This is a genomic window from Actinomadura oligospora ATCC 43269, from assembly GCF_000518265.1.
GTDB lineage: Bacteria > Actinomycetota > Actinomycetes > Streptosporangiales > Streptosporangiaceae > Spirillospora > Spirillospora oligospora.
Map to the genome: position 1 here is coordinate 668,601 of NZ_KI912411.1, position 41,944 is coordinate 710,544.

40 protein-coding genes (1 of these 40 running past the window's edge) are annotated in these 41,944 nt (G+C 72.9%); 24 read left to right on the top strand and 16 right to left on the bottom strand.

Annotated elements, in window-relative coordinates; translation table 11 throughout:
* Positions 1 to 386 carry the 5' portion of a cytochrome P450 gene (locus P696_RS0139935; protein ID WP_026416703.1) on the bottom strand. The gene continues 844 nt to the left of window position 1, outside the view, so the window shows 386 of its 1,230 coding nt (coding positions 1-386); it begins with the start codon at positions 384 to 386; the stop codon falls past the left edge of the window.
* Positions 387 to 535: 149 nt separating this feature from the next.
* On the opposite strand from P696_RS0139935, the gene P696_RS0139940 reads away from it, so the two are divergent.
* Positions 536 to 1,765 carry a cytochrome P450 family protein gene (locus P696_RS0139940; protein WP_026416704.1) on the top strand — a complete coding sequence of 410 codons (1,230 nt, stop codon included), beginning with the start codon at positions 536 to 538 and terminating at the stop codon, positions 1,763 to 1,765.
* A gap of 192 nt (positions 1,766 to 1,957) precedes the next feature.
* Here the strand turns inward: P696_RS0139940 and P696_RS0139945 are convergent, their stop codons facing one another.
* The 3 genes from P696_RS0139945 to P696_RS0139955 all read right to left on the bottom strand — a co-directional run bounded on the left by P696_RS0139945 (position 1,958) and on the right by P696_RS0139955 (position 4,508).
* Positions 1,958 to 3,532, bottom strand: coding sequence for a multicopper oxidase family protein (locus P696_RS0139945; RefSeq protein WP_026416705.1), 1,575 nt, complete (start codon positions 3,530 to 3,532; stop codon positions 1,958 to 1,960).
* A 97-nt stretch (positions 3,533 to 3,629) separates the two neighbouring features.
* Positions 3,630 to 4,106 carry a DUF6153 family protein gene (locus tag P696_RS0139950; protein WP_026416706.1) on the bottom strand — a complete coding sequence of 159 codons (477 nt, stop codon included), beginning with the start codon at positions 4,104 to 4,106 and terminating at the stop codon, positions 3,630 to 3,632.
* Positions 4,107 to 4,217: 111 nt separating this feature from the next.
* Complete coding sequence (locus P696_RS0139955) at positions 4,218 to 4,508, bottom strand: hypothetical protein (protein ID WP_026416707.1); 291 nt, start codon at positions 4,506 to 4,508, stop codon at positions 4,218 to 4,220.
* 212 nt (positions 4,509 to 4,720) lie between these two features.
* Here P696_RS0139955 and P696_RS0139960 point away from each other — a divergent pair, with 212 nt between their 5' ends.
* The 5 genes from P696_RS0139960 (at position 4,721) to P696_RS0139980 (ending at position 9,093) form a co-directional block, all read left to right on the top strand.
* Positions 4,721 to 5,062 carry a cupin domain-containing protein gene (locus P696_RS0139960; protein WP_425394180.1) on the top strand — a complete coding sequence of 114 codons (342 nt, stop codon included), beginning with the start codon at positions 4,721 to 4,723 and terminating at the stop codon, positions 5,060 to 5,062.
* Between the two features lie 276 nt (positions 5,063 to 5,338).
* Entirely contained in the window at positions 5,339 to 6,664 is a 1,326-nt protein-coding gene (locus P696_RS0139965; protein ID WP_026416709.1) for an MFS transporter, read from the top strand.
* Positions 6,665 to 6,758: 94 nt separating this feature from the next.
* On the top strand, positions 6,759 to 7,049 hold the full coding sequence (locus P696_RS0139970) for a hypothetical protein (protein ID WP_026416710.1): 291 nt from the start codon (positions 6,759 to 6,761) through the stop codon (positions 7,047 to 7,049).
* Between the two features lie 5 nt (positions 7,050 to 7,054).
* Positions 7,055 to 7,711, top strand: coding sequence for a response regulator transcription factor (locus P696_RS0139975; protein WP_026416711.1), 657 nt, complete (start codon positions 7,055 to 7,057; stop codon positions 7,709 to 7,711).
* Positions 7,708 to 9,093: a sensor histidine kinase gene (locus tag P696_RS0139980; RefSeq protein ID WP_026416712.1), complete on the top strand. Its 1,386-nt coding sequence runs from the start codon at positions 7,708 to 7,710 to the stop codon at positions 9,091 to 9,093. Before P696_RS0139975 ends, P696_RS0139980 begins: the two co-directional genes overlap by 4 nt.
* Here the strand turns inward: P696_RS0139980 and P696_RS0139985 are convergent.
* A complete protein-coding gene (locus P696_RS0139985; protein ID WP_026416713.1) occupies positions 9,072 to 10,007 on the bottom strand; it encodes a TAXI family TRAP transporter solute-binding subunit in 936 nt (311 codons plus the stop codon). The two genes, P696_RS0139980 and P696_RS0139985, sit on opposite strands and share 22 nt — an antisense overlap.
* 40 nt (positions 10,008 to 10,047) lie before the next feature.
* Positions 10,048 to 11,544 carry a class I adenylate-forming enzyme family protein gene (locus P696_RS51345; RefSeq protein ID WP_051468912.1) on the bottom strand — a complete coding sequence of 499 codons (1,497 nt, stop codon included), beginning with the start codon at positions 11,542 to 11,544 and terminating at the stop codon, positions 10,048 to 10,050.
* 195 nt (positions 11,545 to 11,739) lie between these two features.
* Between P696_RS51345 and P696_RS0139995 the strand changes: the two genes are divergently transcribed.
* Positions 11,740 to 12,204 (top strand): SRPBCC family protein, encoded by a 465-nt coding sequence (locus P696_RS0139995; RefSeq protein WP_245627989.1) that lies wholly within the window; start codon positions 11,740 to 11,742, stop codon positions 12,202 to 12,204.
* 58 nt (positions 12,205 to 12,262) lie between these two features.
* Here P696_RS0139995 and P696_RS0140000 read toward each other — a convergent pair whose 3' ends face one another.
* The 3 genes from P696_RS0140000 to P696_RS0140010 form a co-directional block, all read right to left on the bottom strand.
* A complete protein-coding gene (locus tag P696_RS0140000) occupies positions 12,263 to 13,078 on the bottom strand; it encodes an enoyl-CoA hydratase/isomerase family protein (protein ID WP_026416715.1) in 816 nt (271 codons plus the stop codon).
* Positions 13,075 to 14,244 (bottom strand): alpha/beta hydrolase, encoded by a 1,170-nt coding sequence (locus P696_RS51350; protein ID WP_170026722.1) that lies wholly within the window; start codon positions 14,242 to 14,244, stop codon positions 13,075 to 13,077. The genes P696_RS0140000 and P696_RS51350 overlap by 4 nt, the downstream gene beginning before the upstream one ends.
* A gap of 229 nt (positions 14,245 to 14,473) precedes the next feature.
* Positions 14,474 to 15,166: a gamma-glutamyl-gamma-aminobutyrate hydrolase family protein gene (locus P696_RS0140010; protein ID WP_026416716.1), complete on the bottom strand. Its 693-nt coding sequence runs from the start codon at positions 15,164 to 15,166 to the stop codon at positions 14,474 to 14,476.
* 813 nt (positions 15,167 to 15,979) lie between these two features.
* Here P696_RS0140010 and P696_RS51355 point away from each other — a divergent pair.
* Positions 15,980 to 17,368, top strand: a complete 1,389-nt coding sequence (locus P696_RS51355) for a globin domain-containing protein (protein ID WP_064744292.1) — start codon at positions 15,980 to 15,982, stop codon at positions 17,366 to 17,368.
* Here the strand turns inward: P696_RS51355 and P696_RS0140020 are convergent.
* Positions 17,314 to 18,156 carry an MmyB family transcriptional regulator gene (locus P696_RS0140020; RefSeq protein WP_051468914.1) on the bottom strand — a complete coding sequence of 281 codons (843 nt, stop codon included), beginning with the start codon at positions 18,154 to 18,156 and terminating at the stop codon, positions 17,314 to 17,316. The genes P696_RS51355 and P696_RS0140020 overlap by 55 nt on opposite strands.
* A 167-nt stretch (positions 18,157 to 18,323) precedes the next feature.
* On the opposite strand from P696_RS0140020, the gene P696_RS0140025 reads away from it, so the two are divergent.
* Both P696_RS0140025 and P696_RS0140030 read left to right on the top strand, forming a co-directional pair.
* Positions 18,324 to 19,415: a WD40/YVTN/BNR-like repeat-containing protein gene (locus P696_RS0140025; RefSeq protein ID WP_026416718.1), complete on the top strand. Its 1,092-nt coding sequence runs from the start codon at positions 18,324 to 18,326 to the stop codon at positions 19,413 to 19,415.
* Positions 19,412 to 19,696, top strand: a complete 285-nt coding sequence (locus P696_RS0140030) for a MoaD/ThiS family protein (RefSeq protein WP_026416719.1) — start codon at positions 19,412 to 19,414, stop codon at positions 19,694 to 19,696. Before P696_RS0140025 ends, P696_RS0140030 begins: the two co-directional genes overlap by 4 nt.
* A 25-nt stretch (positions 19,697 to 19,721) precedes the next feature.
* Here P696_RS0140030 and P696_RS0140035 read toward each other — a convergent pair whose 3' ends face one another.
* The gene (locus P696_RS0140035) at positions 19,722 to 20,441 is read right to left on the bottom strand and encodes a dienelactone hydrolase family protein (RefSeq protein ID WP_026416720.1); all 720 of its coding nucleotides are present in this window, start codon (positions 20,439 to 20,441) and stop codon (positions 19,722 to 19,724) included.
* A 193-nt stretch (positions 20,442 to 20,634) separates the two neighbouring features.
* On the opposite strand from P696_RS0140035, the gene P696_RS0140040 reads away from it, so the two are divergent.
* Together P696_RS0140040 and P696_RS55380 are read left to right on the top strand one after the other, a co-directional pair.
* Positions 20,635 to 22,698 carry a molybdopterin-containing oxidoreductase family protein gene (locus P696_RS0140040; protein ID WP_026416721.1) on the top strand — a complete coding sequence of 688 codons (2,064 nt, stop codon included), beginning with the start codon at positions 20,635 to 20,637 and terminating at the stop codon, positions 22,696 to 22,698.
* Between the two features lie 5 nt (positions 22,699 to 22,703).
* A complete protein-coding gene (locus tag P696_RS55380) occupies positions 22,704 to 23,942 on the top strand; it encodes a DUF1266 domain-containing protein (RefSeq protein WP_051468920.1) in 1,239 nt (412 codons plus the stop codon).
* A gap of 19 nt (positions 23,943 to 23,961) precedes the next feature.
* Here the strand turns inward: P696_RS55380 and add are convergent, their stop codons facing one another.
* The gene (gene add, locus P696_RS0140050) at positions 23,962 to 24,993 is read right to left on the bottom strand and encodes an adenosine deaminase (protein WP_026416723.1); all 1,032 of its coding nucleotides are present in this window, start codon (positions 24,991 to 24,993) and stop codon (positions 23,962 to 23,964) included.
* Positions 24,994 to 25,074: 81 nt separating this feature from the next.
* On the opposite strand from add, the gene P696_RS0140055 reads away from it, so the two are divergent.
* Positions 25,075 to 26,037, top strand: a complete 963-nt coding sequence (locus tag P696_RS0140055) for a helix-turn-helix transcriptional regulator (protein ID WP_026416724.1) — start codon at positions 25,075 to 25,077, stop codon at positions 26,035 to 26,037.
* Here P696_RS0140055 and P696_RS0140060 read toward each other — a convergent pair.
* Positions 26,028 to 26,951, bottom strand: coding sequence for an SDR family oxidoreductase (locus P696_RS0140060; protein ID WP_026416725.1), 924 nt, complete (start codon positions 26,949 to 26,951; stop codon positions 26,028 to 26,030). The genes P696_RS0140055 and P696_RS0140060 overlap by 10 nt on opposite strands.
* 36 nt (positions 26,952 to 26,987) lie before the next feature.
* A complete protein-coding gene (locus P696_RS0140065) occupies positions 26,988 to 29,177 on the bottom strand; it encodes an anthranilate synthase component I (protein ID WP_425394181.1) in 2,190 nt (729 codons plus the stop codon).
* A 309-nt stretch (positions 29,178 to 29,486) separates the two neighbouring features.
* Between P696_RS0140065 and P696_RS0140070 the strand changes: the two genes are divergently transcribed.
* The 4 genes from P696_RS0140070 to mctP all read left to right on the top strand — a co-directional run bounded on the left by P696_RS0140070 (position 29,487) and on the right by mctP (position 32,817).
* Positions 29,487 to 30,059 (top strand): VOC family protein, encoded by a 573-nt coding sequence (locus P696_RS0140070; RefSeq protein WP_026416727.1) that lies wholly within the window; start codon positions 29,487 to 29,489, stop codon positions 30,057 to 30,059.
* 44 nt (positions 30,060 to 30,103) lie between these two features.
* Positions 30,104 to 30,751, top strand: coding sequence for a carboxymuconolactone decarboxylase family protein (locus P696_RS0140075; protein ID WP_026416728.1), 648 nt, complete (start codon positions 30,104 to 30,106; stop codon positions 30,749 to 30,751).
* 195 nt (positions 30,752 to 30,946) lie between these two features.
* Entirely contained in the window at positions 30,947 to 31,213 is a 267-nt protein-coding gene (locus tag P696_RS0140080) for a DUF3311 domain-containing protein (RefSeq protein ID WP_245627990.1), read from the top strand.
* Positions 31,214 to 31,221: 8 nt separating this feature from the next.
* Complete coding sequence (gene mctP / locus P696_RS0140085; protein ID WP_034489533.1) at positions 31,222 to 32,817, top strand: monocarboxylate uptake permease MctP; 1,596 nt, start codon at positions 31,222 to 31,224, stop codon at positions 32,815 to 32,817.
* Positions 32,818 to 32,971: 154 nt separating this feature from the next.
* Here mctP and P696_RS0140090 read toward each other — a convergent pair whose 3' ends face one another.
* Positions 32,972 to 33,316: a DUF6285 domain-containing protein gene (locus tag P696_RS0140090; RefSeq protein ID WP_026416731.1), complete on the bottom strand. Its 345-nt coding sequence runs from the start codon at positions 33,314 to 33,316 to the stop codon at positions 32,972 to 32,974.
* A gap of 49 nt (positions 33,317 to 33,365) precedes the next feature.
* Between P696_RS0140090 and P696_RS0140095 the strand changes: the two genes are divergently transcribed.
* The 4 genes from P696_RS0140095 (at position 33,366) to P696_RS0140110 (ending at position 38,827) form a co-directional block, all read left to right on the top strand.
* Positions 33,366 to 34,556: an acyl-CoA dehydrogenase family protein gene (locus tag P696_RS0140095; RefSeq protein WP_026416732.1), complete on the top strand. Its 1,191-nt coding sequence runs from the start codon at positions 33,366 to 33,368 to the stop codon at positions 34,554 to 34,556.
* A 159-nt stretch (positions 34,557 to 34,715) separates the two neighbouring features.
* The gene (locus tag P696_RS51360; RefSeq protein ID WP_084338921.1) at positions 34,716 to 37,532 is read left to right on the top strand and encodes a family 20 glycosylhydrolase; all 2,817 of its coding nucleotides are present in this window, start codon (positions 34,716 to 34,718) and stop codon (positions 37,530 to 37,532) included.
* A gap of 160 nt (positions 37,533 to 37,692) precedes the next feature.
* Positions 37,693 to 38,202: a hypothetical protein gene (locus P696_RS0140105; protein WP_026416733.1), complete on the top strand. Its 510-nt coding sequence runs from the start codon at positions 37,693 to 37,695 to the stop codon at positions 38,200 to 38,202.
* Between the two features lie 4 nt (positions 38,203 to 38,206).
* The gene (locus tag P696_RS0140110; protein WP_026416734.1) at positions 38,207 to 38,827 is read left to right on the top strand and encodes a class F sortase; all 621 of its coding nucleotides are present in this window, start codon (positions 38,207 to 38,209) and stop codon (positions 38,825 to 38,827) included.
* Positions 38,828 to 38,932: 105 nt separating this feature from the next.
* Here P696_RS0140110 and P696_RS56690 read toward each other — a convergent pair whose 3' ends face one another.
* Positions 38,933 to 39,082, bottom strand: coding sequence for a hypothetical protein (locus tag P696_RS56690; protein WP_157430214.1), 150 nt, complete (start codon positions 39,080 to 39,082; stop codon positions 38,933 to 38,935).
* A 650-nt stretch (positions 39,083 to 39,732) separates the two neighbouring features.
* Here P696_RS56690 and P696_RS56695 point away from each other — a divergent pair.
* From P696_RS56695 to P696_RS55385, 3 genes are all read left to right on the top strand, one after another.
* The gene (locus P696_RS56695; protein ID WP_157430215.1) at positions 39,733 to 41,076 is read left to right on the top strand and encodes a hypothetical protein; all 1,344 of its coding nucleotides are present in this window, start codon (positions 39,733 to 39,735) and stop codon (positions 41,074 to 41,076) included.
* 131 nt (positions 41,077 to 41,207) lie between these two features.
* Positions 41,208 to 41,405, top strand: a complete 198-nt coding sequence (locus P696_RS56700) for a hypothetical protein (protein ID WP_157430216.1) — start codon at positions 41,208 to 41,210, stop codon at positions 41,403 to 41,405.
* Between the two features lie 255 nt (positions 41,406 to 41,660).
* Positions 41,661 to 41,944 (top strand): IS5 family transposase (locus tag P696_RS55385; RefSeq protein WP_425394182.1); only part of this gene is annotated, 284 nt, incomplete at its 3' end.

Sequence of the window (41,944 nt, forward strand, 5' to 3'; positions counted from 1 at the left end):
TGGCGGCGGGCGAGTTCGCGGACGCGCGCTTCCAGGGCGCGCATGGCCCTGGGCTTGAACCAGCTGGCGCCGATCGCCCGGACGGCGCGGTGCTCCGGGCCGTCCATGTGCGCGATCGTGCGGGCGCCGCCGCCTCCGGCGCGCATCGCGTCGTACTCGGCGGTCCCGAGCACCAGGCGCGGCGCGTTCCGGAAGACGGTGTCGCGGCGTTCGACCTCCAGGACGTCGGCGTGCCTGGTGACCGCCCAGAACGGCGCGTACCCGTCGGGTTCCACCCAGCGCACCGGGTCGTCGCGGCGGAGGATCCGGGCGGCGCTGTGAAATCGGGACTCGTCGGCGTGGGCGGCCGGGTCGGCGAGCGTCCGTCCTGCTTCGTCGGTGTCCATCGTCGTCTTCCCGTGGGGAGTCGCCGGGCGGTCGGCCGAAGCCTACGCTCCCCCTTGCGCACGGCCGGTCACGGACGGAGAGTGGGGACGGGCCGCGGCGCTGTGACGGCGGTCCGCCGCCGTCCTCCGGCCGATCTCTGGAGCGTCCGATGCGCACTCCCGAAGAGCAGGGTCCGTTCGTCCTCGATCCCACCGGCGCCGACGTGCTGGGCGACGCCGCGCGGATCCGCACGCGCGGTCCGGCGGCGCGGGTCCTCCTGCCGGACGGCGTCCCGGCGTGGGCGGTCAGCGACCCCGAGCTGCTGCGGCGGCTGCTGACCGACGCCCGCGTCTCGAAGGACGCCTACCGGCACTGGCCGCTCCTGACGAACGGGGAGATCCGGCCCGAGTGGCCGCTGATCGCCTGGGTCACGGTGCGCAACATGTTCACCGCGTACGGCCCGGACCACCGGCGGCTGCGGCGGCTGGTGTCGAGCGCGTTCACCGTCCGGCGGACGGCGGCGCTGCGTCCGCGGATCGAGGCGATCGTCGCCCGCCTGCTGGACGAGGTCGCGGACGCGGGGGCGGACGGGCCGGTGGACCTGCGCGACCGGTTCGCCTACCCGCTGCCGATCCAGGTGATCTGCGAGCTGTTCGGGATCGCGGAGCCGGAGACGCGCGAGGAGATCCGCCGGTGCGTCGACGTCTTCTTCCGCACGACCGCCACCCCCGAGGAGGCCGCCGCCGCGCTCCCGCGCCTGCAGGAGATCCTCGGCGAGGTCGTCGCGGAGAAGCGGGCCCGCCCGGCCGACGACCTGTCGTCCGCCCTCATCGCCGCCCGCGACGGCGGCTCGCAGCTGTCGGAGGACGAGCTCGTCGACACGCTCGGGCTGTTCCTGAGCGCGGGGCACGAGACGACGGTGAACCTGCTCGACAACGCCGTCCACGCGATGCTGACGCGTCCGGACCAGCTCGCCCTGGTGAGAGAGGGCCGCGCGAGCTGGGACGACGTGATCGAGGAGACCCTGCGCGCCGAGCCTCCGATCGTCAACCTGCCGCTGCGGTTCGCCGTCGAGGACATCGAGGTGGACGGCGGCGTCGTGCTCCGCAAGGGCGAGGCGATCATCAGCTGCCTCGGCGCGGCCGGACGCGACCCGGGCCTGCACGGCGACGACGCCGGCGTCCTCGACGTCACCCGCGCCGACAAGGAGCACCTGGCGTTCGGCCACGGCGTCCACCACTGCCTCGGCGCGCCGCTGGCCCGGCTCGAGGCGGCGGTCGCCCTGCCCGCCCTGTTCGCCCGCTTCCCGGACCTGAGGCTGGCCGTCGACCCGGCCGAGCTGCGGCCCCTCCCCTCGTTCATCTCCAACGGCCACCAGACCCTGCCCGTCCTCGTCTGAGGAGGCGGCCGGTCCGGTACCGGTCTCGTCAGGCGCGGGGACGCCAGGCCGAGACGACGGCGGCTACTCCGGCGACGGCGGGCGGGAAGTCCCGCGGCGTCCCGGCGCCCCGGTACCGGGGCGCCCGGCTCCCGGCCACCTCCTCGCTACTATCACGCCATAGTAGTGAGGAGGCGTGCGCGGATCGGGGCGTTACCGCCGGTAGCCGACGAGCGTCATCATGCCGGACTCGGAGTGGTAGATGTTGTGGCAGTGCAGCATCCACCGGCCCGGGTTGTCGGCGTCGAAGTCCGCCTCCACCGTCGTGCCGGGCCGGACGATCGCGGTGTCCTTGCGCAGGCCCGTCCCGGTGAGGGCGAAGGTGTGGCCGTGCAGGTGCATCGGGTGCCACATGGTCGTGCGGTTCACGAACGACAGCCGCACCCGCTCGCCGGACCGCACCCCGTACAGGTCGTCCGCGCGGTAGGGGCGGCCGTTGATCGCCCAGTCGTACTTCATCATGCCGCCGGTGAGCTCCAGGCGGATCGTCCGGTCGGGCCTGCGGTCCGGCAGGCGGACCTGGTCGGCCGGACGCAGGTCCGCGTAGCGGACGATCTTCCGCTGGAGTTCGGCGGGACGGACACCGGCGGACGGCACCGACGCGCCCGCGCTGGTGCGCAGCACCGCCAGCGCCGTGGCTTTCTTGCCCTCGGCCAGCGCGGTGAGCGGGAACGCCCCGTCCCCGGCGGTGACGAGGACGTCGTACCGCTCCCCCATGCCGATCAGCAGCGCGTCCGTCGGGGTGGGACGGACCGGGAAGCCGTCGGTGTGCGTGACGGTCATGCGGTGCCCGCCGAGCGCGACCCGGAAGGCGGTGTCGCCTCCGGCGTTGATGAACCGGATGCGGACGCGGTCGCCCGGCTTCGCGCGGAACGTGGTGGGCGCGGTGGCGACGCGTCCGTTGATGAGGAAGTGCGGGTAGCGGACGTCGCCCGCGTCGCCGCCGAGCAGGTCGCTGGTGGCGCCCATCAGTATGTGCCCGCCCGTCTTCGGGGACGGGACCGACCTCTGGCCGCCCATGTCCATGCCGGGCATGTCCATGCCGCCACCGTCGCCGCTGCCTCCGCCGCCGTGGCCGCCGTGCATGCCGCCCATGCCCTTGCGGAGTTCGGCGAGGACGTCGTCCGGTGTGCCGGTGACGCCGTCGAGCCAGTCGTCCAGGACGACCGTCCACTCGGCGTCGTAGCGGAGGGGTTCGTTCGGGTCCTCGACGATGAACGGCGCGTACAGGCCGCGGTCGAGTTGCAGGCCCAGGTGCGGGTGGAACCAGTACGTCCCGGGGTGGGCGACGGCGAACCGGTACTCGTAGTCGGCGCCCGGCTCGATCGGGGCCTGGGTGACGCCGGGGACGCCGTCGGCGTCGTTGCGCAGCGCCAGGCCGTGCCAGTGGACGCTGGTCTCTGCGGGAAGCCTGTTGGTGACGCGGGCGCGGACGACCTCGCCCACCTTCACGCGGATCTCGGCTCCGGGGAGGCGTCCGTCATAGGTCCAGGTGCGGACGGTCGGGCCGCCGAGGTCGACCGGCCCCTCGGACGGCACCAGGCGGACGTCACGCACCGTCCCCTTGCGGCGGGCCTGCTCGGCGGCCCTGACCTGCGGGCCGTCCGGCAGGACGAAGCCGGACGCCCGGCCCTCGGAGCCCTCAGCGCCGCCGCACGCGGCGAGCAGCGCGCCTCCGGCGCCGAGGGCTCCCAGGCGCAGCGCGGAACGTCGGTCGAGAGAAGTCATGGTTCACGAACCTCACGATGGTCGAACGGGTCATGGCCGACTGGGATCGGCCGGAGACACGGCGACCTCGCCGCGCTCCGGCATCGGAGAGCGGCCTCTAGATCCGCAGGACCACCGTTCGAGAGAGCGGCGACCCCAGGCTGGGCGGCCCCCGGACACCCCAACGCGCGCCCGGGGCGGGACGGGCGGCCGTCAGCGCGGCCAGGACCGTCCTGACCCACCTCAGCAGGGTGGGCGCCACCAGCGCGACCGCGGCGATCAGGATCGCCACGCACATCGCGAACGGGTCGTGGGTGACACCGCCGCAGCACCCGGTCATCAGCGAAGCCGACGCCGAACCGGCGGTCGCGTACGCGGCGGCGAGCGTGAGTTCACCGCCGGGCATGGCGTGACCGGCGGGCATGGCGGCGTGCTGCGCCGTCTGCCGCATGCTGGCGGACGCCGTGGACGGCGAGGATCCGCCGTCCTGGACGGAGTGGCCGATGGTGTGCATCGCGGTGACGCCGAACGCGAGGAGGAGCAGCAGAAGCCAGCGTGAGGCCACGCCCGCACCCGCGTCCTGCCGCCGTTCCATCAAACCTCCCGCTCAAGCAACACGATATCCGGGCACGCTCCAAGTCCGATTTCGGGTGCCCGAACCGACCGGCACGCTCCGGTGGGTCAGCCGCGAGGGCGGCGCGGACGGTCACTGCGGCTGGAGGACGTCCTCCTTCGCGAGCGGCGGCCGGTCCTCCACGTCGGAGTGGGAGTACATCCCGGGCTCGTAGCTGTAGAAGCCGCCGTGCTCGAGGGAGTCGGTGTGCGACTCGTCCACCCGGCGGACGGTGCGGCGGCGGCCGGCGGCGAGGGTCCCGATCAGGCCGCGGCCGGTGATGACCAGCATGGCCACCACGGCGAGGGCGCCCACCGCGGGGCCCAGCCAGATGCCGATGTTCCCGCCGAGGTGGGAACCGATCGCGAGAAGATGCGATTCCATGACCAATCCTCCCCAGTCCGGAATTCGGCTCATCCCAGAATATGCCGTGACGACCGAAGCGGACCGGGTTGAGAGCGAATGCGGGGGGTAATATCGCCATTCGTCCGCAGCTTTTCCCTGGGGATGACCGGAGCGTGGCACGGCCTCTGTTCCGGCGTGAACAGCCCGGGGAACAGGTGAGGAGAGGCAGGCCCGTCACCGTCATCAGGGGAATGATGAACAAGCGATCGCTCACCGCACTGGCCCGCGAGCACCTCGGCCGGGCTCGCGAGGCGTCCAGCGGACGGTCCGCCGAGACCGTCCACGGCGGCCACGAGCGCCAGCTGCGGCAGACGCTCATCGCGCTGCGCGCGGGGGCCCGGCTCGCCGACCACGAGAACCCGGGCGACGCGACCCTGCACGTCCTGTCCGGACGGGTCCGCCTCGTCGCCGGGAAGGACAGCTGGGACGGCGCCCCCGGCGACCTGCTCATCATCCCGGACGCGACGCACTCCCTGGACGCCGAGGAGGACTCGGCCGTCCTGCTCACGGTCGTGAAGAACCTCCACGCCTGACACCCCACGTCCGGCCGTCGCGCGACGTCCGTGGCGGCGCGCGCCCGGTAGCGCGGGCCCGGCCTCCCCCGCTCCTCCCGATCCGCCGGGGTCCGTTTCCCGTCATATCCGTCCAGAGCGCGCGGCCTTTCGTCCCCGCCGGGCGATGGACGATCTTTCCGGCGTGTTAACGGCGAATTAGGTCTGGCCGTCCAGACCTGGACCGGGTCGAGCGGGGCCGGAGACGCTCCCTGCAACGGCGCCAACCCCCGGCGCCGCGAGAAGCAGGAGGTCACGGTGTCCACTCCCACCCAGGCCCGCACACCCTGGCGGGCCGTCCTCGGCGGCTCGGTCGGCAACCTCGTCGAGTGGTACGACTGGTTCGTCTACGCCAGCTTCGCCACGTACTTCGCTTCCGCGTTCTTCCCCAAGGGCAACCCCACGGCGCAGCTGCTGAACACCGCGGGCATCTTCGCGGTCGGGTTCTTCATGCGGCCGGTCGGCGGCTGGCTGCTCGGCCGCTACGCCGACCGGCGCGGGCGCAAGGCGGCGCTCACCCTGACCGTCACGCTGATGTCCGGCAGCGCCCTGCTCATCGCGGTCGCCCCGACCTACGACTCGGTCGGGTACTTCGGCGCCGTGGTCCTGCTGATCGCGCGGCTCATGCAGGGGCTGTCGGTCGGCGGCGAGTACGCGGCGAGCTCGACCTACCTCACCGAGGCCACCCCGCCGGGACGGCGCGGTTTCGCCTCCAGTTTCCAGTACGTCTCGATGACGGCCGGGCAGCTGCTCGGGCTCGGGCTGCAGATCGTCCTGCAGCGGACGATGAGCGAGGAGGCGCTGAAGTCCTATGGCTGGCGCATCCCGTTCGTCGTCGGGGCGCTGAGCGCCGCCGTCATCTTCTACCTGCGGCGCAGGCTGCTGGAGACCCCGGTGTACGCGGAGGAGGCGAAGGGCAGCCCGGCGATCCGGCACGAGCGCGGCACCGTCCGCGAGCTGCTACGCCACCGGCGCGAGGCGTTCCTGGTGATCGCGCTGACCGCGGGCGGGACGCTCGCGTACTACACCTACACGACCTACCTGACCAAGTACCTGTCGAACACGGCGGGCCTGCCGAAGAGCACCGCCTCGCTGGTGAGCTTCTGGGCGCTGCTGGTGTTCGCGCTGCTCCAGCCCCTCGCCGGGGCGCTGTCCGACCGGATCGGGCGGCGCCCGCTGCTCATCGCGTTCGGCGTCGGCGGGACGGTCGCGACGGTCCCGCTGATGACCGCGCTCGGCCACGCGTCCGGCTTCTGGCCCGCGTTCGGGCTGATGCTGACCGGGCTGGTCGTCGTGACCGGCTACACGTCCATCAACGCGGTGGTGAAGGCCGAGCTGTTCCCGACGCACGTGCGGGCGCTCGGCGTCGCACTGCCGTACGCGATCTCCAACGCGCTGTTCGGCGGGACCGCCGAGTACGTGGCGCTCTGGTTCAAGAAGGGCGGTGTCGAGTCCGGCTACTTCTGGTACGTCGCCGCGTGCGCGGCGATGTCGCTGGTCGTCTACGTCCGCATGCGCGAGACGCGGGACACGGCGATGTCCCGCCGGGAGCTGGCCACCGAGGCCGCTCCCGCGCGCGTGTAGCCGGAGGCGCGCGGCCCGCCCCGTCCGGCCGGGCCCGCGTGCCTCCCGCCCCCGCCCGGACGGGCGGGGGCCTCGCCTACCGAGGTGATCGCATATGGAGCCCAACGACGAGCTCCCGGAGTTCCCACCGGCCCCACCGTTTCCGCCTCCGTCGTCGCCGCGCTTCGCGCCGGATCCGCCCCTGCCGCCGCCGCTCACCGACCTGAGCCCGGAGGAGCCGACCGGACGGGCCGACGTGCGCATCGTCCGCGCGCCTGAACCGGCCGCCGTGGACGCCCCCGCACCGGTCACCCCGGTCGCGTCCGGACCGGTCGCCGTGGACGCCTCCGGAGGGGACCGTGGCGGCCGGGACGCTGCGCGGGCCGCCCGCGGGCCTCTAGCCTGACCGCCATGCGGGTTCTGCTGGTCGAGGACGACCTCCGCCTCGCCGCCGCCCTGGTCACCCACCTGCGGCGCGGCGGCTACGAGGTGACGCACACCCGGACCGCCGCCGAGGGCGTCCGGCTGGCGGCCGAGGCCGACTTCGTCCTGCTCGACCTCGGCCTGCCCGACGCCGACGGGCTGAAGGCGCTGGAGCAGGTGCGGCGCAGCTCGGACGTCCCGCTGATCGTGGTGACGGCGCGTGCGGGCGACGTGCTGCGGGGCCTGCACCGCGGTGCGGACGACTACCTCGTCAAGCCCGTCCGCCCGGAGGAACTGCTGGCGCGGATGCAGGCGGTGGTGCGGCGCACCGCGCGTCCCGCGAAGGTGCAGCGGGTCGCGGCCGGGGACGTGGTGATCGACGTGCCGGCGCGGCGCGTCACGGTCGCGGGACGGGACGTCCCGGTGACCCGCCGCGAGTTCGACGTGCTGGCGGTGCTGGCGAGCCGTCCGGGCGAGGTGTGCGCGCGCGACGAGATCCTCCTCGCGCTGTGGGGCGACACGTCGCTGTCGGCCTCGCGGGCGCTGAACGTGCACGTGCGGAACATCCGGGGCAAGACCGAACGCGGCTGGCTGATCGTGACGCTGGTCGGGACCGGCTACCGGCTCGGGGACGGCCCGCCGTGAGGAACCGGCTCGTCGCCGTCCTCACCACCCTGGTCGTCCTGGTCATCGCGGGTCTGGCGGTGCCGCTGGGCGGCGCGTACGCCTCGCACCGGACGGGCCGCCTGCTGCTGGACCGGCGCGCCGACGCGACCCGGTTCGCCGAGCTCGCCGACCTGGCGGCGCGGACCGGCGACCGCGAGTCGCTGCAGCCGGAGATCAGCCGTTACGCCTCGCTGTACGGCGCGGCGGTGTGGATCCAGGACCGCGAGGGGACCCTGCTCGCCCAGGCGGGCACGGGGGCCGGGCCGGACGCCGAGGCGACCGTCCGGGCGCTGTCCGGACGGACCACCGACACGCTGCCGTCGCTCACCCCGTTCGGGCCGCGGCGGGTGCTGATCGCCGAACCGTCCGGGCGGGACGCGCAGATCTCGGGCGTGGTGCTGCTGCTCGCGCCGACCTCGAACGCCCGCCACGACATCACGCGGGTGTGGGGGGCGCTGCTGGTCGTCGGGCTGGCCGTCCTGGCGTTCTCGGTGTTGGTCGCGCGGGGGCTGGCGCGCTGGATCCTGCGTCCGGTGACCGAGCTGGACGAGGCGACCCGCCGGATCGCCGAGGGCGAGCTCGGGACGCGCACCACCGCGAACGTCGGGCCGCCGGAGCTGCGGCGGCTGGAGCAGCGGTTCAACGCCATGGTCGAGGCGGTCGGCGCGGCGATGCGTCGGCAGCGCGAGTTCGCCTCGAACGCCTCGCACGAGCTGCGCAACCCGCTCGCCGCGCTGATGTTCCGGCTGGAGAACCTGCGCCCGTACCTGGACCCGGCGGGCGAGCGGGAGTTCGAGGAGACCGGCGCCGAGCTGAACCGGCTCGCCAAGACCGTGACCGACCTGCTGGAACTCGCGCAGACCGAGGCGGGCGCGCAGGCGCGGGCGGGCGCGCCGATCGCCCGCGACCTCGACGTCGTCGCCGAGCTCGGCCCGAAGCTGGAGTCCTGGCGGGAGGTGTTCGACGCGCTGGGGATCGCGTTCTCGGTGCGGCTGCCGGACCGGCTGCTCGTCCGGGCCGTCCCGGACGCGGTGCCGCGCATCGCCGACATCGCGCTGGACAACGCGCACAAGTTCGTCCCGGCGGGAGGGACGGTCACGGTCACGCTCGACGCGCACGCCCGGCTGCTGCGGATCGCCGACGACGGGCCGGGGCTGAGCCGGCAGGAGCGCGCCCAGGCCCTCGACCGGCACTGGCGGGCCCCGGCGCACGCCGACCTGCCCGGCAGCGGCCTCGGCCTGCCCATCGCCGCCGCGCTCGCCGAGGCGTGCGGCGGACGCCTCCACCTGCGCGCGAACCGTCCGCACGGCCTGTCGGTCGAGGTCCACCTGCGGGACGCTCAGCCGAACACCGACTCGTAGTAGCGGGCCGCGCCGCTGTGCAGGGGCACCGCGCCGGTGCCGATCGCGAAGCGGCGGTCGAGGCGTCCGCCGGGGGCCTCGGGGGCGCGCAGGCGGTCGCGGCTGGTGAAGAGGCGCTTGGTGACCTGGAAGGCGACCTCGTCCGGGAGGCTCACCCGGCACATCAGGTAGCTGGCCGTGCTGACCGTCAGGACCGGCTGGGGGAAGCCGTAGGCGTTCGCGGGGACGGCCGCGGAGTCGTAGATCGGCCCGTAGGTCCGGCGCAGCCTCATGACGAGCTGGTCGTCCAGCGGGACGAGCCGGATCGGCACCTGCTGGGACAGGGTCGTCAGCGCGGGCGTCAGCACGCCGCCGGACCAGAACGCGGCGGCGATCTCGTCCGCCTTCAGCGCCTCGATCGAGCGGTCCAGGCCGTACCGGAAGATGCGCGCCGGACGGGCGAGGCGCGCGACCGACAGCACGCGCTCGGCCGTGACGGCGGTCCCGGAGCCGTCCGCGCCGAGCGAGACCGACCGTCCGGCGAGGTCGGCGATCCTCTCGATCGGGGTGTCCCGGCGCACCACCAGGTGGACGAAGTTCATGTACATGCGGGCGAGCGCGGCGGCGGGACGGTGCCTCACCCGGACGGTCTGGTCGGCGCTGTCGGCGAGCGCGAACGCGAGGTCGGCGGTCCCGTCCGCGAGCATCGACAGGTTCTGGACGCTGGCGTTGGTCGGCACCACCCACACCTTGAAGCCGCCGCGTCGCAGCTCGTCGGCGAAGCGGTCCCCGAGCGCCTGGTACGGGCCGCCCTTCTCGCCGGTCGCGAGCTTCAGCTCGGTCGGCCTGCCCGATCCGCCGCAGGCCGCCGCGAGGACGTCCGCGCCCCCGGCCGCGAGCGCGGCGGCGGTGACCAGGAGGGTTCGGCGTCTCATGGCGGCACGCTACCTCCGTCGCCGCGACCGCCGGACCGCTTCACCCGTCCTGCCCCGGATCCCGGGAGGACTGCTCCGGAAGCCGGACGGCCTTGGCGGGGTCGTGGGCGGTCCGCAGCTCACGCTTGAGGATCTTCCCGGAGTGGTTGCGCGGGATCGCCTCGACCAGCTCGTACCAGCGGGGCCGCTTGAACCGGCCGAGGCGGCCCCGGCAGTGCGCGTCCAGGTCGGCGGGCGCGACGTCGCCGCGCGCGACGACCAGCGCCTTCACGGCCTCGCCCCAGCGCCGGTCCGGGACACCGACGACCGCGGCGTCCAGCACGGCGGGATGGTCGAGCAGGACGCGTTCGACCTCGGCGCAGTAGACGTTCTCGCCGCCGGACTTGACCATGTCCTTCGCGCGGTCCACGAAGTACAGGTAGCCGTCGGCGTCGAGCCGCAGCAGGTCGCCGGTGTGCAGCCAGCCGTCGCGCAGCGCCTCGGCGGTCGCGTCGGGCCGCCCGGCGTAGCCGCTCATCAGCGTCGCGCCGCGCACGAGCAGCTCACCCGGCTCGCCGGGCCCGGCGTCCACGGCGACGTCGAAGGGCGGGAGCGGACGTCCGACGGTGCCGGGACGTTCCAGTTCGTCGGCGAGCGTGGACACCGACACGAAGTTGCCCGCCTCGGTCGAGCCGTAGATGCCGCGGTAGTCGACGCCGAGGTCGCGCAGCGCGGTCAGGGTGCGCGGGCGTTCGGTGGCCGCGATGCCGAACACCAGGCGCAGCGTCCCGGGGGCGGCGGCCTCGTGCCGCAGCGCCCGCCCGGTGCCGGTGGGGAAGATCGCGACGGTGACGCCGTGGGACGCGACGGCCGGCCAGACCGCTTCGGGCGTGGCTCCGGGCGGCACCACGACCGTCCCGCCGGACGCGAGCGTCGCCAGCGCCGTGCCGTACCCGGCGACGTGGAACAGCGGCAGCGCGCCGAGCAGCCGGTCGTCCCCGGTGAGCCCGAGCGCCTGCACGACGTTCGCGGACGCCACGACCCACGCCCGGTTCGACAGCAGGCACCCTTTCGGGCGTCCGGTCGTCCCCGAGGTGTACAGCTGCATCACCGGCGCCTCCGCGTCCGGACGCGGCAGGCCGGTCTCGGGCGCGTCGCGGAGCGCGTCGTCGGTCTCGGGACCGAGCCGCCAGGACGTCAGGTCGGACAGGCCGCTGGACCGGGCGAGCGGTTCCAGCGCCGGGTGGACGACCGCGTGCCGCGCGCCCGCGTCCTCGACCTGGAAGCGGATCTCGTCCGCGCTCAGGCGCACGTTCAGCGGGACGATCACCGCGCCGAGCAGGGACGCGCCGAACGCCGCCTCCAGCGCGTCGGGGACGTTCACGGTCAGCAGGGCGATCCGGTCGCCCTCCCGCACTCCCCCGGCGGCCAGCAGCCGCCGCCAGGCTCCGGCGCGTTCGTCCAGCTCACGATAGGTGCGCCGATGCCCGTCCCAGGTGAAGGCGGTGCGCGACGGCCACAGCGTCGCGCCCCGGTGGGCCAGATCCGCGAGCAGCATGACGTCCTCCCGGTCGACGACCTGTCCCTGTCGGTACCCGCTGGCGAGCCCGCCGTCACACCCGGGCCACGTCCGAAGCGCGCCCGGAGTGTTGCCTGGATCACAGGCCCGGTGGAGCATGGGGCGGGATCGTCCGCCCCACCCCGCCGGGTCCGTCCCCGCGTGACCCGCGCGCCGCGCCGCCGAGGAGCCGTCATGACCATGCCGTCCGCCGTGCCGTCCGCGCTGCCGCCCGCCTACGCCAGTGCGGTCCTGCCCGCGTCCGCCGACCGGGTGTGGGCCTACCTGCGCGACTTCGGCAACCTCGCCGAGTGGTTGCCGGGCGTCGACACCGGCGTCATCGAGGACGGCGGGCCGTCCGACCGGGTCGGCTGCGTCCGGCGCATCATCGGACCGGGCGACACGGTGTTCCGCGAGCGGCTGACGTCCCTGGACGACGAGTCCCGCACCTACCGTTACGAGATCCTCGAGTGCCCGCTGCCGGTGCGCCGCTGCCGCGCCGCCCTCCGCGTCGTCCCCGTGACCATGACCGGCGAGGCGTTCGTGGAGTGGTCCGCGGACTTCTCGGCGAACGCCGACGACGAGGAGGCCATGGCCAAGACCCTCACCGTCGGCATCTACGCCACCGGCCTGTCCGCCCTGACCAGACGCTTCTCCTGACCCCCCGTCCCGCCCCCGAACGGGGCCGGGCCGCCGGGCGGGGAGGCGTTGGGGTGGGTCAGGCGAACTTCGGGGGGCGTTTCTCGCGGAGGGCGGCGACGCCCTCGCGGACGTCGGGACCGGCGAAGCCGAGGAACTCCAGGGCCAGGGACGCGTCGAAGCTCGGCTGGGCCAGCCGCAGCCAGCTGTTCAACGCGTGCTTGGTGGACGAGATGGCCTCCGCCGGTCCCTCGGCGAGACGGGTCGCGATCGCCATGGCGCGGGAGTGCACCTCGTGGTCGTCGACGCAGAGGCTGACCAGGCCGATGCGTTCCGCCTCCTCGCCGGAGAGGGCCTCGTTGAGGAGCAGGTGGTACTTGGCCTTCGCCATCCCGCACAGCAGCGGCCAGATGATCGCGGCGTGGTCCCCGGCCGCGACGCCGAGACGGGTGTGCCCATCGATGATCTTCGCGGTGCGTCCGGCGACCGAGACGTCGGCGAGCAGCGCGACCGCCAGGCCCGCGCCCACGGCCGGGCCCTGGACGGCGCTGACCACCGGCTTCCCGCAGTTCACGACGTTCATGACGATGTCGCGGGCCTCGCGCATGATGCGGACGCGGGCGGCGTGGTCGTCCATCATGTCCTCGATCATGGACAGGTCGCCGCCCGCGGAGAACGCGGTGCCCTCCCCGCGCACCAGCACGGCGCGCACCTCCGGGTCGGCGTCGGCGTCCCGCCAGATCTCCGCCAGCTCGCGGTGCCCGGTGGTGTCGACGGCGTTGAGCCTGCCGGGCGCGCTGAGCGTCACCCGCAGGACGCGCGGCGCGCCCCAGTCGAGTTTGAGGCGCTCGTACCGGTCGTAGCGCGCGTCCCCGGTCGCGTTGGTGGTCGTCATGCCGCGCTGTCCTCCCCGCGTCTCCCTGGCCGACCGCCTGCGTCCGGCCGCTCACCCGTGCTCGTCGGCTCACCCGTGCCCGTCCGCCCACAAGCACCCAACGGATCGTTCACGTCCGACCGTTCGCTCACGCTCTGCCCGTTGCCAGCCGGACGTTCGTCCGCCGACGGTCCGTTCGCACCCGACCGTCCGATCGCGCTCGGTTGGATGTTCGTGTTCGGTCGTGTGTCAGGAGGCGCTGATGTGAACGCCGCGCGCAATCGTCGCACAGCGAACGCGCGGGCTTCCACACCCGCTTCGAACATCTCGGGGAGCAGGAAGAAGGAGTGGATCGTCCCCGGGTAGCGGTGCGCCGCGACCGGGACGCCCGCCGCCGCCAGCCGCCGCGCGTACGCCTCGCCCTCGTCCCGCAGGATGTCGTGGTCAGCGATGATCACGGTCGCCGGGGCGAGACCGGACAGGTCGGGCGCGCGCAGCGGCGCCAGGCGTGGGTCGGCGGGATCGGCGCCCGCCCGGTACAACGCGGAGAAGCGACGCAGCGTCGACGCGTCCAGGCCGTAGCCCTCGCCGTAGGCGGCCCAGCTCGCGGTGTCCGCGCGCATGTCGGTCACCGGATACACCAGCAGCTGGTGGGCGAGCCCTACGCCCCGGTCGCGGGCGAGTAGTGCGACGACGGCGGCGAGGTTGCCTCCGGCGCTGTCCCCGGCGACGGCGATCGCGCGCGTGCGCACCCCGAACGTTTCCGGACGGTGCGCGAGCGCCTCGACGACCGCCCACGCGTCCTCGACAGCGGCCGGGAACGGATGCTCGGGCGCGAGCCGGTACCCGACGTTCAGCACGGCGCAGCCCGCCTCGGCCGCCAGGTCGCGGCACACCGCGTCCACGCTCTCGATCCCGCCGAGCACCCAGCCGCCGCCGTGCAGGTACACGAGCGCGGGCACCGGCCCGGCGACGCGCGGGACCGGCCGGTACAGCCGGACCGGCACCGGCCCGGCCGGGCCCGGAACGTCCAGGTCGTCGACGTGCGGCAACGCGCGGCGCTCGACCGGGAACCGCAGGTCGGTCAGCTCGCGCAGCTCCTCGATCGTCCACACCCGGCCGTCGTCCTCGCGGAACCCGGCGAGCAGGCGCGCCACGGACGGATCCGCCGGCGGATCGTGCGGCACCCGGCCCCCTCCCGGAACGACGACGACACGTCCTCACGCCTTCCCCGAACAGCCGAAACCCAACCGTTCCGGACGTGCTCGGATCGTCCCCCACCCGCTCGCGCGGCGCGGTGCTGGCGGGCGGTCACGACCCGGCCCTCCGATGCCTCCCGCCCCGCTCGCGTGGGCGCGGTCAGTGGCCGTCCGTGCCGTCGTGCTGGTGTCGCGCTGCGCGGCTCGCGTGGGGCGGTCAGTGGGCGGACGCCTCTGCGACGAGGGCCTCGAACAGGCGCCGGTCCTCGCCCTCCTCCGGGTGCCACTGGACGGCCAGGCCGAACCGGTGTCCCTGCAGTTCGACGGCCTCCACCACCTGGTCGTCCGCCCAGGCGACGGCGGCGAGGCCCTTGCCGAGCCGGTCGGCCGCCTGGTGGTGGTAGGTCGGGACGTCCGCGACGTCGCCGAGGATCTTCCCGGTCAGGCTCGTCGGGCTGATCCGGACCCGGTGCCGCCCGACCACCCCGACGTCGGGCGCGTGCCGACGGTGGCCGACCACGTCCGGAAGGTGCTGGACGAGGCCGCCGCCGCGCGCGACGTTGAGCAGCTGGAGGCCACGGCAGATCCCGAGGAAGGGCAGGTCGGCGGCTATCGCGGCGCGGAGGAGCGCCAGCTCGTACCGGTCGCGCTGCGGCTGCGGCGCGCCGGTCTCGGGATGCCGCTCCGCCCCGTACAGCTCGGGGTCGACGTCGGAGCCGCCCGCGAGGACGATCCCGTCCAGGCCCTCCACCACGGCGCGGACGCCCCGCAGGGTGCCGGTCGGCGGCAGGAGGACGGGCACGCCGCCCGCCCGCTCGACGGACCGGATGTAGGGCACGGGAAGCACCGCCGCCTCGCGCACCCAGACCCCCCAGCGGGCCGGTTCCTGGTAGGTCGTGATCCCGATCAGCGGCGGCTCGGCCCCCCGCTCCCCCGGACCGTGCCCGGGCCCCTGCCCCGTTCCTGTTCCCGGCCCCGATCCCGATCCCTGCCTCGGTACGGAACCCTGCTCTGGTCCCCGGCTCTGTTCCGGTTCGTGGTCGCCGGTTCTCCGTCCGCCGGACGCGTCGTCCCCGCCGTCGCGCCCCCTCGTGTCCGAATGCCCCGTGTCGCCCGACTGTCCTGTCGTATCCGCCATGCGCGGTTTCCCTCCCTGCCTCCGGGCCGTCGCGACCCTCCCGGAGTGCGGCGATCTTCCGCTTTCGGGGGGCCATGATGCTGCATGCCCGTCGTCGGCCGTCCACCCCCGGCCGCCCCCTGTTCCGGGCAAGCTTGCCGCAAAGGCTGAATATTCGCAGGCCAACGGCCATAGAACGGTCCGGTGCGCGCGGGGCCGCCGCGCGGAGCGCCGATCATCGAGGAGGATCGGCGCGGCGACGCGGAGACGTGACGCTCCGCCAATCAGGGAACCTCATACCGGGGTAGAGAATCGCGCACCCCTGGACCGCGCTCATCTCCACGTCCCCGAACCCCGTGCGGAACGGCAGGCCCGACGGGCCGCCAATACCGATCAGTATTCATCTCCGAAAAGACGAATTCACGATCATCCGCAATTAAGAACGCGGCTACTCTTCGAGGTATTCCACGGCAGTTGACACGTAAGGGTTGAGTACCCGCCACCAGTGGTGCGAGAATCTCGGACAGTCGGACAACGCCGAGGGCGCCGGAAGCGCCGGGGAGCGTCGACGCCGACGAACAATTACCTGGGGGGCGAGCCCGGTAAATGTCCTTGGAACCCCGAATCGTCAAAGAGAGTTTCGGCGAAATCGAACCGTACGGCGTGCACGCCGTCGCCTATTTCTACGGACGGCTGTTCGCGGAGAACCCACGGCTGCGGACCCTTTTCCCGCCCGCCATGGACCTCCAGCACGACCGCCTGTTCCACGCGCTCACCACACTCGTGTGGAGCCTCGACAGCCCAGGCTCCATGACCTCCTACCTGAGCCGGCTCGGCCGCGGCCACCGCCGGTTCGGCGTCCGGCCGGAGCACTTCCCGGCGCTCCGCTCGGCCCTGCTCGCCACGCTGCGCCGGTTCTCCGGCCGCGCGTGGAGTCCCGAGGCCGAGGCGGCCTGGGCCGCGGCGTTCGACGCGGCGGCCGAGATCATGATCGCGGCGGCCGAGCGGGACGCCGCGCAGGCGCCGCCCTGGTGGGTCGCCGAGGTCGTCGAGCACGAACGCCGCACCCACGACATCGCCGTCCTGACCCTGCGTCCGGGCGAGCCGCTGCGCTTCGCGGCGGGCCAGCACGTCACCGTCCAGACCGCGCGCTGGCCGCGGATCTGGCGGCCGTACTCGGTCGCGAACGCGCCCCGCCCGGACGGACTGCTCCGGCTCCATGTCCGGGCCGTCCCGGGCGGCTGGGTCAGCGGCACGCTCGTCCGGCACACCGGCGCGGGCGACACCCTGCTCCTCGGGCCCGCGCTCGGCGGCATGACGCCGCCCGCCGATCCCTCCCGCGACCTGCTGCTGGTCGCGGGAGGCACCGGACTCGCGCCCCTCCGGGCGATCATCGAGCAGGCCGTGGCCGGGGGACGGCGCCGCGAGACGCACCTCCTCCTCGCCGCCCGCACCGAACGCGACCTCTACGACCTGCCCGAACTACGGCGGCTCGAGGCGTCCTCCCCGTGGCTGCACGTCATCCCCGTCCTGTCGGACGCCCCGGAGCCCGGCCCGCTCCCGAAGCACAGCCCGCCTTCGGAACACGGGCCACTTCCGGTGCATGGCCCGCTTCCGGACCACGGCTCGCTCGCGGAGCACGGCCCGCCCCCGGAGCGCAGCCCGCTCCTCGAAAGCGGCGCCCCCTCCGGGTGCGGCGGTGTCCGGGACGACGGGAGGCCGCACGGCGCGGCCGTCGCCGAGGCCCTCGGACGGCTCGGCGACTGGCCCGGGCACGAGGTCTACATCGCGGGGCCGACCGGCATGGTCCGGGCCGTCACCGCCAGGCTCCAGGACCTCGGCGTCCCGCCCGAGCGCATCCACCACGACCTGTGCGAGGCCGTGCAGCAGGAGGAGGCCCTGCGCCGCGCCCGTCACCTCCCGGCAGCGGACGGCGACGGTCACCAGCCTGCGCGCGCCCGCAGGAACTCCGAGGTCGTCACGTCCGCCGGGTAGAACGACTCGATCGCCAGCTCGGCGACCGTGATGTCCACCGGCGTGCCGAACGTCGCGATGGTGCTGAAGAACGACAGCTCCGCGCCGTCCACCCGGATCCTCAGCGGGACGAACACGTCGTGCCCCGTGGACGGCACCGCCGCCTCCTCCAGCGGGTCCGCGCCGGGGAAGTCGCGCAGCTCCTTGTAGAGCCGCTCCAGCGCGGGGTCGGCGGTGAGCGCGACGTGCCGCCGCACCCGGTCCACCATGTGCGCGCGCCATTCGCCGAGGTTGATGATGCTCTTGGCGATGCCGTCCGGGTGCATGCTCAGGCGCAGGACGTTCAACGGCGGCTCCAGCAGGTGCGGCGGGGCCTGGTCCATGAAGATCGACGCCGCCTCGTTGGCGTCCACCAGGTTCCAGAACCGGTCCACGACCACCGCCGGGTACGGCTGGTGCCCTTCCAGGACCTGCCGCAGCGCGCCGCGCACCGCGTCCATCCGGGGCTCCTCCATCGGCGTCTCGGCGTACATCGGCGCGTACCCGGCCGAGACGAGCAGCAGGTTCCGGTCGCGGAGCGGCACGTCCAGGTGCTCCGCGAGCCGCAGCACCATCTCGCGGCTCGGCGCCGAGCGCCCGGTCTCGACGAAGCTCAGGTGCCGGGTCGACACGTCCGCCTCGGACGCCAGTTCCAGCTGGCTGAGCCGTCGCCGTTGCCTCCACGCACGCAGTTGCTCGCCGATCGGCCGGACGTCACCAAGGGAGGAGGTCGCGACGGGGGACGCGGAATATGCCGTGTTCGTCATCATGATCCGAACGCTATCGACCCCGGTGTCACGAAGACGATGACCTGAGGGGTAATGCGCGTTCCACGCCACCGCCCCGATTCTTCGCACACCTGTTCGGCTCTTTTGGGGCCGCCGTGACGCTCCGCGTGCGAACATCCCCGGAGAGGCACCAGATCCGGGAGGGGCATGTGACCGACCACGCACTCGTCATCGGCACCCGCAAGGGCATGGTCGTCGCGCGGCCGCGCGCGAGCGACGGCGGCTGGGACGCCGACCCGCTGCTGTTCACCCCCTCGCCGGTCACCGCCGTCGCCTCCGACCCGCGCACGGGACGCCTGCTCGCCGCCCTCAACAACCCGTTCTGGGGCGTGTCCATCGCCGTCTCCGACGACCTCGGGCGCACCTGGACCGAGCCCGCCCGCGAGGCCGACACCGCCCCGATCGCGTTCCCCGAGCACACCGGCACCGCGCTGCGCGACGTCTGGCAGCTCCGCTTCTCCCCCACCGAGCCGGACGTGGTGTACGCGGGCGCCGAGCCCGCCGCGCTGTTCCGCTCCGAGGACGGCGGCATGACGTTCGACCTGGTCGAAGGGCTGTGGAACCACCCGCACCGGCCGTCCTGGAAGCCGGGCGCGGGCGGGCTGTGCCTGCACACCGTCCTGCCCGACCCCACCGACCCGGACACCGTGACCATCGCGATCTCCGCCGCCGGCGTCTACCGCAGCACCGACGGCGGGGCGACCTGGACGGCCCGCAACCACGGCATCACCGCGGCGTTCCTGCCCGACCCGCCGCCCGAGTTCGGCCAGTGCGTGCACAAGGTCGACCTGCATCCGAGCCGTCCGGAGCGGATGTTCCTCCAGCACCACGGCGGCGTGTACCGCAGCGACGACGCGGGCGGCTCCTGGACGCGGATCGACGCCGGGTTGCCCGCCGACTTCGGGTTCCCCCTGGTCGTCCACCCGCACCGCCCCGACACCCTCTACGTGCTGCCGCTGAACGCCGACGTCGACCGCACCCCGGCCGGGCACCGGTACCAGGTGCACCGCTCGGACGACGCGGGCGCGACCTGGCGGGCGCTCGACAAGGGCCTGCCCGAAGGGCCCTGCTACGCCTCGGTGCTGCGCGACGCCATGTGCGCCGACACCCTCGACCCGGCCGGGATCTACTTCGGCACCCGCGACGGCTGGGTCTACGCGTCCCGCGACGACGGCGAGACCTGGGCCGAGGTCGCCCGGCACCTCCCGGACGTCCTGTGCGTGCGGGCGGTGACCCGGTGAACGTCACCGTCCGGATTCCGGGCGCGCTGCGCGACCTCGTGGGCGCGCCCGCCGCCGTCCCGCTCGACCTCCCGGCGGACGCCACGGTCGGCGACGCCCTGGCCGCCCTCGACGCGGCCCTGCCCGCCGTCGGACGCCGCGTCCGCGACGAGACCGGGGCCCTGCGCCCGCACGTGAACGTGTTCGTCGGCGCCGACAACATCCGTGACCTGGCGATGCTCGCCACACGCCTGGAGGACGACGCCGTCCTGAACGTCCTGCCCGCCCTCTCGGGAGGCTGATCCGCTCCGCCGCGGCCTCACGCCTTTACGTTGTAGATCCGTTTTCGAGCTCTCCGTCCAGGAACCCGAGGATCCGCTCCCATGCCTCCGGCGCCTGGTCCTTGCCCTTCCCGAGCCCGAAGACGACCTTGCCCACCGCGAGCAGCGGCGCGGGCGCCAGCTCGTCCGACTCGGTCAGGAAGCTGTGCCCCGCCCCCGGGTACTCCCTCACGTCATGCCGGACGTCCAGCACGGTCAGCGCCCGCTCCAGCTTCGCCGCCGCCCCGGGAAGCGTCCGGTCCGCTCCCCCGTAGGACGCGACGACCGGGCACGCGCCCGCCAGGACCCGCTCGGCGTGCCGCGGGACGATCCCGTAGTTCACGACCGCCGCCTGGAAGTCCAGCTTCGCCGCCGCCACCAGGGCGAACCCGCCTCCCATGCAGAACCCGACGACCCCGACCCGTCCGGTGCAGTCGTCCCGCTCGGCCGCCCACCGCCGCGCCGCCTCGATGCGCGCGAACGTCGGCCCCCGGCGGGCCAGCAGGTCCCGGAACGCCTTCCGGATGCAGCGGACCCAGTTCCGTCCCCCGTACAGGTCCGGCAGCACCGCCAGGTACCCGCGCGCCGCGAACCGGTCGGCCTGCGCCCGCATGTCCACGTTGTCCCCGAACGACTCGAACAAGATGACCACCGCGGGCCACGGCCCCTCCCCCTCCGGCACGGCCAGGTAGGCGGGCAGGTCACTCTGAATCCTGATCTCCGGCATGCCAGCACCCTCCCCCATCGCCCACCCCTTGCCCAGACCCGATCAGCAACGGCCCCGGAAACTCCGGCCGGGGGCTCCGGCGGCCCGGTCCGGCGTGCGCCCGGAACGGCGTAACCTCCGTCTCAGGGTGACGGTCCTGTCCGCAATGCCCCAGACTGGTGGGGAAGATCGTGGTCAGGAAGGGCGGTGGCGGATGTCCGAGCTGAAGGTGCTGGGCGCCTGCCCGCTGGACTGCCCGGACGGGTGCTCGTGGGTCGTGACCGTCCGGGACGGCGAGGCGGTCGGGCTGCGGGGCAACCCGGAGCACCCGTACACGCGCGGCGCGCTGTGCACGAAGGTGAACCGGTGGCTGGAGCGGGCCGGGCAGGACGACCGGGTGCTGCACCCGCTGCGGCGGGTCGGGGCCAAGGGCGAGGGCCGGTTCGAGCGGATCTCCTGGGACGAGGCGCTGGACGAGATCGCCACGCGGCTCGGGGAGATCGTCGAGCGGCACGGCGGGGAGTCGGTCTGGCCGTACTGGGGCATGGGGACGCTCGGGTGGGTCCAGGGCCTCGAGGGGCAGGCCGGACGGCGGTTCTTCAACACGCTGGGCGCGTCCGCGCACCGGGCCGACATGTGCTCGGCGGCGGGCAACGCGGGCCAAGAGCTGGTCATGGGGTCGGCGGGCGGGATCGACCCGGAGGACCTGGCGCACGCGAGGCTGATCATCCTGTGGGGGACCAACACGCTGACCAGCGGTCACCACATGTGGAAGTTCGTCCAGGCGGCGCGGCGCGAGGGCGCGCACGTGGTGGCGATCGACCCGGTGGCGACGCGGACGGCGAAGCAGGCGGACGAGCACCTGGCGCCGGTCCCGGGCACGGACGCGGCGCTGGCGATGGCGCTGATGAACGTGATCGTGGGCCTCGGGGCGCAGGACGAGGAGTTCCTGCGGGAGCACACGCTGGGCTGGGAGGAGTTCCGGGAGCGGATCGCGGAGTTCCCGCCGGGGGTCGCGGCGACGATCACGGGGATCCCGGCCGCGCGGATCGTGGCGCTGGGCGAGCGGATCGCCCGGACGCGTCCGACGGCGATCCGGGCGACGCAGGGCCTGCAGCGGCACGGCGGCGGCGGGACGGCGCTGCGGACGCTGGCGTGCCTTCCGGGCGTCACGGGCGACTGGAGGCTGCGCGGGGGCGGCCTGACGTACTCGACGTCCGGGCATTCGCCGCTGAACGGGGCCGCGCTGCACCGGGACGACCTGCGTCCCGGGCCGGTGCGGCGGCTGTCGATGTCGCGGCTGGCCGAGGGGCTGCTCGACCTGGACGATCCGCCGGTGAAGGCGCTGTTCGTGATCGCCGCGAACCCGGCCGCGAGCGCCCCGGACCAGAACCGGGTGCGTCAGGGCCTGATGCGGGACGACCTGTTCACGGTGGTCCTGGAGCAGTTCCCGACGGACACGGCGGCGTACGCCGACATCGTCCTGCCCGCGACGATGCAGCATGAGCACGCCGATCTGCACGACGGTTACGGGCATCTGTACCTGACGTGGAACGAGCCGGCGGTCGCGCCCCCGGGCGAATGCCTGCCGACGATGGAGACGTTCCGCCTGATCGCGCGGCGGATGGGGCTGACCGAGCCGGCGCTGTTCGCGTCGGACGAGGAGCTGGCCGAGCAGGCGCTGTCGGGCGGGCATCCCTACCTCGAGGGCATCACGCTGGACCGGCTCAAGAAGGAGGGCTTCGCGCGGCTGGCGGTGCCCGATCCGTTCGTCCCGTACGCGGACGGGTTCCCGACGGAGTCCGGGCGGCTGGAGTTCCGGTCGGAGCGGGCGGCGGCGCTCGGGCACGACCCGCTCGCGGGGTACGTGCCGTCCGCGGAGGGCGCGGACGAGGAGCTCGCCGGGCGGTTCCCGCTGATCCTGATCTCGGCGGCGTCGCACTTCTTCCTCAACAGCATGTTCGGGGAGAACGCGGAGCTGCGGCGGCGCGCGGAGGGCGGTCCGGTGGTGCGGCTGCACCCGGACGAGGCGTCCGCGCGGGGTCTCGGCGACGGCGACCGGGTGCGGGTGCGCAACGAGCGCGGCGCGTTCGAGGCGGTCGTGGCGGTGACCGACGAGGTCAGGCCGGGTGTCGCGGCGACGACCAAGGGCCACTGGCCGAAGCTGTCGGGCGGCGCGAACGCCAACGCCGTCGTGGCCGAGCGGACGACCGATCTCGGCGCCGGGCCGGTGTTCCACGACACCCGCGTCGAGGTGGAGCCGCTGCCGATACGCTGACCGCCATGATCGACCCACGGGCGTTGCTGGAGCGGGCGCGGCGGTACGACCGGACGGGTCGCACCGACGAGGCCGCCTCCGCCTACGCGGAGGCGGCGGCGGTGCTGGAGGAGCGGCGCGAGCTGCCGATGGCGGTGCTCGCGCGGGCCAGGCAGGCGCACGCGCTGGCGTCCCAGGGCCGGACGGAGCGGGCGCTGGAGGTGCTCGCGGCGGCCGAGCGGGCGGCGGCGGCGCTGCCCCCGGGCCCGGCCGCGGCGGAGCTGGCCGCGACGGCCGCCGAGGTGCTGGCCGAGGCGGGCGTCACGGGCGAGGCGGCACGGCGGGCGTGGGCCGCGATGGCGGCGTTCCAGGCGCTCGGCGACGGGCCGCGCGCGGAGCGGGCGGGCGTGCACGCGGCGCGGCTGATCCTGCGGGACGCGGGCCGGGACGCCTCGGGTCCGCTGCGCGAGCTGCTGGGCCGCCTGGTCCCGGGCGGGGACGCGCACCGGCGGGTGGCGGGGATGCTGGCCGAGGCGGAGCGCCGTCCGGACCGGGACCACGACGTGCTGATCACCGATCCGGAGGCCCCCGCGTGGGGGAAGCTCGCGCACGCCCTGGCGGTCGGCGCGCACCTGGCCGTCGGGAACGGCACTCCGTGGAACAGCCTCGCCGACCCGGACGGTCCGGAGGAGAACCGCACGCTGCTGGCCCGGGACTGGAACGTGACCGATCCGGAGAGCTGGCGGGAGCAGACCGACAAGCTGCTGGACGCCGAGAACAGCGACCCGGCGATCCAGGTCGTCCTGGACTGCCGGCAGCCGTCCGCCGAGGCGTGGTCGCGGGAGATCCACCGCTGGTGCGGGGAGCGGGACATCTCCCGCGAGACGATCGAGGCGCTGGACGAGGTGGCCGGGCAGGTCCAGCGGTACGAGGAGCGGTTCCGCGCGGACGGCCTGCTGCGTCCGCACGGCCGGGTGACCAGCGTGTACGGGTACGACTTCGGCCGCGCGGTGAACATGGCCCGGTGGGGCCTCGGCGCCGGGTTCTGCGACGTCGAGACCGCCCAGGACTGCTCGCTGACCGCCGGGTACCGCGCCTACCGCACCTACGACTCCTGGGAGGAGTTCTCGGCCGGGTACATCCTCGGCCGGATGCTGCGGTTCGACGACGGCGAGTTCGGCGACTGGTACCTGCGGTCCCTGGAGGGGCACCGCATCCTGACCACCGATCCGGCCAGCCCGTGGCGGCGGATGGCCTGGGGCTAGCCGCCGCCCCAACGCCTCGCTAGGAGGGCGTGACGGCGTCGATCTCGTCCAGGATCGCCTTCTGGTCGGCGGCGTCCAGGCAGGACGCCGTGACGCCGTTGCGGGCGAGTCCGGCGAGCTCGGCCGGGCCGAGGCCGAACACGTCGGCGGCGACGCGGTACTCGCCGGTGAGGGTGGTGTCGAACATGGGCGGGTCGTCGCTGTTGAGGGTGACGAACAGGCCCTCCTCGATCAGCCGCGGCAGCGGGTGGGACGCGAGGTCGGGGACCTGCCCGGTGCGGACGTTGGAGGTCGGGCAGACCTCCAGGGGGATCTGCCGCTCGCGCAGGACGTCGACCAGGCGCGGGTCGGCCAGGCAGTTGATGCCGTGCCCGATGCGCTCGGCGCCGTAGTGGTCGAGGCACTCCCAGATCGTCTCGGGGCCGGTCATCTCGCCGCCGTGCGGGAGGCTGCGCAGCCCGGCGGCGCGGGCGGCGGAGAAGGCGTCGCGGAAGGCGTCGCGGTGCGCGGGGCGGACCTCCTCCATGCCGCCGATGCCGAACCCGACGAGGGCCTCGGGCGCGTGCCGGACGGCGTGCTCGACGGTGCCCCGGGCGGCGTCGCCGCCGAACTCGGCGGGGATGTCGAAGATGTAGGCGAGCCGGACGCCGTGCTCGTCGCGGGCGCGGCGGGCGGCGTCGTCCAGGGCCTCGGTGACCGCGGGCATCGGCATGCCGACCCGCTGGTGGCTGTAGGGGGTGACGGTCAGCTCGAAGTAGCGGACGTTCTGCGCGGACAGGTCGCGGGCCGCGCCGAGGACGAGCGTCGCGACGTCCTCGGGGGTCCGGACGAGGTCGGAGACCGCGAGGTAGACGCGGGCGAAGTCGGCGAAGTTGCGGAAGGTGTAGAAGGCGTCCAGCTCGGCCTCGCTCGTCGGGACGCCGCCGTCGGGGTGCCGGTTGGCCAGCTCCAGGACGGTCGGCACCGACGCCGAGCCGACGAGGTGGACGTGCAGCTCCACCTTCGGCAGCGCGTCGATGAACGCGTGGACGGGGGATTTCTCGGTCAGCATGCGGGCGAACGTAACAGCGCCGCGGTCGCCGGGACCATGCTCTGCGCCGCTATCTGCCACGAACTTGTCAGAATGGTGGATGTGCGCGCCTCCCGACTCATCTCCCTGGTCCTGCTGCTCCAGTCGCGCGGCGAGATGACCGCCGCGGATCTGGCGGCCGAGCTGGAGGTGTCCGAGCGGACGGTGTACCGGGACGTCGAGGCGCTGTCGGCCGCCGGGGTGCCGGTGTACGCCGACCGGGGGCCGGGCGGCGGGTACCGGCTCGTCGGCGGGTACCGCACGCGCCTGACCGGGCTGACCCGCGAGGAGGCGGAGGCGCTGTTCCTCGCGGGCCTGCGCGGCCCGGCCGGGGACATGGGCCTGGCGGACGCGGTCGCCACGGCCGAGCTGAAGGTCCGGGCGGCGCTCCCGCCGGTCCTCCAGGACGCGCCGCTCCGCGCGGGCCAGCGTTTCCACCTGGACGCGCCGGGCTGGTTCGGCGACGGGAGGCCGCCCGCGCCGCTGCGCGCCCTGGCCCGCGCGGTCTGGACGGACGAGCGCGTCGAGATCCGGTACCGCCGCGAGGACGAGGTCGTCCGGACGGTCGAGCCGTACGGGCTGGTCCTGAAGAACGGCGGCTGGTACCTGGTCGCGCGGATCGGGGACGGCCACCGGACCTACCGGGTCGACCGGATCACCGGCGTCCGGCCGCTGGGCGGGCACTTCGCCCGGGACGAGGCGTTCGACCTGGCCGGGTTCTGGCGGGAGAACACGGCCGCGTTCCTGCACGGGATGCTGCGCGCCGAGGTGACCGTCCGGCTGAGCCCGGGCGGGCTGCGGTCGCTGAGGTTCCATCTCGAGGCGGAGGCCGTCGCGCGGGCACACGAGGCGGGCGAGAAGCCCGACGCGGACGGCTGGGTCACGGCCGTCCTGCCGGTCGAGTCGGTGGACGTGGCGTTCACCCAGCTCCTGGGCCTCGGCCCCGACGTCGAGGTGCTCGAACCGGCGGAGCTGCGCGCCCGGATGGCCGAGGCCGCCGAGCGCGCGGCGGCCCTCTACCGGTAGTCCTCGGGGTTCCCCGGGGTTCCGCCGTCCCTCATCCGCAGGATGTACGGCCACACGTTCGGCTGGCTGCCGTCCACGTCGGTGAAGCCGTACTCCCGGGCCAGGAAGCCGCTGTCCAGCGACCGCCCGTTCCAGCGCTCCTTGTCCGGGTCGGCGGCGACGGAGGCGACGGCCCGTCCGACGAGGGCGGGCGTCTCGGAGACGGCGAAGGCGGGGACCTTCTCGGCCGCGTCCCGCCAGGTGTCCTCGGTGACGCCGAAGTTCTCCAGCATCGCCTCGGAGCGCAGGAAGCCGGGCGTGATCGCCACGGCCGTCCCGCCCAGCGGGCCGATCTCGTGCGCCTGCGCGGTGGCGAGCCGGAGGACCGACCACTTGGCCAGGTCGTAGAACGGCCCGCACTCCGCCCGGTAGACGGCGTTGAAGTCGGCCGTGCCGTCGGTGATCTCGACGACCAGGCCGCCGGGGTTCCGGGTGAGCAGCGGCAGCGCGAAGTGGCTGGTGATCATGTGGGTGTCGACGGCGAGCCGCAGCAGGCGCAGCCCGTCGTCCAGGTTCTGCTCCCACATCCGCTTGCCGAACTCGTAGAGGTGGTCGCCGCCCCACACGTCGTTGACCAGGACGTCCAGCCGTCCCCGCTCGGCGTCGATCCGCTTCACCAGGGCCTCGACCCGAGCGGGGTCGAGGTGGTCGACCTTGACGGGGATGCCCTCGCCGCCCGCCGCGGTGACGCGCTCGGCGGTCTCCTCGATCGTCTCCGGACGGCCCATCTCGGACCGTCCGGAGCGGGTCGTCCGGCCCGTCACGTAGACGGTCGCGCCCAGCGCGCCGAGCTCGGTCGCGATGCCGCGGCCCGCGCCGCGCGTCCCGCCCGCGACCAGGGCGGTCTTTCCTGCCAGGGTGTTCGTCGTCGTCATGGGTCCCACGCTGGCAGGAAAGACTGACAGCCTTCGTCAGGAATTCCGGGCCAACCGCAAAGCGTTCGCCACGATCCGGTGCCCGGCCCGGCCCTGCGCGGTCAGGATCGACTCGGGGTGGAACTGGACGGCCCAGCGCCGCCGCTCGGCGTCCTCGACGGCCATGACCACGTCCCCGAGCAGCGCCGTCACCTGGAAGCCGCCCTTCACCCGGTCCGGCGTGGCGTGCAGGGAGTGGTAGCGGGCGGCGGTGAACGTGCCGGGCAGCCCGTCGAACAGCTTCCCGCCGGTCACCTCCACGCCGCCCGGCTTGCCGTGCGCGGGCTCGGGCAGCAGCGCCAGCTCGCCGCCCGCGTGCTCGACCATCGCCTGCAGGCCGAGGCACACGCCGAACACGGGCAGGCGGCGCGCGTCGATCTCGTCCAGCAGCGCCGAGGTCGCGAAGTCCGCCGGACGGCCCGGACCGGGCGACAGCACCACCAGGTCGGGCTCGTGCTCGTCCAGCAGCTCCACGGGGAAGCCGTGCCGCAGCGTCACCACGTCCGCGCCCTGCTGCCGGAAGTAGTCGGCGAGGGTGTTGACGAACGAGTCCTCATGGTCGACGAGCAGCACCTTCATGCCCTCGCCCGCCCCCTCCGGCTCGTCCGCGCGGGCGGAGCCCACCTGGGCGCCCGCCCCCTCGGAGGCGGCCAGCGCGCGCAGCAGCGCGCTCGCCTTCAGGTGCGTCTCGCGCTCCTCCTCGTCCGGGTCCGAGTCGTACAGCAGGGTCGCGCCCGCCCGGACGGTCGCGACGCCGTCCCGGATCTGCGCGGTGCGCAGCGTGAGGCCGGTGTTCATCGACCCGTCGAAGCCGACGAACCCGACCGCGCCGCCGTACCAGCGGCGCGGCGCGTCCTCGTGGTCCTCGATGAACTGCATCGCCCACGTCTTCGGAGCGCCCGTCACCGTCACCGCCCACATGTGGGTGAGGAACGCGTCCAGCGCGTCGAAGCCGGGCCGCAGCCGCCCCTCGATGTGGTCCACGGTGTGGATCAGCCGCGAGTACAGCTCGATCTGCCGCCGCCCGAGCACCCTGACGCTGCCCGGCACGCAGATCCGCGACTTGTCGTTGCGGTCCACGTCGGTGCACATCGTCAGCTCCGACTCGTCCTTGGCGGACGCCAGGATCGTGCGGATCTGCTCGGCGTCCTCCAGGGCGTCCTCGCCGCGCCGGATCGTCCCGGCGATCGGGCAGGTCTCGACCCGGTCGCCGCCCACCCGGACGAACATCTCCGGGGACGCGCCGACCAGGAACTCGCCGTCCCCGAGGTTGAACATGAACTCGTACGGCGCGGGGTTGGTCTCGCGGAGCCGCTCGAAGAACGCCGCCGGGTCCGTGCAGCGGCCGTGCATGGCGTGGCCGGGCGTGACCTCGAACAGGTCGCCCCGGACGAACTTGTCCTTGGCGTCCCGCACCATCTGCGCGTACACGCCGGGGACGGGCTGCGGCGGCAGCTCGACGGCGTCCCGCACGGGCGTCGCCCCGGTCACGCGGGGGAGCCCGTCGGTGGACGCGCCGTCCACGGTGAACTCGTACGACAGGCGGTGGGACGTCTCGCGCTTGCGGTCCACGACGACCATCTCGTCGGCCAGGTGCAGGACCAGGTCGCGCTGGTCGTCCGGCCGCTCCAGGCGGGTGCGCAGCGGCTCGAACTGGAGCGACAGGTCGTAGCCGAACGCCCCGTACAGGCCGAGGTGCGGGTCGTCGCAGCGGAACAGGTCGACGACCGCGCGCAGGGCGGTGAACACGGTCGGCTGGCGGCTGCGCTGCTCCTCGGTGAAGAACTCGCCGGTCGGCGGGACGAACACCTCGACCAGGCCGCCGGTGCGGACGCGGGTCTCACCCGTCCCGGCCACGGCGGACGCGACGGCGGGCAGCAACACCCTGCCGCGGTCGTTCAGCGCCCGGGCGGTGACCGTCCGGCCGCGCGCGACGATCTCCAGGCACGGGTCGACGTAGGCCATGTGCCAGCGGCTGTAGCGGCCCGGATACTCCATGCCGGAGCTGAGCACGCCGCCGCGCCGCTCCCCCACGGCGGCGACGAGCGCGTTGAGCACGTCGGACTTGCGCTCGGGGTCGACCGGGGCGGCCACACGCCGCACCCGCACTCCCCCGGCGGTCTCGAACTCGCTGGTCAGCGGCTTCTGCTGGACGGTCTCCACCGCGGTGGCCCCTCGTCTGATCAAGGCCCCGCCACCGGTGGACACGCGAAAGGCGACCGCCGGTGAGGGGCGATCGCCTGGTCGTCGAACGTGCGAATAACCGGCGCCGCCTCAGCGGCGCCGCCACCACTGGCGGTGGGTGTCGGTTCGCATGCGCAGAGCGTACCCGCTCGCGCGCCGCGACCGCCACGCCACGCCCCGGAACACGCCGGTCACCTCTCCGGCAGACCGCCGGGCCCCGGCGGATCGGGCACCGAACGGGGTTCTGCCCGGCCGCCGTTCCTGACAGGATGGACGAAAGGGATCACTTACCGAGACTGCGGGGAGGACGCCATGACCCCCACCGGGACCGGCCGCACCAACACCGAGTTCGAGCTGCGCGGGGTGAACCACCTGGCGCTGGTGTGCCGCGACATGAAGCGGACCGTGGACTTCTACCAGGGCGTTCTCGGGATGCCGCTGATCAAGACGATCGAGCTGCCGCTCGGCTGGGGCCAGCACTTCTTCTTCGACTGCGGCGGCGGGAACGCGCTGGCGTTCTTCTGGTTCCCCGACGCCCCCGAGCCGGTGCCCGGCGTGTCCGCGCCCAAGGACCTGCCCGACCGGGGCGAGCTGCTGTCGGCGGTCGGCTCGATGAACCACATCGCCTTCGACGTCCCTCCGGAGCGGATCGAGGAGTACCGGGACCGGCTGGTCGCCAAGGGCGTCGACGTCGGCGTCCTGCTCAACCACGACGACAGCGAGTTCGGCGTCGCCAGGGACGTCCACGAGGGCGTCTTCGTCCGCTCGATCTACTTCAGGGACCCGGACGGCGTCCTGGTCGAGTTCGCCTGCTGGCTGCGCGAGCTGGACCGTCCCGAGGACGTCCGGCACGAGCCGAAGACCGCCGCCGACCGCACCGCCTGACCTCACCGCCCTCTCCCCCGTCCCCGCGCCGAAGGAGCAGCCCGATGCCCCGACTCCGCCAGGTCCCCCGCGCCGAGCTCCAGGAAAGGGGCGACGCGCTGGCCCTCTTCTTCTACGACCGGCTCTTCGGCGAGGACGCCGACCCCACCGAGGGCCGGGGGACGGCGACCGGGTCGCCCGGGGACTGGTGGACGACGTTCGCCCTCGACCAGGCGATCTTCAAGCACTGCGTCAAGGGCTTCCAGGTCTACCGGGGCGTCCGGCTGGACCCGCTCCTGCGCGAGCTCGGGCAGACGCGGGCCGGGTGGGCGCGCGGGAGCCAGTTCGTGTTCTCGCAGCACTGCAAGCAGATGCGGGCGCTCGGCGTGCCGGACGAGAAGGTCCGCGCGGTCGCCTACTGGGAGGTGTCCGAGCAGTTCGACGAGCTGGAGCGGGCCGTCCTGGCCTACGCGGACGCGCTCGTCCTCAACGGCGGACGCGTCCACGACGAGGTGTTCGCGACCCTGAAGAAGCACCTCCCGGACGAGCAGATCCTCGAGCTGACCTACGTGACCTGCCTGTACGAGATGCACGCGACCATGGCGCGGGCGCTGCGCGTCGAGTTCGACGACCGGGACGACCCGATCGTCGAGGTGCCCGCCCCGGACGGCTACGGCACCCGCGACATCGCCGACGACATCACGGGCGGATGATCTTCCCCGCCCGGAGATCCGCTCTGAGCTGGCGTTTCACATGCTGGACCGCTCCACGGAGTCGTGGCGCGTCCGAGACCTGACCGTAATCGGACAAGCACTAGGCTTCCCGCCACCCACCCCAGGTCAGGAGCTGTCTCACATTCTGGACAGTCCCGATCGGCCGTCATGCGTCACGTGCGCGAGGAGGACCCCTTGTCCCCGCAGGACCCACCCCCCGAGCAGCCGTCGGTGGCCGCGCCCGCGCCCACCCGGCGCCGCTCGGACCACCACCCGGTCAACTGGCTGCTGGTCGTCCCGATCGTCGTCCCCCTGCTGACCCTGCTGTTCAACAACGACGGACCCCGGATCGGCGGGTTCCCGGCGTTCTACTGGATGCAGTTCGCCTTCATCCCGCTCGGCGTGCTCTGCACGGCGATCGTCTACCAGGTCACCAAGCGCCGGAAGGGGGATGACCGGTGAAGGACCACATGACAGAGTTCATCGTCTTCGCCGTCCTGTTCGTGCTGGTCAGCGGCATGGGCTTCGTGGCGGCGCGGTGGCGGCGGCCGGAGACCATGGACAGCCTGGACGAGTGGGGCCTCGGCGGCCGCTCGTTCGGCAGCTGGATCACCTGGTTCCTCATCGGCGGCGACCTCTACACCGCCTACACCTTCGTGGCCGTCCCGGCGCTGGTGTTCGGCGCGGGCGCGGCGGGCTTCTACGCCGTGCCCTACACGATCGTGGTGTACCCGCTGGTGTTCCTGGTCCTGATCCGGCTCTGGTCGGTGTCGCACCGGCACGGGTTCGTGACCCCGGCCGACTTCGTCCGGGCCCGGTTCGGCTCCCCCACGCTCGCGGCCGTCATCGCGGTCACCGGCATCGTCGCGACGATGCCCTACATCGCGCTGCAGCTGGTCGGCATCGAGTCGGTGCTGAAGGCGATGGGCGTGAACGGGCACTGGCCGATCCTGATCGCGTTCGCGATCCTGGCGGCCTACACCTACCAGTCGGGGCTGCGCGCCCCGGCGCTGATCGCCTTCGTCAAGGACGCGCTGATCTACATCGTGATCATCGCGGCGGTCCTCTACATCCCGTCCAAGGTCGGCGGCTGGGGGAACATCTTCGACACGGCGCAGGCCAAGTTCGCCAAGTCGCCCGCGCCGAGCGACGGCATCCTGCTGGACGGCACGAACCAGCTGAACTACGCGATGCTCGCGCTCGGCTCGGCGCTGGCCCTGTTCCTCTACCCGCACAGCATCACCGGCGTCCTGGCCAGCAAGAACCGGGACGTGATCAAGCGGAACATGGCGGCGCTGCCCGCCTACAGCTTCGTGCTCGGGCTGATCGCGCTGCTCGGCTACATGGCGATCGCAGGAGGCGTGAAGCCCCTGACGAGCGGTGGCAAGCCGGACACCAACACGGTCGTCCCGGTGCTGTTCGACAAGATGTTCCCGGACTGGTTCGCGGGCGTGGCGTTCGCGGCGGTCGGGATCGGCGCGCTGGTCCCGGCGGCGATCATGTCGATCGCGGCGGCGAACCTGTTCACCCGCAACATCTACAAGGAGTTCTGGCGCAAGGACGCGACCGACAAGGAGGAGGCGGTCGTCTCCAAGCTGGTCTCGCTGGTCGTCAAGGTCGGCGCGGTCGTCTGCATCCTGGCGCTGGACCCCGAGTTCTCCATCGACCTGCAGCTGATCGGCGGCGTCATCATCCTGCAGACGCTCCCGTCGGTCGGCCTCGGCCTGGTGACCAACTGGTTCCACCGGGGCGGGCTGATCGCGGGCTGGCTCGCCGGCATGGCGGCCGGCCTGTGGATGCTGTACGAGATCCCGAACGTGGCCAAGGGCAAGGAGCACTTCGGCGGCTCGGCCTACAAGCTGAGCGACCTCGGCCTGGACACCAAGATGACGGTGTACGTCGGCATCCTGGCGCTGCTGGTGAACCTGGTCGTGGCGGTCGCGGTCTCGCTGGTCCTGAAGCTCTCGGGCCTGAAGGACGGCGAGGACGTCACCACGCCGGACGACTACACCGCCGACGAGGGCGACCCGAAGGTCCGCGACCTGGAGATCGCCTCCAGCACGTGACCCTCACGCCCCGGTCCGTCACGTGACCGCGCGATCGCCGACCACGCGATCGGTGACCGCGCGACCGCGTGATCACGTGACCGCAGGAACCCGGCCCGACCCTCGCTCCCGGGGGCCGGGCCGTTTCCTTGCCCGCAGGCGGCCCCTCCCGGGGCTAGTCGCCCGCGTAGCGCGGATTGGCGACGGCCAGCTTGTCGCGGACCATGGCGGTCAGCGCGTCCCTGACCTCGGCGTGGCGGTCGTCGAGGTCGCCGTCGCGGATGGCGGCGGCGAGCGCGGCGTCGTCGGGGAACCCCAGGTCGCGCAGGCGGGCGCGGTGGCGTTCGGCGTGCTCGGGGCCGAGTTCCAGTTCGCGTTCGACGACGCCGAGGATGTTGATCGCGACGAGGGCGTGGAACCGGGTGCGGCCGTCCAGCCCGCCGAGGACGTCCCGCTCCAGGAACTCGCGGACGGCCGCGACCAGCTCGCCGGGCCCGGGGACATCGTGCGGCAGGGGCATCGCGCGTCTCCTCCTTCTGGGACAGAATGCGATTCTAGGAGGTGGTCGGATGAGCTTCGAGGTTCCCGCGTCGGTGCGTCCCGTCCGCGACGCCGTGCACGCCTTCATGACCGAACGGGTCGAGCCCGCCGAGCCGGTGCTGCGGCGCGGCGGCGACGAGGCCCGGGGGACGCTGGCCCGGCTCCAGCGCGAGGCCAAGGCCGAGGGGCTGTGGGCGCTCGGGCATCCCCGGGAGCTCGGCGGGGGCGGGCTGCCGTTCCTCGACTACGTGTACGTCAACGAGGTGCAGGGACGCAGCGAGTACGGCCAGGTCGCGCTCGGCACGTTCACGCTCCAGGACTCGCTGATGCTGCACCGGCACGCCAGCGCGGCCCAGCGGGAGCGGTTCCTGAAGCCGCTGGTGCAGGCCGAGATCTTCCCGAGCTTCGCGATGACCGAGCCGGGCGTATCGGGCTCGGACCCGACCCAGATCACCACGTCGGCGACGCTGGAGGACGGCGCGTGGGTGATCCGGGGCCGCAAGTGGTTCACCACGTTCGCCGACCGCGCCGCCTACACGACCGTCATGTGCCGCACCGAGCCGGACGCGCCGCCGCACCGCGCGTTCAGCATGATCCTCGTCCCGACGGACACGCCGGGGTACACGATCGTCCGCGACACCCCCGTCCTCGGCCTCTCCGGCGGGCACTGCGAGGTGCTGTACGACGACGTCCGGGTGCCGCGCGAGAACCTGCTGGGCGAGCGGGGGCACGGGTTCGTCATCGCCCAGGAAAGGCTCGGGCCGGGACGGATCTTCCACTGCATGCGCTTCCTCGGGCAGGCGCAGCGCGCGTTCGACCTGATGTGCGAGCGGCTGAACTCGCGGACGGCGTTCGGCGGCCCCCTCGCCGGGAAGCAGCTGATGCAGCAGCACGTGTTCGACTCCTACGCCGAGATCCAGGCGGCGCGGCTGCTGACCCTGCACGCCGCGCAGCGCGTCGACCAGGGCGACCAGGCGCGGGTCGAGATCGGCGCGGTCAAGGTGGTCGCGGCGCGGATGCTGAACGCGGTCCTCGACCGGGCGATCCAGGTGCACGGCGCGCAGGGCCTCACCCCCGACACCCCGCTGGACGAGATGTACCGGCACGCCCGCGCGGGACGCGTCTTCGACGGCCCGGACGAGGTGCACGTCACGACCACGGCCCGGCGGCTGCTCCGCGAGTACGCCGACGGCCGCGGCTGGGACTTCGCCCTTCGCTGACCCCTGGACGGCCGTCCGCCGGGGCCGGTGGGGCGAGGTCAACCTCAGGGGGCTGTCCGGTTGCGGACGGCGGGCCCGGCCTGCGGGTTCCGGGCTGGCCGGATCAGGGCGCGGGGAGATCGCCGGGGCCCGACAAATAGACAGGTTACTTTCCTGTTCATGTCGCAGCCAGCCCTGAGAAGACCGCCCCGGACGGCGGTGCTCGTCCCGGTCGCCGCGTTGACGGCCGCCGGGGCGGCGGTGCTCGCGCCCGCGCCCGCGTCCGCCGCCTGCCATCCGGATCCGCGTGCGCTCCAGATGACGTTCCAGCCGGTCGACCACACGGTCACCGACGCCGTCTACTTCCGTGCCCGGCTCACGCTGGACGACCGTGACCGCCGCTGCGGGCTCGGGTCGTCCGGGTGGGCCATGTACTTCACCTCCGTCCGGCAGCCCGCGGCCGTGCTGTCGGGGACGCCCGGCGACATCGGCCGCAAGCAGCTCGCCGACCAGGGAATCACCGTCGCGCGCGCCGACAAAGCGCAGAGCGGCGACTTCTACGTCCTGAAGCCGACCGCGGCGTTCACGCCGGTCAAGCCCGGTGAGCGCCGCCAGATCGACGTCAACATGGAGCTGTGGTCGCTCCTGAAGACCGACGCCCCGGCCGGGTGGAGCATCTCCTACGACGGCGGCGCGCCGCACTGGATGCCCGCCAAGGCCCTGCTCGACCCGACCGACCCGAAGCAGACCAAGGCGTTCAGCGGCGACAACCGTCCGGTGCAGGACGCCGCACGCCGGTACGCCGACAACACCGAGACCAAGGTGTCGCTGACGCTGAAGCAGCGCATCCTGCCGCAGCCGCTGTCGGCGACGGCGTCCGGCGGGACGGTCTCCCTCGGCGGCGGCTCGGACGTCCGCGCGCCGGGGAACCTGCGCGGCGAGGCCGGGTACCTGCGGTCGGCGCTCGGCGACGTCACCCCGGCGAAGGGCGCGCCGATCACCCTGCGCACCGATCCCACGCTGGACGTCGACCACGACGGCAAGCCGGACGCGGAGGGCTACACGCTCACCTCCGGCGCGTCCGGGGTGGAGATCGTCGGGACGGACGCGCCCGGGGTCCTGCACGGGATCCAGACGCTGCGGCAGATCGTCCCGGCGAAGGCCTACCAGGACGCGGCGGCCGGGCACGCGGGCGGCGCGGTCCAGGTGCCGCGCGCGGCGATCGCGGACGCGCCCCTGTTCCCCTACCGCGGCATGGCCATCGACGTGGCCCGCCACTTCGAGAGCGGCCAGACCGTCCAGAAGTTCCTGGACCTGATGTCGTTCACGAAGCTGAACAAGCTGCACCTGCGCCTCACCGACGACGAGGGCTGGCGGATCCAGATCCCGGGCCTGCCGGAGCTGACCGGCTTCGGCGCGCGCCGCGCGTTCGACCCGGACGAGACCAACGCGCTGCACGAGGGCATGGGCTCGGTGAACGACCTCGGCGGCGGCGACGGGATCGAGGGCAAGGCCCGGAACCAGACGCAGGCGAACCTCGGCCGTCCCCCGGCCTACCAGGGGTTCGAGCCGGACGTGCTGAACTTCGTCGGCAAGGGCAGCGGCTACTACTCGGTCGCCGAGTTCCAGACGATCCTGCGGTACGCCAAGGCCCGGCACATCGAGGTGATCCCCGAGTTCGACTTCCCCGCGCACGCGCGGGCGGCCGTCCAGGCGATGGAGCGCCGCTACAAGGACTCCGGCGACGCGACGTACCGGATGCTCGATCCGGGCGACACGTCCCACCACGTCAGCGTGCAGGGCTACACCGACAACATGGCGAACCCGTGCGTGTCCGGCACCTACCGGTTCCTCAGCAAGGTCGTCGGCGAGGTCAAGAAGATCTACGCGGGGGCGGGCGCGCCGCTCGGCCGCATCAGCCTCGGCGGGGACGAGCCGCCCGGCGCGCCCGACGCCTGGTGGTCCGGCTCACCCGCGTGCAAGAACAACCCCGAGACCGCGGGCAAGGACGGGAACGCGCTGAAGAACCTGTTCTTCGGCAAGTGGAACGACATCGCGCGGACCGCCGCTCCGGAGACGTCCGGCTGGGAGGACATCACCGACCCGACCACGTCCTTCCGCCTCAAGGGCTTCACGCCGCTGCCGTGGCAGAACGTGTGGGGCTGGGGACGCGAGGACTGGGCCTACCGGTTCGCGAACCAGGGCACGCCGGTGATCCTGGCGCACGCCACGAACCTGTACATGGACCTCGCCTACAACAAGGACCCGGACGAACCCGGCTACTACTGGGCCGAGTACGTGGACGAGAAGTCGACCTTCACCTACCAGCCGTTCGACGTGTACGCGAACGCGACCGAGGACCGCTGGGGCAACCCGCTCACGCCGAACCCCTCCTGGACCAGGCTGACCCCCGAGGGCCGCAAGAACATCCTCGGCCTCGAGGCGCAGATGTTCGGCGAGAACGGCATGACCCCGCAGCTGCGCGAGTACCAGGCGTTCCCGAAGCTGCTCGGCGCGGCCGAGCGGGCGTGGAACCGGGACACCCCGACGTCCGCGCGGATGCCCGCCGCGTGGAACGTCTTCACCAACACGCTCGGGCAGGTCACCTTCCCGCTGCTGTCGTCGTACCGTCCGGTCGGGCTCCCGGGCGCCGGGGTGAACTACCGGATCCCGCTGCCCGGTGGGAAGATCGACGGCGGGACGCTCAGCGCCAACGTCCGCGATCCGGGCCTGGCGATCGAGTACTCCACCGACGGCGTCCGGTGGACGGGGTACTCGGGGCCCGTCCGGGTCGGCGCGTCCGCGCTCACCCGCACGCGCGTGGTGGACGGCCGGACGAGCCGGATCTCCCCGGTGGACGTGCCGGGGTGGAAGTCCGGCGACTCCTACGGGCAGGGCGCGCTGGTCACCTACCAGGGTGAGCTGTTCCGGGCGCTCCGTCCGGGCTCCGGCCAGGCCCCGGACGTCTCCCCCGCCTCCTGGCGGCTGATCCAGTAGCCAGGGCTGGTCCAGCGGTCATGGAAGTGCCCCGGCCGGTCATGCCGGTCGGGGCACTCGGCAAAGAAACGGTTGGTCCCCCCTTGTGACACGCGCGTGCCGGGAAGACCGGGACGTGAGCGGAGAATCACTCCATGTCACCGCATGTTCAGGGGGAACCGTGCGCATTGTGACCGCCCGCCACACCGTCATGCTCGCCTGTGCCGCGCTCGGCGGCGGCGTGACGCTGTCCGGCGGGACCGCCCGGGCCGACGGCCTGGACGTGTCGCCGAGCGTCGTCCGGCCGGGCCAGTCGATCACCGTGTCCGGCGGCTGCCAGCCCACCGACCGCCACGTCAACATCACCGGCTCGGCACGCGGCCGGGGCGTCGTGAACGACGGCTGGTTCAGCGTCTCGGCCACGCCTACCAAGGACCGGGCCGGCCGCTACTCGATCATCGCCAAGTGCCTCACGTCCAACCACTCGCAGAACGGCGCGTTCCAGATCCGCGCGAGGCACCCCGATCGGGACGAGGGCCACCGGCCGCACGGCGGAGCGATGACCGGCGGCGGAGGAACACAGGAGCCGGACGTCCCATGGACCGGCTTCGGCTTCATGCTGCTCATCGGCGCGACCGCAGTCGGCGCGATCTCCCTACTACGAACCCGCACCACACGCAGACGCGCCTGACGCCATGACCGGCCGCGCCTACCTGCTCGCCGGGGCCCTCGCCGCGCTCGGCGCAGTGGCGCTCGGCCACGGCGTCCGCTCCCACCCCGACACCGCCCACTACCGCGACCTCGGCGGCCCCCGCGCCCTCTGGAACATCCCGAACGGCACGGCCCTGCCCGCCGCAACACCCGAACGCATCGAGATCCCGGACGCAGGCGTCCACGCCTCCGTAATGCCAGTCGGCCAGAACCGCGACGGAACCGTCCAGGTGCCTCCCCTGCAATCCGCCGAACGCGTCGGCTGGTACCGAGGCGGCCCCGCACCAGGAACACGCGGTGCGGCGGTCCTACTCGGCCACTACGACGACCGAAGCGGCCCAGCCGCCTTCTACAAGCTGCACAAAGTGAAACCGGGCGCAATTGTAAAGGTCAGCCGCTCCGACGGCCGAACAGCCGTATTCACCGTCGACGCCACCGAAAAAGCCCCCAAATCGAACTTCCCAGCCACCCGCGTCTACGGCACCGTCCACTACGCCGGCCTCCGCCTGATCACCTGCACCGGCCCCTACAACCCCACCCACCACTCCTACCAAGCCAACCTCATCGTCTACGCCCACCTAACCCCACCACCTAACGCCGGATGAGCCAGCCAAGGAGCCACCCGGCAGCCCTTCCCCTCTGTCGAGGAGAGAGGCCACGCTCATGAGCACAGTGGTGAATGGACGGGCGTCTGAGACCTTGCGTTTCGGTCAGCGGACGTCCACGTAGTCGGCGGCCTGGACGGGCAGGTCGAGGGTGTCGCCGGCGAAGACCGCGTGCCAGGTGCGTCCTGCTTGGCGGTGAAGGCCCTGGTAAAAGCGCCGTGGGCGTCGGTGCGGACGGTGGCCATGCCGACCCACTTCTTCGATCCACGCGCCTGGAAGTAGATCTTCACCGTGCGCTTGGCAAGTGCCTTGGCGCCGGGCGCGAGAAGCGTTCCGCGCGGTGAGTCGGCGTCCCTTCCGCACCGGGTCAGGTTGGCGGACAGCCGCAACGTCCTGGCGTACCGGACGTCCAGGTGCAGGTCAGCTAGTGATCGTGGCGTCCCAAACAGCTGAGCGTGCTCGTGTCGTATTGGTGGGCACCGCCCGTCAACGCCTGCAGGAGGCCGCGTGGGATGGGGCGCGGACGGCGGGGTCGCCGCAGAGGAGGTCGTCTCGCGCCATCCGCCGATTCCGGTCACTCATCATCCTGGAATGACGCTCGTCCGGAAGCGTTCGGCGGTTCCGAGTCAGTGACGGCAGCGCGCGGCTTGTGGTGAAATGCCTCGCTGACTGATCTTGGAGGAAACGTGCGACGGGTGTTGTTGGTGCTCACCGCATCCCTGGTGGGGGCGGCTTCAGCGGTGGTGGTTCCGGCGGGAAGTGCCGACGCCTCAGCCTGCCGCCAGGCGGTGGGCGTCGTGGTCTCGCCGAATCCGGTCGTCGGTGGGGCGAAAGCCACTGCGAAGGTTCACCTGAAGTGCGCGGTCGGCGGCCATGGCTTGTCGCTGAAGGTGTCGGCGGCCGGGTTGGGTACGCCGCACTCGATCCGGATGCCCCGCCACGCCCACTGGGCCACCTTCAAAGTCACCACCCCCCGGGTTCGCAAGGCGGAGTCCCGCTGGCTCCAGGTCGGTTCGGGCCACCTGCGCGCGCGGACCACACTGCGGGTCCTGCCCGCCGTGAAGCCCCCGGTGCCGGGGCGGCTGTCGACCCTCACCATCGCCCCCAACCCGGTGGAAGGCGGCAACAACGCCACCGGGACCGTCACGCTGACCGGCCCCGCCCCCAGCACCGGGCTGCCGGTCCACCTGGTCAGCAGCAATCCCGCCATGGCCCAAGTGCCGCCCCAGATCACGATTGCGGCGCACCGGACGTCAGCCGACTTCACCATCGCCACAAGCGTGGTGAGACCGCTCGGCGTCACGGCCAGGAACGTGAAGGCCTCCGACGTTGTCGCGGGCATTTCCGCGTCCACCTCCGACGGGCGGAAGCTGGGCCCGGTCAGCTTGACGTTGCAGCCCCGAATGGGCTTCACCCTGACCACCAACCGCAACTACGTGCGGCCAGGCCACCCGCTGACCGGCACCGTCGTCCTCTCCCGGGCGGCGCCCACGGGCGGCACCGTCGTCTCGGTGGGGAGCAATGACCGCGAGGTCACACTCAGCACCACGTCCCTGACCATCCCCGCCGGGGCCACCTCGGGGACCTTCCAGGCGATCGCGGCCGCGCAGGCCGGGCGGCGCCAGTTCGTGATCACTGCCTCGATTCCGAGCATGACCAGCCAGAACATCCTCCAGGTGCGGGGCCCCGGCAACCTCGACGCGCTCTCAGGCACCCGCGAGCAGCTGCCCAACGGGACGTCGGTCACCGAAACCGTGTCGCTCACCGATCCCGTGGACCACGACTCGGTCGTCACCCTGACCAGTGACGACCCGAACGTGACGGTGCCGGACCGGGTCGTCGTCCCCGCCGGAAAGACCTCCGCCCCCTTCGTCCTGACGGTGGGCACGCTCACGACGGGAAAGCGGGTATGGGTGACCGCCTCGCTCGACGGAGACAGCATCCGACAGCTGTTCCGAGTCGGCCCCAACGGGTTGTCGTCCTTCACCGTCCCCGACCAGGTGACCGCGGGCCAGGGTTTCACCGGTGAGATACGGCCGGTCGCGGACGTGAGCGAGGACTCGGTCGTCACGCTGACCAGCAGCGACCCCCACCTTCTGCTCCCCGCCACCGTGACCATCTTGAAGGGCTACGAGTACGTGAACTTCACCGGCACGACGACCGGACCGCTCACCTCTCCCATCTCGGTGACCGTCACCGCCTCCTGGGCCGGAAGCACCCTCACCCGAACCATCACCCTCAACCCCTGACGAGGGGCCGAGAACGACACCCAGCCGGGGGTCCGCAACCGATACTGCCGCCACCCGATCTGCGGGTCCACCGTGCGGACCGCCTCGACGAGCCGTGGCCCGTCGGCCTCCCGCACGGTGAACCACACCCGGTGCTTGTTGAAGGCCGCGAGCCGCTCGCGTTCAGCGGGTCGCGCGGCGGTCGCGGCGGCGAGGTGGCCTCGCCGCCGTCCGGGCAGCACCACGGCGTGTCGAGGCCGAGCCGCCACAATTGCGTGATCATCGAGACCATGAGCTCGTCGGTCTCGACGTCCCGGCCTTGTGATGTCCGCCTCGTCGTGGACGGATGATGCTGCCGGAAGGTGATCACTGCCATCAGGTCATGGACGGCGTTGGCGATCAGGTCCGTTCGTCCAGGTGCGTGTTGTGCCCGGCCCGGTCGGCGGTGACCAAGGCCCCGCGTGAGGACAGCGCGGCAAGCTTGTGCTGGCCCGGCCGGCCGAGCGGTCCCAGCGTAGGTAGAACTCCTCATCACCGTCCTCGGCCTAGGGCGTGTCCGTTGGATCTTGGGGTTTGGCTGAGGTTGATCTGGGTGTCGGGGTGTGATGGCGGGTGTGATTCGTCGTCATGAGTTGACTGATGCCGCGTGGGTGCGGATTGAGCCGCTTCTGCCTGGTCATCCTCGCCAGGGTGGCCGGTGGGTCGATCATCGGACGGTGTTGAACGGGATCTTGTGGAAGTTGGCGACCGGGGCGCCGTGGCGGGACCTGCCCGAGCGGTATGGCAACTGGAAGACGGTGTATGAGCGGTATCGGCGGTGGGCTGCTGACGGGACCTTCGACTCCCTGCTGGAGCATGTTCAGGTTCATGACGACTCGGTCGGCCGGAT

Excerpts from the sequence above, each read along its gene's own strand:
- P696_RS0139950 (WP_026416706.1), bottom strand. The coding sequence starts at position 4,106 with ATGGAACGGCGGCAGGACGCGGGTGCGGGCGTGGCCTCACGCTGGCTT.
- P696_RS0139985 (WP_026416713.1), bottom strand. The coding sequence starts at position 10,007 with ATGAGACGCCGAACCCTCCTGGTCACCGCCGCCGCGCTCGCGGCCGGG.
- mctP (WP_034489533.1), top strand. The coding sequence starts at position 31,222 with ATGACAGAGTTCATCGTCTTCGCCGTCCTGTTCGTGCTGGTCAGCGGC.
- P696_RS0139970 (WP_026416710.1), top strand. The coding sequence starts at position 6,759 with ATGGAGCCCAACGACGAGCTCCCGGAGTTCCCACCGGCCCCACCGTTT.
- P696_RS0140110 (WP_026416734.1), top strand. The coding sequence starts at position 38,207 with ATGACCGGCCGCGCCTACCTGCTCGCCGGGGCCCTCGCCGCGCTCGGC.
- P696_RS55380 (WP_051468920.1), top strand. The coding sequence starts at position 22,704 with ATGATCGACCCACGGGCGTTGCTGGAGCGGGCGCGGCGGTACGACCGG.
- P696_RS51345 (WP_051468912.1), bottom strand. The coding sequence starts at position 11,544 with ATGCTGCTCGCGGATCTGGCCCACCGGGGCGCGACGCTGTGGCCGTCG.
- P696_RS0139945 (WP_026416705.1), bottom strand. The coding sequence starts at position 3,532 with ATGACTTCTCTCGACCGACGTTCCGCGCTGCGCCTGGGAGCCCTCGGC.
- P696_RS0140075 (WP_026416728.1), top strand. The coding sequence starts at position 30,104 with ATGCCCCGACTCCGCCAGGTCCCCCGCGCCGAGCTCCAGGAAAGGGGC.
- P696_RS0140070 (WP_026416727.1), top strand. The coding sequence starts at position 29,487 with ATGACCCCCACCGGGACCGGCCGCACCAACACCGAGTTCGAGCTGCGC.
- P696_RS0140040 (WP_026416721.1), top strand. The coding sequence starts at position 20,635 with ATGTCCGAGCTGAAGGTGCTGGGCGCCTGCCCGCTGGACTGCCCGGAC.
- P696_RS0140095 (WP_026416732.1), top strand. The coding sequence starts at position 33,366 with ATGAGCTTCGAGGTTCCCGCGTCGGTGCGTCCCGTCCGCGACGCCGTG.
- P696_RS0140090 (WP_026416731.1), bottom strand. The coding sequence starts at position 33,316 with ATGCCCCTGCCGCACGATGTCCCCGGGCCCGGCGAGCTGGTCGCGGCC.
- P696_RS0139995 (WP_245627989.1), top strand. The coding sequence starts at position 11,740 with ATGACCATGCCGTCCGCCGTGCCGTCCGCGCTGCCGCCCGCCTACGCC.
- P696_RS0140060 (WP_026416725.1), bottom strand. The coding sequence starts at position 26,951 with ATGACGACGACGAACACCCTGGCAGGAAAGACCGCCCTGGTCGCGGGC.
- P696_RS0140035 (WP_026416720.1), bottom strand. The coding sequence starts at position 20,441 with ATGCCGGAGATCAGGATTCAGAGTGACCTGCCCGCCTACCTGGCCGTG.
- P696_RS51355 (WP_064744292.1), top strand. The coding sequence starts at position 15,980 with ATGTCCTTGGAACCCCGAATCGTCAAAGAGAGTTTCGGCGAAATCGAA.
- P696_RS0139960 (WP_425394180.1), top strand. The coding sequence starts at position 4,721 with ATGATGAACAAGCGATCGCTCACCGCACTGGCCCGCGAGCACCTCGGC.
- P696_RS0139940 (WP_026416704.1), top strand. The coding sequence starts at position 536 with ATGCGCACTCCCGAAGAGCAGGGTCCGTTCGTCCTCGATCCCACCGGC.
- P696_RS0140020 (WP_051468914.1), bottom strand. The coding sequence starts at position 18,156 with ATGATGACGAACACGGCATATTCCGCGTCCCCCGTCGCGACCTCCTCC.
- P696_RS0139955 (WP_026416707.1), bottom strand. The coding sequence starts at position 4,508 with ATGGAATCGCATCTTCTCGCGATCGGTTCCCACCTCGGCGGGAACATC.
- P696_RS0140000 (WP_026416715.1), bottom strand. The coding sequence starts at position 13,078 with ATGACGACCACCAACGCGACCGGGGACGCGCGCTACGACCGGTACGAG.
- P696_RS0139975 (WP_026416711.1), top strand. The coding sequence starts at position 7,055 with ATGCGGGTTCTGCTGGTCGAGGACGACCTCCGCCTCGCCGCCGCCCTG.
- P696_RS51360 (WP_084338921.1), top strand. The coding sequence starts at position 34,716 with ATGTCGCAGCCAGCCCTGAGAAGACCGCCCCGGACGGCGGTGCTCGTC.
- add (WP_026416723.1), bottom strand. The coding sequence starts at position 24,993 with ATGCTGACCGAGAAATCCCCCGTCCACGCGTTCATCGACGCGCTGCCG.